Origin of the sequence: Citrobacter werkmanii (assembly GCF_008693645.1) — a bacterium.
Lineage (GTDB): Bacteria > Pseudomonadota > Gammaproteobacteria > Enterobacterales > Enterobacteriaceae > Citrobacter > Citrobacter werkmanii.
In genome coordinates, this window is record NZ_CP044101.1 from 4,714,181 (window position 1) to 4,771,851 (window position 57,671).

Below are 57,671 nucleotides of genomic sequence, written 5' to 3' on the forward strand. Positions count from 1 at the left end.
CACTGCGTAACGCCGGGCGCATCAGCGTCATGCTGAGTATCGCCAGCCTGATGGGCAGCGCCTTACATCTGCCTAAACCTTACTGGATTTTGATGACGATCCTGTTCGTCACGCAAAATGGCTATGGGGCGACCCGGGTGCGTATTTTGCATCGTTCGGTGGGTACGCTCGTCGGACTGGTGATTGCGGGCGTCACATTGCACTTTCATATTCAGGAAGGCTTCACGCTGGCAGGCATGTTGCTGATCACGTTAGGCAGCTATCTGATCATTCGCAAAAACTACGGCTGGGCCACCGTCGGCTTTACGGTTACGGCGGTGTACACCCTGCAACTGCTGACGCTGAACGGGGAACAATTTATCGTGCCGCGGTTTGTCGACACGGTGATTGGCTGCTTAATCGCCTTTGGCGGCACGCTCTGGCTGTGGCCACAGTGGCAGAGTGGTCTGTTGCGTAAGAACGCCCACGATGCGTTAGAAGCCGACCAGGAGGCTATTCGCCTGATCCTCAGCAACGATCCGCAGGCCACGCCGCTGGCGTATCAACGCATGCGGGTCAACCAGGCGCATAACACGCTGTTTAACTCACTGAATCAGGCAATGCAGGAGCCGGGATTCAACTCGCACTATCTGGCGGATATGAAACTGTGGGTCACGCACAGCCAGTTTATTGTCGAACACATCAACGCGATGACCACACTGGCAAGGGAACATACGATGCTGACGCCGGATTTGGCGCAGCGGTATCTGGAGTCCTGCGAGATTGCGCTCCAGCGCTGTCAGCAGCGGCTGGAGTATGACGGACCGGGAAGCTCGGGCGATGTGAATATTCTCGAAGCGCCTGAAATGCTGTCCCACGGTCCATTAAGCACCCTGGAGCAGCATCTGCAGCGAATATTGGGGCATCTGAACACCATGCACACCATTTCGTCGGTAGCATGGCGTCAACGACCCCACCACGGGATCTGGCTTAGCCGTCGGTTGCGGGACATGAAAGGCTAAGATCGGCTGCCGGATGCGCTACGCTTATCCGGCCTACGAATCACACCTTACCCTGTAGGCCGGATAAGGCGCTCGCGCCGCCATCCGGCAATCAGGCAATCAACCAATCAGCCCACCACCTTCGCTACCGCCTGCGCGAAACGCAGCATCCCTTCCTCGATATCCGCGTCTTCCACCACCAGCGACGGCGCGAAACGCATCACGTCCGGCCCGGCATTCAGCACCATCACCCCTTCGTGCGCGGCGGCGTAGAGCAAATCGCGCGCCCGGCCTTTAAACTGCGGCTTCAGCTCGGCGCCAATCAGCAGCCCCATTCCGCGAATATCGCTGAAAATATCGAACTGCTGATTAATTTTCTGCAAATGATGCACAAACGTCTGACGTTTGCCCTGAATACCTTCCAGCACTTCCGGGGTGTTGATGATATCAAACGCGGCATCTGCAACCGCACAGGCCAGCGGATTACCGCCGTAAGTGGAACCGTGCGAACCCACGTGGAACGCGGAGGCAATTTCCTGAGTGGTCAGCATGGCGCTCACCGGGAAACCGCCGCCGAGCGCCTTGGCGCTGGTGAGGATATCCGGCGTCACGCCGTAGTGCATATAGGCAAATAAATCGCCGGTACGCCCCATCCCACACTGCACCTCATCAAAGACCAGCAGCGCCTGGTGCTGGTCGCAAAGTTCACGCAGACCTTGCAGGAATTCCGGGGTTGCCGCAGTGACGCCGCCTTCTCCCTGAATGGGCTCCACCACCACCGCGCAGGTGTGATCGTCCATCACCGCTTTTACCGCATGCAGATCGTTAAACGGCACATGGATGATATCCGCCGGTTTTGGTCCAAAGCCGTCGGAATATTTCGGTTGCCCACCAACAGATACGGTAAACAGCGAACGACCGTGAAACGCATTATGAAAGGCGATGATTTTGGTTTTGAACGGGCTGTGGCGTACGCAGGCATAATGACGCGCCAGCTTAAAGGCGGTTTCATTGGCTTCGGTACCGGAGTTCATGAACAGCACGCGTTCAGCAAAGGTCGCATCAATGATTTTACGACCTAAGCGCAACGCTGGTTCGTTGGTGAAAACGTTACTGGTGTGCCACAGGGTTTCACCCTGGGTTTTTAACGCCTCAACCAGCGACGGATGGCAATGCCCTAACGCGGTAACTGCAATGCCGCCCGCAAAATCAACATACTCTTTGCCCTGTTGATCCCAGACTCGACTCCCTTTTCCTTTTACCGGGATAAACTCAGCCGGTGCATAAATCGGCAGAATTACTTCATCGAATGTCGCGCGCGTAATCGCAGTTTGTTCAGTTGCCATGTCATTACCACCCTGTTAAGCAGAAATGCTAGTGAAATTATAATCACAAAATATGAATAAAAAATCACTGAATAGCAACCACAAATCACCGTTGGAGGAAATTATCCAGCAGCTGATGCCCCTGTTCGCTGAGAATACTCTCCGGGTGAAACTGCACACCTTCCAGATCCCACTCGCGGTGGCGAATGCCCATTATCTCTTGTGTTTCACTCCAAGCCGTCACTTCAAAGCAGTCAGGAAGCGTTTCGGGGGCAACCACCAGAGAATGGTAGCGTGTCACGGTTAATGGGTTGGCGAGTCCCTGAAAAACCCCCTGCCCGTTATGCGTAATCGGCGAGGTTTTACCATGCATCACTTTTGCTGCCCGAACCACGGTCGCGCCAAACGCCTGCGCCATCGCCTGGTGACCAAGACATACACCCAGCAGGGGAATTTTGCCCGCAAAATGGCGAATAACATCCAGCGAGATACCGGCATCATCCGGCGTGCATGGGCCGGGGGAAATCACGATTTTTTGCGGATTCAGCGCGTCGATTTGCGACAGCGTCAGCTCGTCGTTACGCCTGACGAGGACATCAGCACCCAGTTCGCAGAAGTATTGGTACAGGTTCCAGGTAAAAGAATCATAGTTATCGATAAGCAGGATCATGGCGGCTCCGGTACATAAGAACCGCGCTATTCTACTCAGTTTCCGGGGCTTCGCTTACCACTTTACGAAATATCGCCCGCAGAGCGGTCAGGTCGCCCATCGCCCCGCTCTGGTTCGCCTGGTTCCACTCCTCAACCTGAATGTCATCCCAGCTCAGCATATACCCGGCATGGATCGCTAGCTGTTCGAAGAAAATACGCTGCGCGAGACCGCTACCAATACGAAACGGATGCAGCACATTGATTTCGCAATAATAGTGTGCAAGGCGGTCGACGAATTTTTCTTCCGGCAATCCCACCAGCCAGGACTCCTCTTCCAGGTCCTGCATCAACGCATTACCCTCTTTCTCGATATAGGCGAAATGGCAAAAGCGAGTATCACCTTGGTAGATATCAACTTCCCGCAGTTGTCCCGCCCAGTCGAAAATATCCTGGTATAACTGGCGATGAATGGCGCACAGATGTGGCAGGCCACGCTTTAAAGGCCCCAACTCAACCGTCGCGGCGCGCAGTGCTGTTAATTCGTATGCCGCTTGTGCCAGACGCTGGGCCTGATGAATCCCCAGGCGGTTACGCATCACATTCAGACCGGGGTACAGATAAGGGTCGCGTCCATCACCGAATTTATCGCTCATAGTGCCTCCTCAACTCATCCAGACGCGCCAGGGCGTCTTCCGCACTCAGAGTAACCCGTGGAATATCCACGCCTTCCAGTCGTCGACTTCCCTGGAAATTGACATTACGCCGTTGCTCCCAGAGCCTGGACTTTTGTTTATCGGTGAGTTTTTTCACGTGACCTCCCTGAATGTAAGCGGCACTTGCCACAAGTATAAGCAGCAATTTCGGGTTACGCAGAGAAGGGAGAGAACGCGGGCAGGAACTGCCCGCGCAAAATACGATTACGGCAGGACTTTAGCAGAAAGGATAACAATCGGTTTTGACGGGACATTCTGGTAAGGACCAACATCATGGGTCTGTACCTGAGAGATCTTATCTGCAACATCCATACCTTTCACAACTTTACCGAACACAGCATAGCCAAAGTCGCGTTGGCCATGATCGAGAAAAGCGTTGTCTGCAATGTTGATAAAGAACTGGCTGGTCGCGCTGTCTTTATCCGCTGTACGCGCCATCGCAATCGTACCGCGGGTGTTACGCAGACCGTTATCGGCTTCATTCTTGATTGGCGGGTTAGGTTTCTTCTGCTGCATCTGCTCGGTGAAGCCGCCGCCCTGTACCATAAAGCCTGGGATCACACGGTGGAACGTGGTGTTGTTATAAAAACCACTGTTCACATAATCGACAAAGTTTTGCACTGAAACCGGGGCTTTCTGGCTGTTCAGCTCCAGCTCGATGTTACCAGCAGAGGTGGTCAGCAGGACATGTGGGTCACCTTTTGCTGCCAGTGCTGCAGGAGAGAGCGCGGAAAGAGCGAGAACAGCTGCAACAGCCGCCAGAGTCGATTTGAGCATGAGAAGTCCTTAACAAGAGCAGAAATGAAGCAAGTGAAGTGATTCTAAAGAGCCTTCAAGGACAAGGCCATCCCTTTACTTAATTTTACGTATCTGAAACAAATGTAACTGCATAACCGGAATACTCATTGTGATCTAGCTCACATACAAAAATGTAACGGAGCAAGTTATTGCCATTAAATATTTAAATACGTCACTAAAACGCCTAAAATCTGCCCGCTCACGGCGCAATCAATGCGTCTTACACTTCTATACAGGCCAGTCATGACTAACAGCAATCGCATTAAGCTCACATGGATTAGCTTTCTCTCCTACGCCCTGACAGGCGCGTTGGTAATTGTCACCGGGATGGTGATGGGAAATATCGCAGATTACTTCCATTTGCCCGTTTCCAGTATGAGTAACACCTTCACCTTCCTGAATGCCGGCATCCTGATTTCTATCTTTTTGAATGCCTGGCTGATGGAAATTGTGCCCCTGAAAACCCAGTTGCGCTTTGGCTTTATCCTGATGGTTCTGGCGGTCGCCGGACTGATGCTCAGCCATAGCCTGGCCTTGTTCTCAGCAGCAATGTTTGTACTGGGGCTGGTGAGCGGTATCACCATGTCGATTGGTACGTTCCTGGTCACGCAGATGTATGAAGGTCGCCAGCGCGGTTCCCGCCTGCTGTTTACGGACTCCTTCTTCAGCATGGCTGGCATGATCTTCCCGATGGTGGCGGCATTTCTGCTAGCGCGCAGCATCGAATGGTACTGGGTTTATGCCTGCATCGGCCTGGTATATGTTGCCATTTTCCTGCTGACCTTCGGTTGCGAATTCCCGGCGCTGGGCAAACACGCGCAGCAGTCAGACGCACCGGTAGTAAAAGAAAAATGGGGCATTGGCGTACTGTTCCTGTCCATTGCGGCTCTGTGCTACATCCTCGGCCAGCTTGGTTTTATCTCGTGGGTGCCGGAATATGCCAAAAGCCTGGGCATGAGCCTGGGTGATGCGGGTAAACTGGTCAGCGACTTCTGGATGTCTTACATGGTTGGTATGTGGGCGTTTAGCTTTATTCTGCGTTTCTTCGATTTGCAGCGCATCCTGACGGTACTGGCGGGTTTGGCCACCGTCCTGATGTATCTGTTTATCACCGGTACGCCGGAGCATATGCCGTGGTTCATTCTGACGCTGGGCTTCTTCTCCAGCGCGATTTATACCACCATTATTACCCTCGGTTCCCAGCAGACGAAGGTCGCCTCACCTAAACTGGTTAACTTCATTCTGACCTGCGGCACCATCGGTACCATGCTTACTTTCGTCGTCACTGGCCCGATAGTCGCTCATAGCGGTCCAATGGCGGCACTGCAAACGGCTAACGGCTTGTATGCCGTTGTGTTCGTAATGTGCTTTATTCTTGGGTTTGTTACGCGCCATCGCCAGCATAACGCGCCGGCCACGCATTAATCACTCTGCCGGATGGTGTCCTCGCCATCCGGCATATCCCTGGCATCCCTTCCTCCATTGGTGATGTAGGCCAATTCATACAAAAACCCCTTAATTTGTGCGCTTTTTATACAAACACGAAAAGCCAGTCAATTCCGTAACTTATAAAAATGTAGGTAAATCAGTTATATACCTCTTAAGGAGTATATGAGGGCGAATTTGATTTGTATCAATAAGCGGGGTAGCTGAATCGTTAAGGTAGGCGGTAATAGAAAAGAAATCGAGGCAAAAATGAGCAAAGTCAGACTCGCTATTATCGGTAATGGTATGGTCGGCCATCGCTTTATTGAGGATCTTCTTGATAAATCCGACGCTGCCAATTTTGATATTACCGTCTTCTGTGAAGAACCCCGCAAAGCGTACGACCGCGTACACCTGTCTTCCTACTTCTCCCACCACACCGCCGAAGAGCTTTCTCTGGTGCGCGAAGGATTCTACGAGAAGCACGGCGTTAAGGTATTAGTCGGCGAGCGCGCAATTACCATCAACCGCCAGGAGAAGGTGATCCACTCCAGCGCGGGTCGTACGGTTTATTACGATAAGCTGATCATGGCGACTGGCTCTTATCCGTGGATCCCGCCGATTAAAGGTTCGGAAACTCAGGACTGCTTCGTTTACCGTACCATTGAAGACCTCAACGCCATTGAGTCTTGCGCGCGCCGTAGCAAACGCGGTGCTGTCGTCGGCGGTGGCCTGCTGGGCCTGGAAGCCGCCGGTGCGCTGAAAAACCTCGGCGTTGAAACCCACGTGATTGAATTCGCTCCGATGCTGATGGCTGAACAGCTGGATCATATGGGTGGCGAGCAGTTACGTCGCAAAATTGAAAGCATGGGCGTGCGTGTGCACACCAGCAAAAACACGAAAGAGATTGTCCAGGAAGGCGTCGAAGCGCGCAAAACCATGCGTTTTGCCGATGGTAGCGAACTGGAAGTCGACTTTATCGTTTTCTCTACCGGTATTCGTCCACGCGACAAACTGGCTACCCAGTGCGGTCTGGACGTCGCTCCGCGCGGTGGGATCGTGATTAACGACACCTGCCAGACTTCTGACCCGGACATCTATGCCATCGGCGAATGCGCCAGCTGGAACAACCGTGTATATGGTCTGGTGGCACCCGGCTACAAAATGGCGCAGGTTGCCGTTGACCATATCCTCGAAACCGAAAACGCCTTCGAAGGCGCAGATTTAAGCGCCAAGCTGAAGCTGCTTGGCGTTGACGTTGGCGGGATTGGCGACGCACATGGCCGCACACCGGGTGCGCGCAGCTACGTTTACCTCGACGAGAGCAAAGAAGTCTACAAACGCCTCATTGTCAGCAAAGATAACAAAACGCTGCTCGGCGCGGTTCTGGTGGGCGACACCAGCGATTACGGCAATCTGCTGCAACTGGTGCTGAACGCTATCGAACTGCCGGAAAACCCGGACTCATTGATCCTGCCTGCGCACGCGGGCAGCGGCAAACCGTCTATCGGCGTCGATAAACTGCCGGACAGCGCGCAGATTTGTTCCTGCTTCGACGTCACCAAAGGCATGCTGGTTGCTGCTATCAATAAAGGTTGCCACACCGTTGCAGCGCTGAAAGCTGAAACCAAAGCCGGTACCGGCTGCGGCGGATGTATCCCGCTGGTAACGCAGGTCCTGAACGCTGAACTGGCGAAACAGGGTATTGAAGTTAACAACAACCTGTGTGAACACTTCCCGTACTCGCGTCAGGAACTGTTCCATCTCATTCGCGTAGAAGGCATTAAAACCTTCGAAGAGTTGCTGGCAAAACACGGGAAAGGCTACGGCTGTGAAGTGTGTAAACCTACCGTCGGTTCCCTGCTGGCCTCGTGCTGGAATGAGTACATTCTCAAACCTCAGCACACGCCGCTGCAAGACACCAACGACAACTTCCTGGCGAATATCCAGAAAGACGGCACCTACTCCGTGATCCCGCGCTCCGCTGGCGGTGAAATCACACCGGAAGGTCTGGTGGCCGTGGGACGTATCGCACGTGAATTTAACCTGTATACCAAAATCACCGGTTCTCAGCGTATTGGCCTGTTCGGCGCGCAGAAAGATGACCTGCCGGAAATCTGGCGTCAGTTGATTGAAGCTGGTTTCGAAACCGGTCATGCCTATGCTAAAGCGTTGCGTATGGCGAAAACCTGCGTGGGCAGCACCTGGTGCCGTTACGGCGTGGGCGACAGCGTCGGTTTCGGCGTCGAGCTGGAAAACCGCTACAAAGGCATTCGTACGCCGCATAAGATGAAGTTCGGTGTCTCTGGCTGTACCCGTGAATGCGCGGAAGCCCAGGGCAAAGACGTGGGTATCATCGCCACTGAAAAAGGCTGGAACCTGTACGTTTGCGGTAACGGCGGGATGAAACCTCGTCACGCCGATCTGCTGGCGGCAGATATCGATCGTGAAACGCTGCTAAAGTATCTCGATCGCTTCATGATGTTCTACATCCGCACTGCCGACAAACTGACCCGTACCGCACCGTGGTTAGACAACCTGGAAGGCGGCATTGAGTATCTGAAATCGGTCATCATCGACGACAAGCTGGGCCTGAACGAGCATCTGGAAGAAGAGATGGCCCGTCTGCGTGAAGCGGTGGTATGCGAGTGGACAGAAACCGTTAACACCCCATCCGCGCAGGTTCGCTTCAAGCACTTCATCAACAGCGACAAACGCGACCCGAACGTCCAGGTTGTGCCTGAACGTGAACAACATCGTCCGGCAACGCCTTATGAGCGTATCCCGGTGACTCTGGTGGAGGAGAACGCATGAGCCAGTGGCAAAACATCTGCAAAATCGATGACATTCTGCCTGCAACAGGCGTCTGCGCCCTGTTAGGTACTGAACAGGTCGCAATTTTCCGCCCGTATCACAGTGACCAGGTGTTTGCGATCAGCAACATCGATCCGTTCTTTGAGTCCAGCGTGCTTTCTCGTGGCTTGATCGCTGAGCATCAGGGCGAACTGTGGGTCGCCAGCCCGCTGAAAAAACAGCGCTTTCGTTTAAGCGACGGACTGTGCATGGAAGACGAACAGTTCTCCGTGAAACATTACGAAGCGCGCGTGAAAGACGGCATGGTGCAGTTGCGCGGTTAATTAATTTTGGGAGGCGCAACGCCTCCCCTTTTTTGACGTATTTGTAGGTCTTTTATTGGTAGGCCTGATAAGCGTAGCGCCATCAGGCAATTGCAAAAGCACATTGCCGGATGGCGGCATAAATGCCTTATCCGGCCTACGGTTACGATTTTTTTTATTTTTTGTACTTCAAGGATAATCAAATGTTTACTGACACTATTAATAAGTGTGCGGCTAATGCTGCGCGCATCGCACGCCTGTCGGCTAATAATCCGTTCGGATTCTGGGTCAGTTCGGCAATGGCAGGGGCCTATGTCGGTCTCGGCATCATTCTTATTTTCACCCTCGGCAATCTGCTCGACCCGTCCGTACGTCCTCTGGTAATGGGTGCAACCTTTGGTATCGCCTTAACGCTGGTCATTATCGCGGGTTCTGAACTGTTTACCGGTCACACCATGTTCCTGACGCTCGGCGTCAAAGCGGGCACCATCAGTCACGGTCAAATGTGGGCAATTTTACCGCAAACCTGGCTGGGTAATCTGGTCGGTTCCGTGTTTGTCGCTCTGCTTTACAGTTGGGGTGGCGGCAGCTTGTTGCCGGTAGATACCAGCATCGTCCATTCGGTTGCACTGGCGAAAACCACCGCGCCTGCGACGGTACTGTTCTTCAAGGGCGCACTGTGTAACTGGTTGGTTTGTCTGGCAATCTGGATGGCAATCCGTACCGAAGGCGCAGCAAAATTCCTCGCTATCTGGTGGTGTCTGCTGGCGTTTATTGCTTCCGGCTACGAACACTCGGTTGCCAACATGACGCTGTTTGCCCTCTCCTGGTTCGGCCACCACAGCGAAGCTTATACCCTGGCCGGAATTGGTCATAACCTGCTGTGGGTGACACTCGGTAATACTTTGTCCGGTGTCGTATTCATGGGATTGGGTTATTGGTATGCTACGCCAAAATCGGAGCGTCCGGCTCCGGCAAAAATCAATCAGCCAGAGGCTGCTGCCAATAATTAAGGGGTAATGTCGTGGATCATTTGCCTATATTTTGTCAACTACGTGACCGTGACTGCTTGATCGTCGGCGGTGGTGATGTCGCAGAACGCAAAGCGCGGTTATTGCTGGAAGCGGGCGCCCGTTTAACGGTTAATGCGCTGGCGTTTATTCCGCAGTTCACCGTATGGGCAAATGAAGGCATGTTGACGCTTGTTGAGGGACCGTTCGATGAATCCCTGCTCGATCCTTGCTGGCTGGTTATCGCCGCCACCGATGACGATGCCGTCAACCAAAGCGTCAGCACCGCCGCAGAATCACGCCGTATTTTCTGCAACGTGGTCGATGCGCCAAAAGCAGCCAGTTTTATCATGCCCTCCATTATCGACCGCTCGCCGCTGATGGTGGCGGTCTCCTCTGGCGGCACTTCGCCGGTGCTGGCCCGTCTGCTACGTGAAAGACTCGAATCCATACTGCCTCAGCATCTTGGCCAGGTCGCACAGTATGCGGGCAAGCTGCGTTCCCGGGTTAAAAACCAGTTTGCCAGTATGGGTGAACGTCGCCGCTTCTGGGAAAAATTGTTCATTAATGACCGCCTGGCGCAGTCGCTGGCAAACAACGATCGGAAAGCTGTCGAGGAAACCACCGAGCAGTTGCTCAGCGAACCACTGGATCACCGTGGTGAAGTGGTGCTGGTTGGCGCCGGTCCTGGCGATGCCGGGCTACTAACGCTGAAAGGGCTGCAGCAGATCCAGCAAGCCGACGTAGTGGTTTATGACCGTCTGGTTTCCGACGATATTATGAACCTCGTGCGCCGCGATGCGGACCGGGTATTCGTCGGTAAACGCGCGGGTTACCACTGCGTACCGCAGGAAGAAATCAACCAGATCCTGCTGCGTGAAGCGCAACAAGGCAAGCGCGTGGTACGACTAAAAGGTGGCGACCCGTTCATCTTTGGCCGCGGTGGTGAAGAGCTGGAAACGCTTTGCCACGCTGGTATTCCATTCTCCGTTGTGCCGGGTATAACCGCGGCTTCCGGTTGCTCCGCTTATTCTGGTATTCCACTGACCCATCGCGATTACGCGCAAAGTGTTCGTCTGGTTACCGGACACCTGAAAACCGGCGGCGAGCTGGACTGGGAAAATCTGGCGGCAGAGAAACAGACGCTGGTGTTCTATATGGGACTGAATCAGGCGGCCACAATTCAGGAAAAACTGATCGAATTTGGCATGCAGGCCAATATGCCGGTTGCGCTGGTAGAAAACGGTACCTCCGTGAAGCAACGCGTCGTCAACGGTGTGCTGACGCAGCTCGGGGAATTAGCGCAACAGGTTGAAAGCCCAGCGCTGATTATCGTCGGTCGCGTGGTTGGACTACGCGATAAGCTGAACTGGTTCTCGAATCATTAATTGAATGTAAATACATGCCCTGATATTCAGGGCATGTATTTATCATCCTGCAGAAATAAATAATAAACGAAATACGCTACATGCTCACTTCAGCAAACCAATTATTAATTAAAATATAACCGCCTAGTAATCCAATTCATTAATTATATAATTTACATAAAGCTTGCTATGTCCTTATCCGGACTACTTAAATTTTATTTAAGTTGATATCTTAACCGTCGAGAAATGGATTTCATCCATTTTAAAAATAGATATCTTACAAGGATTTTAACATGCTGAAATTTGCAAAAATCACCATTGTCGCTGGGGTTCTGGCTACACTGACCGCATGTACGGGTCATATTGAAAACAAAAAAAATAACTGCAGCTACGATTATTTCCTGCATCCAGCAATTTCAATTTCTAAAATTATTGGTGGCTGTGGTCCGGCTGCAGACCAGTAATAGATGCTATTGCGCAGATACAAAAAAACCGGGGATTCCCCGGTTTTTTTGCAACGCAGAAAATATTACGGTCTGGCGACAAAACCAATCGCTTCGTAAACGGCTTTCAGCGTAACAGAAGCGCGTGCGCTGGCTTTTTCCGCACCGTCTTTCATTACTTTCTGCAGGAAAGCTTCATCGTTACGGAAACGGTGATAACGTTCCTGAAGCTCGGTCAGCATGCCGGAAACGGCCTCCGCGACTTCACCTTTCAGATGACCATACATTTTGCCTTCGAAGTGCTGTTCCAGCTCCGGAATACTCTGGCCGGTGACGGCAGAGAGGATATCCAGCAGGTTCGAAACACCCGCTTTTTCTTTCACGTCGTAACGAACAACAGGCGGCTCTTCCGAGTCAGTCATCGCTCGTTTGATTTTTTTGACCACAGATTTTGGATCTTCCAGCAGACCGATCACGTTGTTGCGGTTGTCATCCGACTTGGACATTTTTTTCGTCGGCTCCAGCAGCGACATCACGCGCGCGCCGGATTTAGGGATGAACGGTTCCGGTACTTTGAAGATGTCGCCATACAGCGCATTGAAGCGCTGAGCGATATCGCGGCTCAGTTCAAGATGCTGTTTCTGATCTTCGCCAACCGGTACCTGATTGGTCTGATACAGCAGAATGTCTGCCGCCATCAGTACCGGATAATCAAACAGACCGGCGTTGATGTTCTCTGCGTAACGTGCAGATTTATCTTTGAACTGGGTCATACGGCTCAGCTCGCCGAAATAGGTGTAGCAGTTCAGCGCCCAGCCTAACTGTGCGTGTTCCGGTACGTGCGACTGAACAAAAATGGTGCTTTTTTCAGGATCGATCCCGCATGCCAGATACAGCGCCAGCGTATCCAGCGTTGCTTTACGCAGTTGCTGAGCATCCTGACGAACGGTAATGGCATGTTGGTCAACGATGCAGTAGATGCAATGGTAGTCATCCTGCATGTTCACCCACTGACGCAGCGCACCCATATAGTTGCCAATGGTCAATTCACCTGAGGGCTGTGCGCCACTAAAAACGATGGGCTTAGTCATTTTTCGATTCCTGATTTTCGCTATGCGGAAGCCCGAGAGCGGGCAATAGTTCATTAATGCGGTTGTACATGACATCGGGCTCGCTCAATGCGATAGACTCACCGTAGTTGTAGCCATACGTCAGACCAACGGACGGACAACCAGCAGCCTTAGCCGCCTGAATATCATTACGAGAATCCCCTACGAAGAGCATTTGCTCAGGCTTGATGCCAAGCTTACTTGCCACCAGCAGCAGCGGATCCGGGTGTGGTTTTTTATTCTGCACGTCGTCACCACCGATGACCACGCTGAAGTATTTGGCGATATCTAACGCCTCGAGCAATGGCGCGACAAACGGGGTTGGTTTGTTGGTCACCAGACCCAGCGGCAAACCTTTAGCATGCAACGCGCCCAGCGTGTCGGCAACATCAGGGAACAGGAATGTCCCCTCTTCTGCGACATCGCCGTAGTACCTGTCGAACAGCTTACGCAAAATACGTACCTGTTCCTCAGCAGGAATATCATCATCAATGGGGGGTTTACCCATCGTTTTACGTAATGTCGCGCGCTCCTGACGAGACCACGCCAGCGCGCGCTCCATCAGTACATCTGCACCATTACCAATCCAGGTGATTACACGTTCTTCACCAGCAACCGGCAGTTCCAGCGCATACAGCGCCATATCCACCGCTGCGGCTAATCCCGGCGCGCTGTCGACCAGCGTGCCGTCGAGGTCAAAAGCGGCGCCCCGAATATCCTGAAACTTATCCATGACTTACCTTCGCCAGTTCATTGCGCATTTCATCAATGACTTTTTTGTAGTCTGGTTGGTCGAAAATAGCGGAGCCTGCAACAAACATATCTGCACCCGCCGCCGCGATTTCACCGATGTTGTTCACCTTGACGCCACCATCAACTTCCAGGCGGATGTCATAGCCAGATTCATCAATACGACGACGCACTTCACGCAGCTTATCCAGCGTTTGCGGGATGAAAGACTGTCCGCCAAAGCCTGGGTTAACGGACATCAGCAGGATCACATCCAGCTTATCCATGACGTAGTCCAGGTAGCTTAAAGGCGTTGCCGGGTTAAACACCAGGCCCGCTTTACAGCCATGCTCTTTGATCAGCTGCAAGGTACGATCAACGTGCTCGGAGGCTTCCGGATGGAAAGTAATGATGCTGGCGCCAGCGGCGGCGAAGTCAGGGACAATACGATCGACCGGTTTCACCATCAGGTGAACATCAATCGGGGCGGTGATGCCATATTTACGCAGCGATTTCAGAACCATCGGTCCGATGGTCAAGTTCGGTACGTAGTGATTGTCCATGACGTCGAAGTGTACTACATCGGCACCGGCAGTCAGCGCTCTCGCGGTGTCTTCGCCCAGGCGGGCAAAATCAGCCGACAGAATTGAGGGGGCGATCAAATACTGTTTCATCCGCTTCTCCTTGAGAATTATTTTTTCACAGGCGTTGCGACTCCTGGTTTATACAGCGCCAGCAGTTCGTTCACCTTTTTACGCGTGCCGCCATTGCTGCTGATGCTGCGCCGCACTTTGACCTGAAAATGTTTCGCTGCCCGGTACCACTCACGAGTATCGGGCGTGTCATGGTTCGAAATTAACACCGGAATCTGCTTACTGACCAGCTTTTCTGCCATCTCGGCCAAATGCGCCTGCTCTTTCGGGCTAAAGCTGTTGGTATGATACGCGGTGAAATTTGCCGTCGCCGAAAGCGGTGCATAAGGCGGGTCACAATAGACTACGGAGTTGATATCCGCACGGTCCATGCACTCTTCATAGGAAAGGCAATGGAACTCCGCATTCTGCGCTTTTTCAGCAAAATGGTATAACTCGGCTTCCGGGAAATAAGGTTTTTTATAACGACCAAACGGTACGTTAAACTCACCGCGCAGGTTATAACGGCACAACCCGTTGTAACCAAAGCGGTTCAGATACAGGAATAGCACTGCGCGGCGGAACGGGTCCTGGCAGGTATTAAATTCGTCCCGGAACTGGTAGTACACCTCAGCCTGATTAGTTTCAGGCATAAACAGCTCGCGCGAAGCCTGCACGTACTCATCGGTACGGGTCTTCACGATGTTATAGAGACTGATGAGGTCGCTGTTGATATCGGCAAGGATATAACGAGAAAAGTCGGTGTTGAGAAACACCGACCCGGCCCCTACGAAGGGTTCAATCAGACACTCACCCTGGGGTAAATGCCGTTTGATATCATCAAGCAGGGGGTATTTTCCCCCTGCCCATTTCAAAAAAGCGCGATTTTTTTTCATGCTGACTAACTAATTACACCTTCTCCGGCTGTGGAGAAAGCTCCGACAGCATCCTGCGCTTTAGTCTTTGTCCCGCAATTGGGCGAAACAGCAAACCATTGCAGAACATATCCTATCTTACTTCAAATCGGCCTGAACCTGGTGCAGCGGTTTTGCCCACGGATTTTTCGCCTGAATATCGGCGGGTAACGTAGACACTGCACGTTTCGCATCTTCTTTAGATGCATACACGCCCGTCACCAGAACATACCACGGTTGACCGTTACGCGTCGTCTGATACACCACGTAGTTCTTCAGGTTTTCTTTCTTCGCCCAACCGTTCAGGTTGTCGTAGTTAGAAGAACTGCTGAGCTGCAGCGTGTAATGGCCGGACGGCGCAGATTTTAACGCGCCAATATTTCCTGTACTTTTCGCTCCGCCAGCCACAGGCGTTGCCGTCGCGGTTGGCGCAGGTGTCGCAGTCTGTGCAGACGTCGTCGCCGCGGTTGCTTTCGGTTCTGCTGTCGCTTTTGGCGCAGCGGTTACCACAGGCGCTTTGGTTGTGGTCGTCGGCGCAGTCGCGGTTGGTTTTACCTGAGCAACAGGTTTCGGCTCTGTCGTCGTCGCTTTCACCGTGGTCTGCGGTTTGCTCTTCGGCTCAATGACGGCCTGTTTACGCTCCTGGTGCGTAGCAGCAGGACGTTCAACCGTTTCCGTTTTGGCAGTCTGGCGCGCAGCAGTACCATTACGAACTGGTGCGACGGTCGCAGGTTCGGTCGGCAGCGTAGAGTTCACCACGACGTTGTTAACCTGCTCCTGACCTTGCGGTTGCGTCAGCGCATTGTTCAGATCGCCCTGCACTTCAACACGCTGCTGACCTTCAGTTGCCGCAGGCGTCTGGCCTTGAGTTGGGGTAGAGGAAATCGGCGGCAGGGAAACATCCTGCTGGGTATTGCCCGCAGTCTGCTCAGCGCCCGTTGCAGGCGTATTCGTGTTCGCCTGATCCGTCGCATTGCTGCCAGAAAGATCGATGCTCTTCTCGCCGGACGCCGTCTGTTCACTGGAAGAAGATGAGGGGGCTTTCAGCGCAGAACCAATACCGATGATCAACAGCAGCAGCACCAGCACGCCCACACCCATCATCATATACTGACGAGAGGCAGGTTTACTGACCGCTTTCTTACGCTTGCGCGGACGACGTTCTACACGCTCTTCATCCACCGCATCGTCATCAGATTCATAGTCTTCTTCGATGTCCCGCTCTTCTTCACGCTCTTTACGTGCGCGCGCAGGACGGCGATCGTCAGCATCCAGATCAACATCATCAAAATTGATTTGCGGCTCATTATCGCGTTCAGACGATTGACGAGAACGACCAGTACGACGATCGCTGGGATCGGGTTTCAGCTCGTCTTCTGGTTTGAATTCATCCATTTAACACCCCACTCAAAGGTTAATGCTTACAACTTTGCACGTAACCTGAAGCTAAAAGACCTACGTTTCGCAACGTACGTCGGACCTTTCTTGTTGTTACGCCTGCTGGCAATCAGCAATAGCGTTAAGAACCACCTCGTGCGACACTCCGCCGCGCACTTCACTCTTCCCTATTGCCTGCGGAAGCACTAAACGAATCTCTCCCGCTAACACTTTTTTATCTCGCAGCATATGCGGCAAATAGGCCTCGGTGGACATTTCACGTGGCCCATTAACCGGTAAGCCTGCTCGCTGTAGCAGCGTAATGATGCGCTGCGTATCCGCAGAGCTAAACTGACCCAGACGTTCTGACGTACGAGCAGCCATTACCATACCTGCTGCGACGGCTTCACCATGTAACCAATTGCCATAACCCATTTCAGCTTCGATCGCATGGCCGAACGTGTGTCCCAGATTCAGTAAAGCACGTAAGCCCATTTCGCGCTCGTCTGCTGCGACAACTTCTGCTTTCAGCTCACAACAACGGCGAATACAGTACGCCATTGCCGGACCGTCCAGACGCAATAACGCGTCCAGATTGTCTTCCAGCCAGTTGAAAAACTCACCGTCAAGAATGATGCCGTATTTGATGACTTCCGCCAGCCCCGATGCCAGCTCACGCGCAGGAAGCGTTTTCAGACAATCGAGATCCACCACCACGGAGGCTGGTTGGTAAAACGCGCCAATCATGTTTTTACCGAGGGGATGGTTTACGGCGGTTTTGCCGCCGACGGAGGAGTCGACCTGCGACAACAGAGTTGTCGGAACTTGAATGAAACGAACACCGCGCTGGTAGCTGGCTGCCGCGAAACCGGTCAGGTCGCCAATCACGCCGCCGCCAAGTGCGACCAACGTGGTATCTCGACCGTGCGGTTTTTGCAGTAATGCGGTGAAAACCGTATCCAGAACCGTCAGGCTTTTATACTGTTCGCCATCGGGAAGGATAACGCTATCAACGTTAACACCCGCCTGTTCAAGTACGCCGCGAACCTTATCGAGATACAGGGGAGCCAGGGTTTCGTTGGTCACCAACATAACCTGATCGCCCGATTTCAGCGGTAAGAATGAAGCTGGCTCATTGAACAAACCAGCCGCGATAGTGATAGGGTAACTACGTTCCCCGAGAGTGACTGTGATCCTCTCCATTACGCGACATCCACCTTAGTTACTTGTACCCGCAGACGAGTGTGTATTCGGCCAGAATTAGTTGCTTTCCAACATATGAATAATCTGGTTTGCTACGACTTTTGCGCTCTGATCGTCGGTGCGAATGGTCACGTCGGCAATCTCTTCGTACAGAGGATTGCGTTCGTCAGCCAACGCTTCCAGAACTTCACGAGGCGGTGATTCTACCTGCAGCAGCGGGCGTTTCTTGTCACGTTGAGTACGCGCAAGTTGTTTTTCAATTGTCGTTTCAAGATAGACCACGACGCCACGCGCGGAGAGACGGTTACGTGTTTCACGTGATTTTACAGAGCCACCGCCAGTTGCCAGCACAATACCCTGTTTTTCCGTCAACTCGTTGATGACTTTTTCTTCGCGATCACGGAAGCCGTCTTCACCTTCTACATCGAAGACCCAGCCCACATCAGCTCCGGTTCGTTTCTCAATCTCTTGATCAGAATCGTAAAATTCCATATTGAGTTGTTGAGCTAACTGCCGCCCAATAGTGCTTTTTCCGGCACCCATAGGCCCAACCAGAAAGATATTGCGTTTCTCTGCCATTTTTTCGGTACTACTAAGACTATTCGTTAATGGTAAACCCGCTTCGCAGACACCCAGCGCAGCAGGACATGAACTGAAACCTCATAAGATATTGCGAGAGTCAGACTGAAAATTATCTCAATACTCAAGCGGGTTTGGCAACTGAATAAATCACCAAACCCTACGCATTTCTGGTCGTGGCAGGCATGCAGCCCTGCAAACATCAGACATGGCGACGTATCGCGTAGTCCAATGACGGCAAAATAAGCCTATGACACACCACCAGAAAGGCAAAGCGTATTCATTGCCGCATAAGTAAAGAAAAGTACCGACGCTCAAATCGGTACTCCTTGTATGCTAAATACACCCCCACGTCAAATCCCTGAAACGTGTTCAGTGCAAAAACAACGGTTTTTCATGCATAAGTTATTCCGTTGACACTAGTCTGGGCGTAATAAAGACCACTAACTCACGACGCTCATCTTCTTTTCCATCGTGACGAAAAAGAGAGCCAAGCCAGGGGATGTCGCCTAACAACGGCACGCTGTCAGCCGCAGATTTATTTTTATGTGAAAAAATGCCGCCCAACGCAATCGTCTCTCCGCTTTTTACCTCAACCTGCGTTTCAATTTCCTGCTTATCGATAGCCAGAACTTCACCATCAGCTTGTTGTAGCACCTGCCCGGGGACATTCTGGCTGATATGCAGTTTCAGCCTGATTCGCCCTTTCTGCAAAACAGTGGGCGTAACCTCCATCCCCAGTACCGCTTCTTTAAACTCGACGGATGTCGCCCCGCTTTCTCCGCTGGAGACCTGATACGGGATCTCGCTGCCCTGCTTAATACTGGCAGGTTGCAGGTGAGAAGCCAGTAATCGCGGACTGGCGATGATATCAAGCTGCTGTTTTTGCTCCAGTGCCGACAGCTCCAGTTCCAGTAACCGACCGTTAATACGACCAATATTAAATCCCACACGGGATGTTGCTGCGGGCACCGAAAGATCGCTGGCAAGCGTAGTGACATTCCCCACTGCCCCCGGTTGTTGCGCGTCGGCCAGCGACCATTTAACCCCCAGCTCGCGCAAACTTTTTTCATTAATCGTGACGATATGCGCCGCCAGTTCCACCTGTTCAACGGGTAAATCCATTTGCGCCACCCACTTTTCCAGCGCGTTAAGCACAACGCTATTATCACGCAGCAGTAAGCGGTTGGTTCGTTTATCAACCGTCATGCTGCCTTTAGCGCTCAGCAACTTCTCTCCGGCTTTTGCCAATTCGGCGGCGTCAGCGTATTGCAAAATGATGCTGCGATGTTCCAGAGGCAGGCTGGCCTGCATTCGTGCCTGCTCATTTTCCTGGCGGGCCGCATTTTCACTCTGCCATTGCATGGAATGCACATGCAGAATGTTGCCCTCCTGGCGTAGCACTAATCCGGCGCTTTTCACGACCGTTTGCAACGCCTGCTTCCAGGGCACATCTGTCAGATGCAGTGACAGCACCCCGCCGACATCCGGTGAAACCACCAGGTTTTTCTTTTCTTGTTCCGCCAGGGCCTGCAAAACCTGCACAACAGGCACATCATCCACCACCAGCGTTACGTTTTGCGGTTTTCCCGCCTGCCCGCTGGACGCCGCGACCAGCAGCATCATGGCTATCCATCTCATCCATCGCTTCATTTACCGCTCCCTGTCGTTGCCACTGCCATTGAGCAGGCTCGCAGCTTTTCTCTGTGTTGAGAGTTAAGCTTTCAGCCGTTATCTGCGAAATCGTCCAGCCGTTTTTCAGGACGTCATTTCGCTCAACTCGCCGCCATTTGTGCTGCCCATCCTGCACGATGCCGATCGGTCGCTCACCCACGCTCACCATCCCCTGATAACGCCACGTCGACCACTCAGCTGTCTGGCAAGGGTCTTCCGGCGGTAAGAAGGGATTACGCATACCGGTCAGGATCAGCACACTGATGCATGCCAACAGCCAGCGTTCAACCGTCATTCAGATGTTCCAGTTGTAGCGTTAACAGCAGTTCAGCGCCTTCTACACTGAGAGAAAACCGGCTGACGCTCATCCCTTGTTCCGCCAGTTGGACAAACACCGGCGGGATAGCCTCCCACGCAGGCCTCAGCGTCATCTCCCCGCCCTTAATGGTGGGTTGCCAGTGGACAAGACGTATAAGGGGCGTCTGAAACAGCAACGGAGAGAATGGAATAAACGTCTCTTCAGCCTCTCCTGACGATGACGCCAGCAGATACAGGTTTCGCCATTGCGTCTGAATGGCAGCACGTTGCTGGTTTAGCGCCTCTTGTTGCATACCCCGCAGCCTGGCGGCGGGGTAAAGACATAGCGCTACCATCATAAGCAACCCTAAAATCCAGCCGCATGCGCACATAACACGAAAGCGCAGCGACTGCGCGAGCCAGGCATCACAGAGCGTTATCATGCGTGTCACTCCGCGTCAGACGATAGTAGAATTGCCAACGCCCTTGGGCATCCTGCTGCGTTTCGCCAGAACGATTTAGCGTAAACAACGGCTGCTGGCGTAATTGCGTTTCCAGCGCCTTAAGGGCGGCAAAGTTCAGCGCATTTCCCGTCAGTTCCAGCGTCCCTTGCTGCCAGGTCATTTTGGTTAACCACGCCTGTTCCGGGAGTAATTCCGCCAGTTGTTGCAGAATCTGTTGCCAGCTTTGGGTCTGGTCACGCTGTTTGTTTCGCGCTTGTACCTGTTGCCATTGTTGCAGGCGCTGCTGCAAGCGAGGCTTTAGCGCCATCAGCGCCGCTATGCGCTTATTTTCAGCCTCTACCAGCAGGAGTGCGACCCGGTTTTCCACGCTAAAAACGCTGTTATAGACTAACGTCACGCCAATGCTCAGCAGTAGAGCAGCGCTAAAGAAGACGGCCCAGAAACGCAAACAGGTATACCGCCGAGTCTGACGCCAGGGCAGAAGATTGATGGTCGATATCATCAATACGTTCCTCCCATGGCCAGTCCTAATGCAATGGTAAAGCGGTGGCTGTGTGGTGGAATTGGCGGCTGGCGAACGGACACGACGTTTAAAGGATCGAATCCGCTGGGGTCGCATAGCGCAATAGCTGTCGGGGAAAGAGATAACGTTGCGGCAAGTTCGTCGAGACGGCCAATATCGCCCGTCAATTTTCGCCCCCATGACGAGCGGGTCGCCCATAGCCACTGGGTCTCATCACGCCATACCAGACACTGTTGATGTTCGGGTAAATAAGGAATAAATCGTTGCAAGGCGCTAGCGTCCGGCGTAATCGCTTTAACCTGTACTTTCAGCGCTTGTATTAACGTCAGCAGCGTTGAAATCTCTTTGCTTTGCGCGGCAGTGACGTTAAACGCCGGGCTCAACGTGTCTTCGCTATAATCAAAATGCAGCGCATCCTGCGACATATCCAGTTCACGAGCCATCAAACCGGACAACCATGCAGTTTGCTCTGGCTCTCGCAAGGTCATTGCCGGACGAGGAAACTTTTTTTGTAACGTCCTGTTGGCGGGAAAGGAGAGATAAATATGATGTCGGCGAGGAAGCTCACGGCTCCACGGCAGTAGCGTTGCGACAAGCTGTTCTGGCTCGCGAATGTGACCATCAACGATAACCTGAGGTGCCAACGGCATACGCCACCAGCGCTGTAGAAACCAACCGGACGCGTCGTGAACGACAGCGACAGCCAGCGCTTCATGTTGCTGAATATGCAGACCAATTTTCCAGATATTAAAAGCCATTGCTGATGATCTCCGTATCACCCGTTGCTTTAACGGGTATATCAATGCGTCTGGCTTGCCTTTATACTACCGCGCGTTTGTTTATAAACTGCCCAAATGCCACTAAATGGGAAATCTCCAGTGAAGTTCGTAAAGTATTTATTAATCCTTGCAGTATGTTGCATCCTGCTGGGAGCAGGCTCGATTTATGGCCTCTATCGCTATATTGAGCCGCAATTACCTGACGTCGCGACGCTCAAAGATGTGCGTTTACAGATCCCGATGCAGGTTTACAGCGCTGACGGCGAGCTGATCGCGCAATATGGCGAGAAACGTCGAATCCCGGTCACGCTGGATCAGATGCCGCCAGTGATGGTCAAAGCTTTTATCGCCACAGAAGACAGCCGCTTTTATGAGCACCACGGGGTCGACCCGGTGGGGATCTTCCGTGCAGCCAGCGTCGCATTGTTCTCCGGTCACGCCTCACAAGGGGCGAGTACCATTACCCAACAGTTGGCGAGAAACTTCTTCCTGAGCCCGGAACGTACGCTGATGCGTAAGATCAAAGAAGTTTTCCTGGCGATCCGCATTGAACAACTGCTGAGTAAAGATGAAATCCTTGAGCTGTATCTGAACAAGATCTACTTGGGATATCGCGCCTATGGCGTGGGGGCGGCCGCGCAGGTCTATTTCGGCAAGACGGTCGATCAGCTCAGCTTAAGTGAGATTGCGGTGATTGCCGGTCTGCCAAAAGCGCCGTCAACCTTCAACCCCCTCTATTCGATGGACCGGGCCACCGCGCGACGTAACGTCGTGCTGTCGCGTATGCTGAGTGAAAATTACATTACGCAGGCCCAGTACGATCAGGCGCGCGGCGAGGCCATTGACGCCAACTATCACGCGCCGGAAATCGCCTTCTCTGCGCCGTATCTGTCTGAGATGGTGCGCCAGGAGATGTATAACCGCTATGGCGAGAAAGCCTATGAAGACGGGTATCGCATCACCACCACCATTACGCGCAAAGTGCAGCAGGCGGCCCAGCAGGCAGTACGTAACAACGTGATGGATTACGACATGCGCCACGGCTACCGCGGCCCGTCAAACGTGCTGTGGAAAGTGGGCGAAAGCAGTTGGGACAGCAAGAAAATCACCGATACGCTGAAAGCGCTGCCAACATATGGACCACTGCTGCCGGCGGTTGTCACCAGCGCCAATCCGCAGGAAGCCATTGCCGCGCTGGCGGATGGCACATCAGTTTCATTACGGATGGATGGCATGCGCTGGGCGCGTCCTTACCGCTCGGATACTCAGCAAGGTCCGACGCCGCGTAAAGTGACAGATGTGGTACAGACCGGGCAGCAAATCTGGGTACGCCAGGTTGGCGATGCCTGGTGGCTGGCGCAAGTGCCGGATGTTAACTCCGCATTGGTTTCTATTAATCCGCAAAACGGCGCGGTGTTGGCGCTGGTAGGGGGTTTTGACTTCAACCAGAGCAAGTTTAACCGTGCGACCCAGGCGCTACGCCAGGTAGGTTCCAACATCAAACCATTCCTCTATACCGCCGCAATGGATAAAGGTCTGACGCTGGCGAGCATGCTCAACGATGTGCCGATCTCCCGCTGGGATGCCGGTGCCGGTTCCGACTGGCAGCCGAAGAACTCACCGCCGCAGTATGCTGGTCCTATCCGTTTACGTCAGGGGCTGGGCCAGTCGAAAAACGTAGTGATGGTACGCGCCATGCGTGCTATGGGCGTGGATTACGCAGCAGAGTATCTGCAACGTTTCGGCTTCCCGGCACAGAACATTGTGCACACCGAATCGCTGGCGCTGGGTTCCGCCTCGTTCACACCATTGCAGGTGGCGCGCGGCTACGCAGTGATGGCGAACGGCGGCTTCCTGGTCGATCCGTATTTCATCAGTAAGATCGAAAGCGATATGGGCGGCGTTATCTTCGAAGCGAAGCCAAAAATTGCCTGCCCGGATTGTGATATTCCGGTGATTTATGGCGATACTCAGAAATCTAACGTGCTGGAAAACAGTAATGTAGAAGATGTCGCCGTCTCGCAGGAGCAGCAGAATGCCGCCGTGCCTATGCCACAGCTTGAGCAGGCCAACCAGGCGTTGGTCGCGCAGAGTGGAACGCAGGAGTACGCTCCGCACGTAATCAACACGCCGCTGGCGTTCCTGATTAAAAGCGCGCTGAACACCAATATCTTTGGGGAACCAGGCTGGATGGGGACCGGCTGGCGTGCGGGCCGCGACCTGAAACGTCACGATATCGGCGGAAAAACCGGGACTACCAACAGTTCTAAAGATGCGTGGTTCTCCGGTTACGGACCAGGCGTAGTGACATCAGTATGGATCGGCTTTGACGATCATCGCCGCAATCTGGGTCACACGACTGCTTCCGGGGCGATCAAAGATCAAATCTCCGGCTATGAAGGCGGCGCGAAGAGCGCGCAGCCTGCGTGGGATGCTTACATGAAATCCGTGCTGGAAGGTGTGCCCGAGCAGCCGCTGACGCCGCCGCCGGGTATCGTGACGGTCAATATCGATCGCAGTACCGGTCAACTGGCGAGCGGCGGTAACAGCCGCGAAGAGTATTTCATTGAAGGTACTCAGCCAACGCAACAGGCGGTACACGAGGTGGGGACAACCATTATCGATAATGGTGAGACACACGAACTGTTCTGATCAAAAAAGGCGCTTCGGCGCCTTTTTTATTGTTTGCGTATTAGTGGGATAGATATTAAAGCCGTCCCTGCCCTTTCAGCCATTCACGTACGAGGAACAATGCACTCACATTACGCGCTTCGTGGAAATCAGGGTCTTCCAGCAAATCCATTATATGCGCGAGCGGCCAGCGTACCTGCGGTAATGGCTCAGGTTCATCCCCTTCCAGCGATTCAGGATAAAGATCCTCTGCCACCACAATGTTCATTTTGCTGGAGAAATAAGACGGCGCCATGCTGAGTTTCTTCAAAAACGTCAGATCTTTCGCGCCAAATCCCACCTCTTCTTTCAGTTCCCGATTCGCCGCCTCAAATACGCTTTCACCGGGATCGATTAATCCTTTGGAAAAACCCAGTTCGTAGGACTCGGTCCCGACCGCGTATTCGCGGATAAGGATCAGGTGGTCATCCACAATCGGCACAATCATTACCGCTTCACGCGTGGAGGGCCGCATACGTTCATAAACGCGGCGTACGCCGTTGCTGAACTCAAGGTCCACGCTTTCGACCTTAAACAGCCGGGATTGGGCGACGGTTTCCACTTTCAAAATCGTGGGTTTTTGTAATGATTTGCTCATTGTGAGGGTCTTTGCTGTGAAATCTGGGGTCATTGTGCGATATACCGCACGGTTTCGGCAACGTGAATTGCCGTTTATTTACATTTATGTAACGTACTAAAAGTTAATCCCTATTTCAAATTAAAAGTCAATAGGTTGAAATAACTCCAGGAATTTGCTGATATTCCATTTTTAGTGATTTTGCTATGATTCGCATTTACTGGGCTGCGCTTTAAGATGCTCAAGTTCAACTCCACACTTGCCGATAGCCAACTAAAGAATCACGAATATTGAACAGGGTGCGACTGACCACGCCTGACAGACTAAGTAAGATGGGGAAAGCATGAGCACCATTCTGATTTTTTTAGCTGCTTTGCTGGCCTGCTCATTGCTTGCAGGGTGGCGACTCAGAACGAAATCCAGACGGAAAAATTTACCTTTGAGCAACGTCTTTTCAGACGCCTCTAAGCGTAAGCTTACGCCTGAAGAACGCAGCGCTGTCGAAAACTATCTCGAAAACCTGAGTCAAATTCAGCAAGTACCTGGTCCAACTGGCGCCAGTTCTGCGCCAGTATCGTTAACACTGAATGCCCAAAGTAACAGCGTTATTGTACTTACGCACGCGATTACACGTTACGGTATTACCACCGACGATCCTAACAAATGGCGCTATTATCTTGATTCCGTTGAGGTGCATTTGCCGCCTTTTTGGGAACAATACATCAATGACGAAAACAGCGTTGAGTTGATTCACACCAATACGTTACCGCTGGTTATTTCGCTAAACGGCCACACCCTGCAGGAATATATGCAGGAAGCGCGTGGCTATGCGTTACAGCATACCGCCTCTACCCAGGCGTCCATTCGCGGTGAAGAAAGCGAACAAATCGAACTGCTGAATATTCGTCAGGAAACCCATGAAGAGTATGCGCTCAGCCGCCCTTCTGGATTACGCGAAGCGTTACTGATCGCCGCATCATTCCTGCTGTTCTTTTTATGTTTAATCATCCCGGATACGTTTGTTCCGTGGGCAGTCGGTGGCGCGGTGCTGTTGCTCGGTGCAGGTCTGTGGGGGCTGTTCGCTCCGCCATCTAAAACCGCCCTGCGAGAAATTCATTGTCTGCGCGGGACGCCGCGTCGCTGGGGTTTGTTTGGCGAGAACGACCAGGAGCAAATTAACAATATTTCTCTGGGTATTATTGATCTGATCTATCCCCCTCACTGGCAGCCTTACATTGCGCAGGATCTTGGTCAGCAAACGGATATCGATATTTATCTCGATCGCCACGTTGTACGCCAGGGGCGTTTTTTATCCCTGCACGACGAGGTTAAAAATTTCCCGTTGCAACACTGGCTACGCAATGCCGTTATCGCTGGCGGTTCGCTGTTAGTGCTGCTGATGCTGCTGTTCTGGATCCCGTTGGATATGCCGATAAAATTCACCCTTTCCTGGATGAAAGGCGCACAGACTATCGAAGCCACCAGCGTGAAACAGCTTGAGAACGCGGGCGTCCGCGTGGGGGACACACTACACCTGAGCGGCACAGGTATGTGTAACATTCATACCCAGGGGAGCTGGAATACACAGCCCGCCACGCCGTTCATGCCTTTTGATTGCACGCAAATTATCTGGAATGACGCGCGCGCGCTACCGCTTCCTGAATCCGATCTGGTGAACAAAGCCACCGCGCTCACTCAGGCCGTAAGCCGCCAGTTGCACCCCAAACCAGATGATGATTCCCGCGTCAGCGCGTCATTACGTTCGGCAATCCAAAAGTCCGGCATGGTGTTACTGGATGATTTTGGTGAAATTGTCCTGAAAACAGCCGATCTGTGCGCAGCCAAAGATGAATGCGTGCGCTTAAAAAATGCGCTGGTTAACCTCGGTAATAGTAAAGACTGGGCCGCCCTGGTGAAACGCGCTAACGCCGGAAAACTGGATGGCGTAAATGTGCTGCTGCGTCCGGTAAGCGCCGAGTCGCTGGATAATCTGGTCAATACCTCTACGGCGCCGTTTATTTCACGCGAGACGGCGCGAGCGGCCCAGGCGCTAAATAGCCCTGCCCCCGGCGGTTTTCTGATTATCAGTGACGAGGGCAGCGATCTGGTCGATCAGCCCTGGCCGTCAACCTCCCTGTATGATTACCCGCCGCAAGAACAGTGGAACGCCTTCCAGCGTCTGGCCCAGATGCTAATGCAAACACCATTTCGCGCGGAGGGGATCGTCACCAATATCTCTACCGACGCCAACGGTACCCAGCACATTGGCCTGCACCGAATCCCGGATCGTTCAGGATTATGGCGCTACCTTGGCACGACGCTGCTGATGCTCTCCATGCTCGGATGCGCTATCTATAACAGCGTTCAGGCATTCAGACGCTACCAGCGCCATCGCTCGCGCATCGCAGAAATTCAAAGCTATTACGAAAGTTGCCTCAACCCAACGCTGATTGACGACCCGGAAAGCCTGATTCGATAACACGCTCGCGCGCCAGGATATGCTACCCTGTCGCGCATCATGTTTTCTTCTGGGGGGGTTCCATGCATATCAATATTGCCTGGCAGGATGTCGACACCGTGTTGTTAGATATGGACGGCACGCTGCTCGATCTGGCATTCGATAACTATTTCTGGCAAAAACTGGTGCCGGAAACCTATGGCGCAAAGCAGGGTATCTCTCCCCAGGAAGCCCAGGACTATATTCGCCAGCAGTATCATGCCGTGCAGCATACGCTAAACTGGTACTGCCTGGATTACTGGAGTGAGCGCCTGGATCTGGATATTTGCGCTATGACAACGGCACAGGGACCACGCGCTGTTTTGCGTGAAGATACCGTACCGTTTCTTGATGCCTTAAAAGCCAGCGGCAAGCGCCGTATTTTGCTCACCAACGCGCATCCGCATAACCTCGCGGTGAAGCTGGAGCATACCGGTCTGGCCTCACACCTTGATTTATTACTTTCCACCCACACATTTGGTTATCCCAAAGAGGATCAGCGGTTATGGCACGCTGTGGCTGAAGAAACGGGAATGAGTGCAGAGAAGACGCTGTTTATTGACGATAGCGAACCCATTCTCGACGCCGCTGCTCTGTTCGGCATTCGTTACTGCCTCGGCGTAACCAATCCCGACTCAGGTATTGCGGAAAAACAGTACGCACGCCATCCGTCATTGAATGACTACCGCCGACTGATCCCCTCACTGATGTGAAGGAGACGCCATGAAAGAAAAGCCCTCTGCTGAAGTCAGGTTGGATAAATGGCTATGGGCTGCGCGCTTTTATAAAACGCGTGCGCTGGCCCGTGAAATGGTTGAAGGCGGTAAGGTGCATTACAACGGCCAGCGCAGTAAGCCGAGCAAAATTGTCGAGCTGAACGCCACCCTCACCCTGCGCCAGGGAAATGACGAGCGGACGGTCATTATCAAGGCCATTACCGAGCAGCGTCGCCCGGCCACGGAAGCCGTTACGCTGTATGAAGAAACCGCGGAAAGCGTAGAAAAACGCGAAAAAATGGCGCTGGCGCGTAAACTTAACGCGTTAACCATGCCGCACCCGGACAGACGACCGGACAAGAAAGAACGCCGCGACCTGTTACGATTTAAACACGGCGACAGCGAGTGACTGTCACCTGCAAGAGAGATGATTATGCCGCAACATGACCAATTACATCGTTATCTGTTTGAAAACTTTGCCGTGCGCGGCGAGCTGGTGACCGTTTCGGAAACCCTGCAACAGATCCTCGAAAACCATACCTACCCGCAGCCGGTTAAAAACGTGCTGGCTGAACTGCTGGTCGCCACCAGCCTGCTTACCGCTACGCTGAAGTTTGCTGGTGATATCACCGTACAGTTGCAGGGCGATGGTCCGCTGAGCCTGGCCGTCATCAACGGCAACAACAATCAGCAGATGCGCGGCGTGGCCCGCATGCAGGGTGATATTCCTGAAGGCGCGGATCTGAAAACGCTGGTAGGCAACGGCTACCTGGTGATTACCATTACGCCGGAAGAAGGCGAGCGTTATCAGGGTGTGGTCGGTCTGGAAGGCGACACGCTGGCCGCCTGTCTGGAAGATTACTTCATGCGTTCTGAACAGCTGCCGACACGGCTGTTTATCCGTACTGGCGACGTCGATGGCAAACCCGCAGCTGGCGGAATGCTGCTGCAGGTGATGCCGGCGCAAAACGCGCAGGCAGATGATTTTGATCACCTGACCGCCCTGACCGAAACCATCAAAACTGAAGAGCTGTTGACGCTGCCAGCCAACGAAGTACTGTGGCGTTTGTACCACGAAGAAGAAGTTACCCTCTACGATCCGCAGGACGTTGAGTTCAAATGCACCTGTTCACGCGAACGCTGCGCAGGCGCACTAAAAACGCTGCCGGACGAAGAAGTGGACAGCATTCTGGCGGAAGAAGGCGAGATCGATATGCACTGCGATTACTGCGGTAGCCACTATCTGTTTAACGCAATGGATATTGCCGAGATCCGCAGCAACGCTTCCCCGGCAGACCCACAGGTCCATTAAGTTTATCAGCCCGGTAGTGTCTTCTGCCGGGCTAACTCCCGCTTACTCAGCGTAATAATGCCTCTTTAGCCGTTCGCCAAGAATCACGATAACACGCCACATTCTGGGCGCTGAATCCAGTGACTGATTCGCTACCGCCTGCCGCAGGCCAATAGATTCCATGCCCCAGCGAGTAGTTTGTGAACGTTCAACACTAACCATGTCGTCATTCAGCATCAACAGAAAGCCTCATATCGCATCAACTTCACAATTTTGAATATTGACTGACCTTTTTCGGGCCATGACGACGGGAAGTGAATCGATATTGTTTATGTATGAGTTACGTATTTTTCTTACGTGAATGCGATTACACTCACAAGATTCCCGCCAAAAACACTCTCTATTAACGTTTTAAGAACATTTTCCACAACAAAAAAGGGTTTCCTGCCATAATATCTGCCTCTTTGTGACAGGAGTCGCAGCGCATTCGGTCGCCCGTGGTTTTTCCGGATGCGTAAATCTATGAGCCTTGTCGCGGTTAGCAATCCCAAAAAAACCTTACTATTCCAGGTAATACATATTGGCTAAGGAGCAGTGAAATGCGTGTGAACAACAGTTTAACCCCGCAAGATCTCAAGGCTTATGGTATCAATGACGTTCAGGATATCGTTTACAATCCCAGCTACGACCTGTTGTATCAGGAAGAACTTGATCCAAATCTGGAAGGTTATGAGCGTGGCGTGTTAACGGATCTGGGCGCCGTTGCTGTTGATACCGGTATCTTTACCGGACGTTCGCCAAAGGATAAGTACATTGTCCGTGACGACACGACGCGTGATACGCTGTGGTGGTCCGACAAAGGTAAGGGTAAGAACGACAACAAACCGCTTTCCCCGGAAACCTGGCAACATCTGAAAGGGTTAGTCACCCAGCAACTTTCCGGCAAGCGCCTGTTTATTATTGATGCTTTCTGTGGCGCAAACGCCGATACCCGTCTTTCCGTGCGCTTCATTACCGAAGTTGCCTGGCAGGCGCATTTTGTCAAAAACATGTTCATCCGCCCAAGCGACGAAGAACTGGTTGATTTTAAACCTGATTTTATCGTGATGAACGGCGCTAAATGCACCAACCCGCAATGGAAAGAGCAGGGTCTGAACTCAGAAAACTTCGTGGCATTCAACCTGACTGAACGTATTCAGTTGATTGGTGGTACCTGGTACGGCGGCGAGATGAAAAAAGGTATGTTCTCCGTCATGAACTACCTGCTGCCGCTGAAGGGCATCGCCTCCATGCACTGCTCGGCAAACGTCGGGGAAAAAGGTGATGTGGCGGTCTTCTTTGGCTTGTCCGGCACCGGTAAAACCACGCTGTCCACCGACCCTAAACGCCGCCTGATCGGCGATGATGAACACGGTTGGGATGATGATGGCGTGTTTAACTTCGAAGGCGGTTGCTACGCTAAGACCATCAAACTGTCTAAAGATGCCGAGCCGGAGATCTACAACGCGATCCGTCGTGACGCGCTGCTGGAAAACGTCACCGTGCGCGAAGATGGTTCTATCGACTTCGACGACGGTTCCAAAACCGAAAACACCCGAGTTTCCTACCCGATTTATCACATCGAGAATATCGTTAAGCCGGTGTCAAAAGCGGGTCATGCCACCAAAGTGATCTTCCTGACCGCTGACGCGTTTGGCGTGCTGCCACCGGTGTCTCGCCTGACGGCAGATCAAACGCAGTACCACTTCCTGTCTGGCTTCACTGCCAAACTGGCCGGTACCGAACGTGGCGTCACTGAACCTACCCCAACCTTCTCTGCCTGCTTTGGCGCAGCATTCCTGACGCTGCACCCAACGCAGTACGCTGAGGTGCTGGTGAAACGTATGCAGGCGGCAGGTGCGCAGGCGTATCTGGTTAACACCGGCTGGAACGGTACTGGTAAGCGTATCTCCATCAAAGATACCCGCGCGATTATCGACGCCATTCTGAACGGTTCACTGGACGACGCAGAAACATTCCGTCTGCCGATGTTCGACCTGGCTATTCCAACCGAACTGCCGGGCGTGGATACTCGCATTCTCGATCCGCGTAATACCTACGCGTCACCGGAGCAGTGGCAGGAAAAAGCCAACGCACTGGCGAAACTGTTTATCGAGAATTTCGAGAAGTACACCGACACCCCAGCAGGTGAAGCGCTGGTTAGCGCCGGGCCGAAGCTGTAATTGACGTTGCCGGAGGGCGGTTTCGCCTTATCCGGCCTACAACAACAAAAAGGGAGGCATTTCGCCTCCCTTTCTTATGCGTCTTTCGTGGTGCCCTGCGCACGAGTGAAGGGAACCGGGAGCCAGGCGCGAATCGACAACCCACCCCGCTCGCTGGTGCCAATTTCCAGCATACCGTTATGGTTATCGATAATACGCTGCACAATCGCCAGCCCCAGGCCCGTACCGCTGGTACTACGCGCGCTGTCGCCGCGGACAAACGGCTGGAACAGATGTTTACGCTGTTCCGGCTTGATGCCCGGACCATCATCTTCCACCTGGAACCAGGCGCGATGCGGCTCCATACCGCTACTGACCTTAATCCAACCGTTACCATAGCGGGCGGCATTCACCACCATATTGGCAACCGCACGCTTGATCGACAGCGGATGCATCTTCACCTGAATGTTGCCCGGCAGCAGCGCAGTCTCAATTTCCCGCTCATAGCCGCTTTCCGCCGCGACCACTTCGCCTAACACCGAGTTCAGATCCGCCATCTCCATCGGCATCTCCTGACCGGTACGCAGGTAATCGATAAACTGCTCGATAATAGCATTACACTCTTCGATGTCCTTATTGATGGACTCTGCGAGATAACCGTCTTCCTCGCCCATCATTTCCGTCGCCAGACGGATACGCGTCAGTGGAGTACGTAGATCGTGACTCACCCCCGCCATCAGCAGCGTACGGTCATCGGCCAGTTGCTTCACGCCTGCCGCCATATGGTTAAAGGCACGGGTAACGGAACGCACCTCAGAAGCGCCATACTCACGCAACGGCGGCGGAATAATACCCTTCCCCACCTGCAACGCCGCATGTTCAAGATCCACCAGCGGTCGGTTCTGAATACGAATAAACAGCCATGCGCCGCCGATGGCCAGCAGCATGATCGCCAACGTATAGCGGAACAGCGGCGAAAAATCACCCTGATGGATCTCAGTCAGCGGCACACGTACCCAGATATTGGGCGACAGCCAGGTTTTCAACCACACGACCGGCGAGCTTTTGTTGACCTCAACGCGGACTTCGGTCGGACCACCCAACTGCTGCGCCATCTGGTGGCTTAAGAATTCATAGTGTTGCGCCCAACGCAGTCCGGCCTCTTCAGCGGCCTCGTTGGAATAGAGGGAAATACCCAACTCACGATAAATTTCCCGGCGGAACGCGGGCGGCACCACCAGTTGGGTGCCGTCCTCCAGTTGCAGTTTATCGGTCATCAGCATACGAACTTCGTAAGCCAGGACCTTATTAAACTGCTGGAGGCTCGGCAAAATCGCGAAGTTCAGCACGACCAGGTAAGTCGTCACCAGGCTGGCAAACAGCAAGGTGACGATGAGCAATAATGTGCGGGCAAACGAACTTCGTGGTGAGAAGCGCATTCGCCTCATGCTTTAGAACCGTCCGGAACAAAAACGTAGCCCAGGCCCCATACGGTCTGGATATAACGCGGATGCGCCGGATCTTCTTCCACCATACGGCGCAGACGAGAAATCTGTACGTCGATGGAACGTTCCATCGCCGAGTATTCACGACCACGAGCCAGGTTCATCAGCTTGTCGCGAGACAGCGGCTCACGCGGGTGGCTTACCAGCGCTTTCAGTACCGCAAATTCCCCGCTGGTGAGCGGCATCGGTTCATCTTCGCGGAACATTTCACGCGTACCGAGGTTCAGTTTGAACTTACCAAAGGCAATAACCGCTTCTTCCTGAGAAGGTGCGCCCGGCAGTTCGTTCGCCTGACGACGCAGTACGGCACGAATACGCGCCAGCAGTTCACGCGGGTTAAACGGTTTCGGAATGTAATCGTCAGCGCCGATTTCCAGCCCTACGATACGATCAACTTCTTCACCCTTCGCGGTCACCATAATGATCGGCATCGGGTTGCTTTGGCTGCGCAGGCGACGGCAAATAGACAGGCCGTCTTCACCCGGCAGCATTAAATCCAGCACCATCAGGTGAAAGGACTCACGGGTCAGCAGACGATCCATCTGCTCAGCGTTTGCGACGCTTCGAACCTGGAAGCCCTGCTCGGTCAGATAACGTTCCAGAAGCGCACGTAAGCGCATGTCGTCATCGACCACCAGAATCTTATAGTTCTCTTGCATTGTTATTACTCCCAAAGGTTCGCAACAATTAAGTGTATATTCTTAAGAAAGCTCACGTGAGTCACCAGCGAATTCTGGTATGAATTCCAGGCTAAATTGTTACAAAGCATATTAAACAGCAGCTTAAGTATACAATGTTTCTCGCAATACATTATTTATTCTGTTGATATGCTCACGTAATACTAATTGTGCGCATCATCACAGAGTTGAAGGTAAAACAATAAGATGAAAACGCCCCTGATAACCCGTGAAGGGTATGAAAAACTCAAACAAGAACTGAATTATCTCTGGCGTGAAGAGCGCCCGGAAGTCACCAAAAAGGTCACCTGGGCCGCAAGTCTGGGCGACCGCAGCGAAAATGCCGACTACCAGTATAATAAAAAGCGCCTGCGCGAAATCGACCGCCGCGTTCGTTATTTGACCAAGTGCATGGAAAATCTGAAAATCGTCGATTACTCCCCGCAACAGGAAGGGAAAGTCTTCTTTGGCGCATGGGTCGAGATTGAAAATGACGATGGCGACATCCGCAAATTCCGCATTGTCGGCTACGATGAGATCTTCGGCCGTAAAGATTACATCTCTATCGATTCGCCAATGGCGCGGGCGCTGCTGAAAAAAGAGGTCGGCGATCTCGCGGTAGTAAACACCCCAGGCGGCGAAGCCAGTTGGTACGTAAACGAGATCGAATACGTGAAGTGAGACCGGAACAATCCGAAGCCCCCGTAGATGACTGGCATTTTTGCCAGTCAATCCGTATAACTATCCCCTGATTTTTTATCCTATAGACGAAGCTATCCATGATGAATGATTCTTTCTGCCGCATTATCGCAGGTGAAATTCAGGCTCGTGCTGAACAGGTAGAAGCTGCCGTTCGCCTGCTTGATGAAGGGAACACCGTGCCGTTTATCGCACGTTATCGTAAGGAAATCACCGGCGGTCTGGACGATACGCAATTGCGTAATCTGGAGACCCGTCTGGGATATCTGCGTGAACTGGAAGACCGCCGTCAGGCGATCCTGAAATCTATCGGCGAGCAAGGCAAACTGACCGACGATCTGGCGAATGCGATCAACGGTACGTTAAGTAAGACCGAACTCGAAGATCTCTATCTGCCGTACAAACCCAAGCGCCGCACCCGTGGGCAAATCGCCATTGAAGCCGGGCTGGAGCCGCTGGCTGACCTGCTGTGGAACGAACCCTCCCACGACCCGGAAACGGAAGCCGCCAAATACCTCAACGCCGAAAACGGCGTGGCGGACACCAAAGCCGCTCTCGACGGCGCGCGCTACATTCTGATGGAGCGTTTCGCAGAAGACGCCGCGCTGCTGGCAAAAGTTCGTGATTACCTGTGGAAAAACGCGCATTTGGTTTCTACCGTGGTCAGCGGTAAAGAAGAGGAAGGGGCGAAGTTCCGTGACTACTTCGACCACCACGAACCGATTTCTACCGTGCCATCCCACCGCGCGCTGGCCATGTTCCGTGGGCGTAACGAAGGCATGTTACAGCTTTCATTGAATGCCGATCCGCAATTCGATGAGCCGCCAAAAGAGAGCCACGGCGAGCAGATTATCCAGGAACATCTGGGACTGCGCCTGAATAACGCACCTGCCGACAGCTGGCGTAAAGGCGTGGTGAGCTGGACGTGGCGCATCAAAGTGCTGATGCACCTTGAAACCGAGCTGATGGGTACCGTGCGCGAACGTGCGGAAGATGAAGCGATTAACGTCTTTGCCCGCAACCTGCATGACCTGCTGATGGCCGCCCCAGCCGGACTGCGCGCCACAATGGGCCTCGATCCGGGTCTGCGTACCGGGGTAAAAGTGGCTGTGGTTGACGGTACCGGCAAACTGGTCGCTACCGATACCATTTACCCGCATACCGGTCAGGCCGCCAAAGCCGCCGTCGCCGTTGCAGCGTTGTGTGAAAAATACAACGTTGAGCTGGTGGCGATTGGTAATGGTACGGCGTCGCGCGAAACCGAGCGTTTCTTCCTCGACGTACAGAAACAGTTCCCGCAAGTCACCGCGCAGAAAGTAATCGTCAGCGAAGCCGGCGCGTCAGTGTACTCCGCTTCTGAGCTGGCGGCGCTGGAGTTCCCGGACCTTGATGTTTCGCTGCGTGGGGCGGTGTCGATCGCCCGTCGTCTGCAGGATCCGCTGGCTGAGCTGGTGAAAATCGATCCGAAATCTATCGGCGTGGGCCAGTATCAGCACGACGTAAGCCAGACGCAGCTGGCGCGTAAGCTGGATGCGGTAGTGGAAGACTGCGTAAACGCCGTCGGCGTGGATCTGAACACCGCCTCCGTACCGCTGCTGACCCGCGTGGCGGGCCTGACGCGCATGATGGCGCAGAACATCGTGGCCTGGCGTGACGAGAACGGCCAGTTCCAGAACCGTCAGCAACTGCTCAAAGTCAGCCGTCTGGGCCCTAAAGCCTTTGAACAGTGCGCGGGCTTCTTGCGTATCAATCACGGCGATAATCCACTGGATGCCTCCACCGTTCACCCGGAAGCCTATCCGATTGTGGAACGCATTCTGGCCGCCACCGAGCAATCGCTGCGCGATCTGATGGGCAACAGCAGCGAACTGCGCAATCTGAAAGCCGCCGATTTTACCGACGAGCGCTTCGGGGTACCAACCGTCACCGACATCATCAAAGAGCTGGAAAAACCGGGTCGCGACCCGCGTCCTGAATTCAAAACCGCACAGTTTGCTGATGGCGTAGAAACCATGAACGATCTGCAACCGGGGATGATTCTGGAAGGAGCCGTCACCAACGTCACCAACTTCGGCGCGTTTGTCGATATCGGCGTACACCAGGACGGTCTGGTGCATATCTCTTCACTGTCGAATAAGTTCGTCGAAGATCCCCACACCGTGGTGAAAGCGGGCGACATTGTGAAGGTGAAAGTGCTGGAAGTGGACCTGCAGCGTAAGCGTATCGCGCTGACTATGCGTCTGGATGAGCAGCCAGGTGAAACCAACGCGCGTCGCAGTGGTGGAAATAACGATCGTACTCAGGGCAATCGCCCGGCTCCAAAAGCCGCGAAACCTCGTGGCCGTGACGCTCAGCCTGCGGGCAACAGCGCCATGATGGATGCGCTGGCAGCGGCAATGGGTAAAAAGCGCTAAGTTTAAACCATGTGCCGGATAGCGGTGTAAATACCGTATCCGGCATATTTACTATATTATCTTCTCTCTTCCTCATTATATTTATCACTTCATTAACAGATGAAACCTTAATTAAACATTAAGGATTTCAATAATTGCTAGCGCGAATCATTCGTCCCCAACCAGAATAAATATTGAGGAATATCAAAATTGGCTCAAATTATTATCTAATTGTACATTCCGTCACACTTATTCTATTGATGATAGAAACCATTCTCATTATCATTGGTTTGTTGATTATTTACTCTTTCCTTACGTTGGCTAATCATCTGGTCTCATGCCGCCCTGTCGCCCCATGAGGTAATCACCCAGTTAGCGAGATATAAGTAGGTCCCTATGCAATTCACTCCTGACAGTGCGTGGAAAATTACCGGTTTTGCCCGTGAAATCAGCCCGGCTTATCGTCAGAAACTGTTGTCACTTGGCATGCTACCCGGCTCATCCTTCAACGTGGTTCGCGTCGCCCCGCTCGGCGATCCTATCCATATTGAAACGCGTCGCGTAAGTCTGGTATTGCGTAAAAAGGATTTGGCGTTATTAGAAGTGGAAGCGGTGTCCTGTTAATACAGTGAGTCTATAAAAATGAAAAAACTAACCATTGGTTTAATTGGTAATCCTAATTCCGGCAAGACAACCTTATTCAACCAGCTCACCGGCGCGCGTCAGCGTGTAGGCAACTGGGCTGGCGTTACCGTTGAGCGTAAAGAAGGTCATTTCGCCACGACGGACCATCAGGTCACGCTGGTCGACTTACCCGGCACCTATTCACTGACGACAATCTCGTCGCAGACCTCTCTTGATGAGCAAATCGCCTGCCACTACATTTTAAGCGGCGACGCGGATCTGTTGATCAACGTGGTCGATGCCTCAAACCTTGAGCGCAACCTCTACCTGACGTTGCAACTGCTTGAGCTGGGCATTCCCTGTATCGTCGCTCTGAACATGCTGGATATTGCTGAGAAACAGCAAATCCGTATCGATATCGACGCCCTCTCCGCCCGTCTTGGCTGCCCGGTGGTTCCGCTGGTCTCCACCCGCGCCCGCGGCATTGAAGCGTTGAAGCTGGCGATCGATCGCTACAAGGAAAACGACACCGTCGAACTGGTGCATTATGCCCAGCCGTTGTTGCAGGAAGCCGATTCCCTCGCCGATGCGATGGCCAAAGATATGCCGCTAAAACAACGCCGCTGGCTGGGCCTGCAAATGCTGGAAGGCGATATCTACAGCCGTGCCTACGCCGGTGAGGCCGCGCAAAACCTCGATGCCGCCATTGCGCGTCTGAGTGAAACAATGGACGATCCCGCGCTGCATATCGCCGATGCGCGTTACCAATGCATCGCCGCAATCTGCGATACCGTCAGTAATACCCTGACGGCAGAGCCGAGCCATTTCACCACCGCGGTGGATAAAATTGTCCTCAACCGCTTCCTCGGGTTGCCGATTTTCCTGTTCGTGATGTACCTGATGTTCCTGCTCGCCATTAACATTGGCGGCGCACTGCAGCCGTTATTCGATGTGGGTTCCGTGGCGCTGTTTATTCATGGTATTCAATGGATTGGCTATACGCTGCACTTCCCGGACTGGCTCACTATCTTCCTGGCGCAAGGTCTTGGCGGCGGGATTAACACCGTGCTGCCGTTGGTGCCGCAAATCGGCATGATGTACCTGTTCCTCTCTTTCCTTGAAGACTCCGGTTACATGGCGCGCGCTGCGTTTGTGATGGACCGTCTGATGCAGGCACTGGGACTGCCGGGCAAATCGTTTGTCCCGCTGATAGTCGGCTTTGGCTGCAACGTACCGTCGGTGATGGGCGCCCGTACGCTGGATGCGCCACGTGAACGTCTGATGACCATCATGATGGCGCCGTTTATGTCCTGCGGCGCACGTCTGGCGATTTTCGCCGTCTTTGCCGCGGCTTTCTTTGGTCAGAACGGCGCGCTGGCGGTCTTCTCGTTGTACGTACTGGGTATCATCATGGCGGTGCTGACCGGCCTGATGCTCAAACACACCATCATGCGTGGCGAAGCAACACCATTCGTCATGGAGCTGCCGGTATACCATGTGCCGCACATCAAGAGCCTGATTATTCAGACCTGGCAACGTCTGAAAGGCTTCGTGCTGCGTGCCGGTAAAGTGATTATCATCGTCAGTATTTTCCTCAGCGCCTTTAACAGCTTCTCGCTAAGCGGGAAAATCGTCGATAACATCAACGACTCTGCTCTGGCTTCCGTCAGCCGCGTCATCACCCCAGTCTTCAAGCCGATTGGCGTCCACGAAGATAACTGGCAGGCAACCGTCGGTCTGTTCACCGGTGCGATGGCAAAAGAGGTGGTTGTCGGTACGCTGAACACGCTTTACACCGCAGAAAACATTCAGGAAGAAGAATTCAATCCGGCAGATTTCCACCTCGGTGACGAGCTGTTCAGTGCGGTGGATGAAACCTGGCAAAGCCTGAAAGACACCTTCAGCCTGAGCGTGCTGGCCAACCCTATTGAAGCCAGCAAAGGCGACGGCGAGATGGCTACAGGCGCAATGGGCGTGATGGGCGAGAAATTTGGCAGCGCCGCCGCCGCGTACAGCTACCTGATTTTCGTGCTGCTGTATGTCCCGTGCATTTCAGTGATGGGGGCTATCGCACGTGAATCCAGCCGTGGTTGGATGGGCTTCTCGATCCTGTGGGGCCTGAACATCGCCTATTCACTGTCAACGCTGTTTTATCAGACCGTCAGCTACAAAGCGCATCCGACTTACAGTCTGGTGTGCATCTTAGCCGTCATTCTGTTTAACATCGTGTTGCTGGGTCTGCTGCGCCGTGCCCGCAGCCGGGTGGATCTCTCACTGCTGTCAACCAACAGAACAGCTAGCTCCTGCTGTTCCAGTACCACTGGCGATTGCCATTAAGGCTGAAAACGATGGCATCGCTTATTCAGGTTCGTGATTTACTGGCGCTGCGGGGGCGCATGGAGGCAAAGCAAATTAGCCACACGCTGCATACCCCGCAGCCAATGATTGACGCCATGCTGAATCAGTTAGAAAAGATGGGCAAAGCGGTGCGGATTCAGGAAGATGCCGATGGGTGTCTGTCCGGAAGCTGCAAGAGTTGCCCGGAAGGTAAAGCCTGCCTGCGCGAGTGGTGGGCTTTGCGCTAGTTTGCCGCTCCTGCCGGACTCAGCGTTTATGCTGATATCCGGCTTTTTGCGTAACGGCTCCCACAACGATTTTACTGTTTCAGCAAAACAGATCTATCCCTCAGCCTTCCGCGCAGAACTATCAACTCGCGGATGATTACTGTCGTTCGGGCAAGTAGAGTCTCGTCATCTTATTTCCCAGGTGACGGATCGCCATGAATACTGACACGACGGCTACGCCGCATGACGCGATTTTCAAAACGTTTTTGAACCACCCTGCAACCGCCCGCGATTTTCTGCAACTTCATCTACCCGACGCTTTGCGTGTACTTTGCGATCTGAACACACTACAACTGGAATCAGGCAGCTTTATTGAAGACGATTTACGCGCGTACTATTCAGACGTGTTGTGGTCGCTGAAAACTCGTGAAGGCGATGGCTACATTTACACCATCATTGAACATCAGAGTACCGCGGATGCTCATATGGCATTTCGCCTCATGCGCTATGCCATTGCCGTAATGCAGCGACATCTGGACGCGGGCCATAAGAAACTACCGTTGGTGATCCCCATACTTTTTTATCATGGCACCGTCAGCCCATATCCATATTCACTCTGCTGGCTGGACGAATTTGACGACCCGGAGGCAGCCAGACCACTTTATGCCACAGCATTTCCATTGGTCGATATCACCGTTGTGCCCGATGACGAGATCATGCAGCACCGCCGGATGGCGCTGTTGGAGCTCATCCAAAAGCATATTCGTAAACGCGATTTGATGGGGTTAGTTGAAAAACTCGCCATCCTGCTTGTTAAAGGACATGCTAATGACAACCAGTTGAAAGCCCTGTTTAATTACCTGATGCAGGCCGGTGACACCGCGCGTTTTAGCGAATTTATTCACCAGGTCGCCGAACGTTTACCTCAACATAAGGAAAAGTTGATGACTATTGCCGAAAGATTACGTCAGGAAGGGCACCTTAATGGTCTTCAGGAAGGTCACAGGAAAGGGTTACTACAGGGGTTACGAGAGGGTTTGCAACAAGGCAAACGAGAGGAAGCTCTACGCATTGCAACAACCATGTTGGCAGATGGTATAGACCCGCTGACCATCTGCAGAATCACCGGCCTGACCGCTGAGGATCTGGCTACGTGCAGCCATTAATCACCAGCCCGGCAGTATGATTCCACCGGGCAAAACAGCGGATTTATAGCCGCTGTTTTAACGCCACCAGCACTGAGCAGAACTCCGTCGGATGTGAGATAAACGGCGCATGCGCCGCTTTGGCAAACACCAACGACTCGCTTTGCGGCCACAAGGTATCCAGCATCGGGACGACTTTGCGCGGAACCAAACCATCAAGATAACCGTACATCCGCAGGAAAGGTATATCCACAGAACATAACGGCTCACGCAGATCGACCGTTTTCAGGATCTCCAGCCCGCCATTAAGCACCTCGACGTCCGGCATGGGTAATGCCAGCACCGTTTTCTTCAGCGCTCGCGCATCCTGACGCGCGGTTTCAGTACCCATCGTTTGCAAGGCCAGAAAACGCTCAACCGTACGCTGGAAATCTTCGCTCAACTGTTGCTGGAAACCGGCCAGTACTTCCGGCTTAATGCCCGGCCATTCGTCGCGCGCGCTAAAACAAGGTGAAGATGCCACGGTAACCAGCGCCTGAACACGCTCAGGATGCGTTAACGCCACCTGACTGGCGACCAGCCCCCCGAGACTCCAGCCGAGCCAGATGGCTTTCTCCGGCGCCTGTTTTAATACCCGCCCGGCCATCTCTTCCAACGACATTGCGCCGAACCCCTGGCTACGACCAAATCCCGGCAAGTCGACAAGATGCAGCGTGAAATGCGAGCTCAGTTCCTCACTTATGCAATGCCATACTTCCGCGTTCAGTCCCCATCCGTGCAGCAGCACAAGATGGCAATTTCCCGAACCCTGGGTCTGCCACCAGATGTCATTCATCAGTTATTGTTCTCTTTTAGCCTGAAAGGATGCATCTATGCTAACAGTACCAGGATTGTGCTGGCTATGCCGAATGCCGTTGACGTTGGGGCACTGGGGGATCTGTTCGGTTTGCACGCGGGCAACGCGTCAGCCTCTCTGCCGATGTCCTCAATGCGGACTACCTGCCGCACATCCTTCGCTTCCCTGCGGTCGTTGCCTGCAAAAACCCCCGCCATGGCAGCGTCTGATCGCCGTCAGCGACTATATTCCTCCGCTGAGCGGACTTATCCACCAGTTTAAGTTTTCACGCCGCAGCGAAATGGCCAGTGCTCTTTCACGTTTACTGTTGCTGGAGGTATTACAGGCCCGGCGCGTCAGCGCTCTTCCTCTGCCGGACAGAATAGTTAGCGTCCCGCTCTGGCAACGCCGACACTGGCGCAGAGGATTTAATCAGAGTGATTTACTGTGTCGCCCTTTGGCGCGCTGGCTTGGATGCGACTGGGACAGGCAGGCCATCACACGGGTTCGGGCCACCGCCACACAACACTATCTCAGCGCCAGATTACGCAAACGTAACCTGAAAAATGCCTTTCGCCTTGAATTGCCGGTGCAGGGACTCCATATGGTTATTGTGGATGATGTCGTCACTACCGGAAGTACCGTCGCGGAAATCGCGCAGCTGCTTTTACGCAACGGCGCGGCGACTGTCCAGGTATGGTGCCTGTGTCGAACCTTGTAGAGCCTCGATGATGGGCGTATTATAACCAAGTAAAATAGTCAACTATTAGGCCATTACTATGATCCATATTTCCGATGCTGCACAAGCGCACTTTGCCAAACTGCTGGCAAATCAGGAAGAAGGGACACAAATTCGCGTATTTGTGATTAATCCCGGCACGCCTAACGCTGAATGCGGCGTTTCTTATTGCCCGCCCGACGCCGTGGAAGCAACCGACACCGCCATTAAATTTGACCTGCTGACCGCATATGTTGATGAACTGAGCGCACCGTATCTGGAAGATGCAGAAATCGATTTCGTTACCGACCAGTTAGGCTCCCAGCTGACGCTGAAAGCGCCAAACGCCAAAATGCGTAAAGTTGCCGATGATGCGCCGCTGATGGAACGCGTAGAGTACATGCTGCAATCGCAGATCAACCCACAGTTGGCAGGCCATGGTGGCCGCGTCTCTCTGATGGAGATCACCGATGAAGGCTACGCCATTCTGCAATTTGGCGGCGGCTGTAACGGCTGTTCAATGGTAGATGTAACGCTGAAAGAAGGTATCGAGAAACAGCTGCTGGCTGAATTCCCTGAACTGAAAGGCGTTCGCGATTTAACCGAACACCAGCGTGGTGAGCACTCTTACTACTAACGACCAGACCTGCAAGGCCCGATCAGGCGCATCCGCGTCGCCATCGGGCATTGATGCCGGATGGCAGCGTAAACGCTTTATCCGGCCTGCACCCTTACATTTCTCTGCATGTCCCCTGCAACAACTCCGCTATAATTTGACCCGCCTCTCATAATTTAAATTTTGCCTGCTCAGGTGATTTTCAAGCGCTGCATGTTACCCGTATCATTCATATCAGCACCTAACACACCCATAACAGCCAGCTAAACTAATTAGTTTTGACGGTAATCAGCATTGGTGCTGTGAATACTCGGTTCCCGGTCGGGACAATCGGAATTTGTCATCTAAACACTGACGTTACCCATAACAAAGTAAAGGCCAGGTAAATCATGCCATTAGTCATCGTTGCTATCGGTGTAATCTTGTTACTTCTCCTGATGATCCGTTTCAAAATGAACGGCTTCATCGCTCTCGTCCTGGTGGCGCTTGCTGTCGGATTGATGCAAGGGATGCCGCTGGATAAAGTCATCGGTTCTATTAAAGCCGGCGTCGGCGGAACCCTTGGCAGCCTCGCCCTGATTATGGGTTTTGGCGCCATGTTGGGCAAAATGCTGGCAGACTGCGGCGGCGCACAGCGCATCGCCACCACGCTGATTGCTAAATTCGGCAAAAAACACATTCAGTGGGCGGTAGTATTAACCGGTTTCACCGTCGGTTTTGCCCTGTTCTACGAAGTCGGCTTCGTACTGATGCTGCCGCTGGTGTTCACGATTGCCGCGGCGGCAAACATCCCGCTGCTGTACGTTGGTGTCCCGATGGCTGCTGCGCTGTCCGTCACGCACGGTTTCCTGCCGCCTCACCCGGGTCCGACTGCTATCGCCACCATTTTCCACGCAGATATGGGTAAAACCCTGCTGTTTGGTACGATTCTGGCCATCCCGACCGTTATTCTCGCCGGTCCGGTGTACGCGCGCTTCCTGAAAGGCATCGATAAACCAATCCCGGAAGGTTTGTACAGCGCAAAAACCTTCACCGAAGAAGAGATGCCAGGCTTTGGCGTCAGCGTCTGGACCTCTTTGGTTCCGGTTATCCTGATGGCGATGCGCGCCGTCGCGGAGATGATTCTGCCTAAAGGTCATGCTTTCCTGACGGTTGCAGAATTCCTTGGCGACCCGGTCATGGCTACGCTTATCGCGGTGCTGATTGCGATGTTCACGTTTGGTCTGAACCGTGGACGTTCGATGGATCAGATTAACGACACGCTGGTGTCCTCAATCAAAATCATCGCGATGATGCTGTTGATCATCGGTGGTGGCGGTGCCTTCAAACAGGTTCTGGTTGATAGCGGCGTGGACAAATACATCGCTTCAATGATGCACGGCTCGAACGTTTCTCCGCTGCTGATGGCATGGTCTATCGCTGCGGTACTGCGTATCGCGCTGGGTTCCGCAACCGTTGCAGCTATCACCGCAGGTGGGATAGTGGCGCCGCTGATTGCGACGACCGGCGTAAGCCCTGAGCTGATGGTTATTGCAGTCGGTTCCGGCTCCGTCATTTTCTCCCACGTGAACGATCCTGGCTTCTGGCTGTTCAAGGAGTACTTCAACCTGACTATCGGTGAGACCATCAAGTCATGGTCAATGCTGGAGACCATTATCTCCATCTGCGGTCTGGTAGGTTGTCTGCTGCTGGGCATGGTGGTCTGATAAAACGGTGCCGGGTGGCGCTTCGCTTACCCGGCCTACCGCAGTCATTGTAGGCCGGATAAGACGCATTCTGCGCCGCCATCCGGCCAACTAACACTATTTCTTCTTCGCAGCGGCTTTTCGGCGTTTATCCAAATCCTTAATCAGCTTGTTCACCCCGTCATCGGCGAACATCTGCTCCAACGTAGCGGTGAGCTTACGCCGCCAGTTTTTGTACTGGTCGCTGGTCCCCGGGATGTTGACCGGATCCGCCATTCCTAACCAGTCCTCCGGTTGCAGGCCCAGCAGCGCACTGTTGCTGTCAGCGATGTAGCGTTGCATGCCACGATTAAGCATCGGCGTCATCGACATCAGCGAGGCCTTGTGACCCGCGCGTTTTGGCAGACAGCCATATTTGTGCAGCGCGTCCAGCAGCCCTTGTTTCGCCAACTCCCGGTCCTGATATAACCCTCGTAGCACAACCTCATCCGGGTACAGACCCAGCGCTCTACCCAGCGTCAGATCGCCGCTATCCCAATAACCTTTAAGCGTGGGAAGGTCATGCGTCGCCGCGACTGCCATTGATTGTTCCGGGTACGCTTTCGGCGCACGGAAGTTTTTCTCATGGTCATTCTCAAAGTAAAGCACTTTGTAGGAGTACACGCCGCTATCGCGCAGCTTGCTGACGATCTCCACCGGCACAGTACCCAGATCTTCACCAATCACCATGCAGTGATGACGTTTACTTTCCAGCGCCAGAATTGAAAGAAGATCGTCGACCGGATAATGCACGTAGGCGCCGTGATCGGCCGTTTCACCGTAGGGGATCCACCACAGACGCAGCATCGACATAACATGATCGATACGCAATGCGCCGCAGTTCTGCATATTGGCGCGCAGCAGCTCGATAAAAGGTTCGTAAGCGCGGGCTGTGATGATGTGCGGATCCATCGGCGGCAGCCCCCAGTTCTGACCCAGCGGACCGAGAATATCCGGCGGCGCGCCAACCGAGGCTTTCAGGCAGTACAGCTCACGGTCGCACCAGGTTTCCGCCCCCCCTTCTGCCACGCCGACCGCCAGATCGCGATACAGCCCGACAGGCATCGCAAAACCCTGACTCGTTTCCCAGCAGTCAGCGAACTGGGTATACGCCAGCCACTGAAGCCACAGGTAGAAGTCCACGTCATCACGATGCGCTTCGCAGAACTGTTTGACCTCTGGCGAGTCCACCGACTGGAAAGCCTCTGGCCACACCGGCCAGCCCCAGCGCAATGCGTCTTCTTTCACCTGATGCGCATGCAGGGCGTCAAAGGCCGCCTGCCAGTACAGGCTATCCCCTTCCTGAGCCACAAACTGGCGAAATGCCGCCATCTGCTCATCATCACGCGCAGAGAAGCTTTTCCACGCCATACGTAGAGCCGTCATCTTCAGTGCGGTAACGGTAGAGTAATCCACCCATACGGCATCTCGCGCCTTTTGCAGGGCTTGCTGAGTCGTGGGTTTCTGCCACCAGGCCTGTGCCTCTTTACTGTGGTGGAAATCGTCTACTGCGTTGACATCAATATAAATAATATTCAGCCAGCGACGTGACGATGGGCTGTATGGACTTGCACTTTCCGGGTTCGCCGGATACAGCGCATGAATAGGATTCAGGCCGATAAACGCGCCGCCGCGTTGTGCCACATCCACCAACATGGCGCGGAGATCGCCAAAGTCGCCAATCCCCCAGTTTTTTTCTGAACGTAGGGTGTAAAGCTGAACGCATGCCCCCCACAGCTTCTGCCCGGCCAACAACGCCTGCGGTTCGTAACAGCGCTTCGGCGCCACGATGATACGGCAATGTGTACGCAACTCCCCCTGAGTCAGGGTAAGCGTGTGATACCCCTCCGGCAGCTTCGCCGGAAGGTTGAAAGATTTACCGCCGACGGCATGCCCTTTGTGCTGCACACCCTCTTCGGTGGTTAGCAGCCAGGTAAACTCTCCACTTCCCTCAACCGCCAACGGCATTTTTTTGCCCGCGGTATAAACCATGACGTTCGGCACCGGGGTCACCGCCACCTTCGTGGCGGCGGTGGTGCGATGCATGGCGTCAAGCAAACGCCGCTTGGTTTCGGCGCCAATAGACTGCGGTTTACCGTGGGCATTAATGTAATGTGGGCTGATCCCCGCCGCCAGCGCGGCATTATCCAGACGTTTGCTTTCCATCGCGCTTCCTTAACGTTTCGCCTGCCAGATACGAGCCTGATAATCGCGAATAGAGCGATCTGAACTGAACATGCCGCAACGTGCGGTATTCAGAATTGCCGCCCGGGTCCAGGCGTCCTGGTCACGGTACAACACGTCAACCTGCTTCTGGGCTGCAACGTAGGCCGCGAAGTCCGCCATGACCAGATACGGATCACCGCCCTGCTTACCAATACTGTGCAGCATCTGGTCAAAGGCATGTTTATCGCCGTCGCTGAATTTTCCGCTTTCCAACTCCTTCAGAACAGCATCCAGCACCTTATCTTTCTTACGCCATTTCACCGGGTCATAGCCTTTCGCTTTCAGGGCTTTCACCTCTTCCACGGTATGACCAAAGATAAAGATATTTTCGTCGCCCACCTTCTCGGCGATTTCGACGTTGGCGCCATCCAGCGTACCGACGGTTAACGCGCCGTTCAGCGCCAGTTTCATGTTACCTGTGCCGGAAGCCTCTTTGCCCGCGGTTGAGATCTGCTCAGAGATATCCGCCGCCGGAATCAGCATTTCCGCTGCCGAGACACAATAATCCGGCAGGAAGACGACTTTCAGCTTGTCGCCGATTTTCGGGTCGTTATTGATGGTTTCCGCCACCTTGTTGATAGCGAAGATAATATTTTTCGCCAGGTAGTAACCCGGAGCGGCTTTCGCGCCAAACAGGAAGACGCGCGGCACGCGATCCGCCTGCGGGTTTTCACGAATTTCTTTGTACAGCGCCAGAATATGCAGCAAGTTCAGATGCTGACGCTTGTACTCATGCAGACGTTTGATCTGAATATCAAAGATTGCCTGCGGATTGATTTCAATACCTGTCCGTACTTTCACAAACTCTGCCAGGCGCTTTTTATTCGCCAGCTTAATGTCACGATAAGTCTGACGGAACTTCGCGTCGTCGGCGTATTTTTCTAGGTTAATCAACTGGTCGAGGTCGTTGGCCCACTCTTTTTTCAGCGATTTATCCAGCAGCGCGGCAAGCGCCGGGTTGCACTGTTTGATCCAGCGACGCGGGGTAATCCCGTTGGTGACGTTATGGAATTTGTTAGGCCAGAGCTGGTGATATTCCGGGAACAGATCTTTCACCACCAGATCGGAGTGCAGCGCCGCCACGCCGTTAACTGCAAAACCGCTGACCACGCACATATTGGCCATACGTACCTGTTTATTATGCACCACCGCCAGTTTCGCCCACACTTCAGCATTACCCGGCCAGGTTTTATCGACCAGTTTCTTAAAGCGGTCGTTAATCTCTTTGATGATTTGCATATGGCGCGGCAGTAGCGCTTTCACCAACTTCTCATCCCAACACTCCAACGCCTCCGGCATCAGGGTATGGTTGGTGTACGCAAAGGTTTTGCTGGTAATGGCCCACGCATCGTCCCAGCTCATCTGATGCTCATCAATCAGCACACGCAGCAGCTCAGGGATCGCGATGGTCGGGTGAGTATCGTTCAACTGAATCACTTCGAAATCGGCCAGCTCATGCAGTTTACGCCCTGCCAGATGATGGCGGCGCAGAATGTCGGCTACGGAGCAGGCGCACTGGAAGTACTGCTGCATCAGGCGCAGCTTTTTACCCGCGGTGTGGTTGTCGTTCGGGTACAGCACCTTGGTTAGTTTCTCAGCGTCGATACCCTGCTGCTCAGCGCGCAGGAAATCACCGTCATTAAATTTAGTCAGGTTAAACGGATGCGCGTGGCTGGCCTGCCACAGACGCAGCGGTTGCGCCACGCCGTTACGGTAGCCGAGAACCGGCAGATCCCAAGCCTGACCGGTGATGATAAATCCCGGCTCCCAGTGTCCCTCTTTGGTGACTTTACCGCCAATGCCTACCTGCACATCTAACGCCTCGTTGTGACGGAACCACGGATAGCTACCGCGATGCCAGTCATCCGGGGCTTCCATCTGCTGACCGTCGGCAAAAGACTGGCGGAACAGGCCGTACTGGTAGTTGAGACCATAGCCCGTCGCCGACTGGCCGACCGTCGCCATCGAATCCAGGAAGCAGGCCGCCAGACGCCCCAATCCACCGTTACCTAACGCCGGATCGATCTCTTCTTCCAGCAGATCGGTCAGATTGACGTCGTGCGCTTTCAGTTCATCGCTCACCGCCTGATACCAGCCCAGATTGAGTAAGTTGTTGCCGGTCAGACGACCAATCAAAAATTCCATCGAGATGTAGTTAACATGGCGCTGATTTTTTGCCGGTTTCACCGCTGGCTGGGCGCTGAGTAACTCAGCCAACGCCCCACTCACTGCCTGCCACCACTGGCGCGACGTCATTTCGTGAGCCGACAGTAAACCGAAACGCTGCCACTGACGCGTCAGGGCTGCCTGAAATTGATCTTTGTTGAAGGTTGGCTGTGACATAGGGATTCCAGGTCCTTAGGTAATAAAACAACGTTATCGCTAGTTTGCCAGGCTCGTTGTTGACCTTCCTCATCCTGGCACGGATTAGGGAGGGAGGAGGAGCGGGGATGAGCATAAAAGTGTGATCGCCGCCACTTAAAGCAGAGAGGCATTGCCGGTCAATACGTAGGTTTCCCCCGCATCCCCCTGAAATGCATCACGGTTTTCGCATTAACCTAAAGAGATTAGCCAGACAATATCAAACAGTAAGATCGTATTTAGAAAAAATATGTAAACAGAGAAATAGTTTCTCACCTGAAATACGCATTCTGCTTGAGTTATTTCACATGAAAGTTTTAAGTCGAGCACAAAACTCATCGTCTTTTTATTAAACGTTACAGTAACAACATAAAAAAGTGGAATCTTTCCGCTGGGTGAAAGTCACGCTGGATCCAGTCGCCACGCCTGTTGCGACTCTTTAAAGAAATTATTGCAATAGATGTATAGATTTGTGACATAGTGCAAAATCAGACACACAAAAAGCCCGCTTAGCTTGCATAAAATACCAATCTGGCCGACCTTATATCTATTAATTACGAAGCGCAAAAAAAATCATTCTTCCCCATTTTCACACAGTGAAGTGACTAACTTATGTTGATTCCGTCTAAATTAAGTCGTCCGGTTCGTCTCGACCATACGGTGGTTCGTGAGCGCCTGTTGGCTAAACTTTCCGGCGCGAACAATTTCAGGCTCGCCCTGATCACAAGTCCTGCTGGTTATGGAAAAACAACGCTTGTTTCACAATGGGCGGCGGGGAAGACCGAGTTAGGTTGGTACTCTCTGGATGAAGGCGATAACCAGCAGGAGCGTTTTGCCAGCTATCTGATTGCCGCGATCCAGCAGGCGACCGGTGGTCATTGCACCACCAGCGAAGCGATGGTGCAAAAACGCCAGTATGCCAGCCTGACGTCACTGTTTGCGCAGCTATTTATTGAACTAGCCGAGTGGCATCGTCCACTCTACCTGGTGGTGGATGATTATCACCTGATCTCTAATCCAGCCATTCACGAAGCAATGCGCTTTTTCCTGCGCCACCAGCCTGAAAATCTCACACTGGTCGTGCTGTCGCGTAATCTGCCGCAGTTGGGCATTGCCAACCTGCGGGTGCGCGATCAGTTGCTGGAAATCGGCAGCCAACAACTGGCCTTTAACCATCAGGAAGCGAAACAATTTTTCGATCGGCGTTTATCCTCCCCGATTGAAGCGGCTGAAAGCAGCCGGATGTGCGATGACGTTGCGGGCTGGGCCACAGCGTTACAACTGATTGCCCTTTCCGCCCGCCAGAACAATAACTCTGCGCACCAGTCGGCACGACGCCTCGCGGGGATCAACGCCAGCCATTTATCCGACTACCTGGTAGATGAAGTGCTGGATAGCGTTGACCTCGACACCCGTCACTTTCTGCTCAAAAGCGCCATCCTGCGTTCGATGAACGATGCGCTGATCGTTCGGGTCACCGGCGAAGAAAACGGGCAAATGCGACTTGAGGAAATTGAGCGTCAGGGGTTATTTCTGCAGCGGATGGATGACGTCGGCGAGTGGTTCAGCTATCACCCGCTGTTTGGCAGCTTTTTACGCCAGCGTTGTCAGTGGGAACTGGCGAGCGAGCTGCCTGAAATACACCGCGCGGCCGCAGAAAGCTGGATGGCGCAGGGTTTCCCTAGCGAAGCTATCCACCACGCTCTGGCGGCAGGCGACGCCCATATGCTGCGCGATATCCTACTTAATCATGCGTGGGGCCTGTTTAACCACAGCGAACTGGCGCTATTGGAAGAGTCGCTGAAAGCCCTGCCGTGGGAAAGCCTACTGGAAAATCCGCGTCTGGTTCTGCTGCAAGCCTGGCTGATGCAAAGCCAGCACCGCTACAGCGAGGTTAATACCCTGCTGGCCCGTGCGGAACAAGAGATGAAAGGCGACATGGAGCCGACGCTGCACGCTGAATTTAACGCGCTGCGTGCGCAGGTAGCGATTAACGACGGTAACCCTGACGAAGCAGAACGTCTGGCAAAACTGGCGCTGGATGAATTACCCATCGCCTGGTTCTATAGCCGTATCGTTGCCACCTCGGTGCATGGTGAAGTCCTGCATTGTAAGGGTGATCTCACGCGTTCACTGGCGTTGATGCAGCAAACCGAGCAAATGGCGCGCCATCATGATGTCTGGCATTACGCGCTGTGGAGTCTGATCCAGCAAAGCGAAATTTTATTTGCCCAGGGCTTTTTGCAGGCCGCCTGGGAGACGCAGGAAAAAGCGTTCCAGCTGATCAAAGAGCAGCACCTGGAACAGCTGCCGATGCATGAGTTCCTGGTACGTATCCGCGCGCAGTTACTGTGGGCATGGGCACGTCTGGACGAAGCTGAAGCGTCTGCCCGCATGGGCATTGAGTTGCTTTCCACATTCCAGCCGCAGCAACAGCTACAGTGCCTGGCGCTGCTGATTCAGTGTTCGCTGGCCCGGGGCGATTTAGACAATGCGCGTAGCCTGCTCAACCGTCTGGAAAACTTATTGGGCAACGGTCGCTATCACAGCGACTGGATCTCAAATGCCGATAAAGTCCGGGTGATTTACTGGCAAATGGTGGGTGACAAAAACTCGGCCGCCAACTGGCTACGCCACACGCCGAAGCCGGAGTTCGCTAATAACCACTTCCTGCAAAGTCAGTGGCGCAACATCGCCCGCGCGCAGATCCTGCTGGGTGAGTTTGAACCGGCGGAAATCGTACTGGAAGAGTTAAATGAAAATGCGCGTAACCTGCGCCTGATGAGCGATCTGAACCGTAACCTGTTGCTACTTAATCAGTTGTACTGGCAGGCAGGACGCAAAAATGACGCGCAGCGCGTCTTACTCGAAGCGCTGCAACTGGCGAACCGTACCGGATTTATCAGCCACTTTGTTATCGAAGGTGAGGCGATGGCGCAGCAGTTGCGCCAACTGATTCAGCTCAATACGCTGCCAGAACTCGACCAGCACCGCGCCCAGCGCGTTTTGCGGGAGATTAACCAGCACCACCGCCACAAATTCGCCCACTTTGATGAAGGATTCGTTGAGCGACTGCTTACCCATCCGGAAGTGCCGGAGCTTATCCGCACCAGCCCGCTGACCCAGCGCGAATGGCAGGTTCTGGGACTGATTTATTCAGGTTACAGCAACGAGCAGATCGCCGGTGAGCTGGCCGTTGCAGCCACGACCATTAAGACGCACATCCGCAATTTGTACCAAAAGCTCGGCGTCGCCCACCGCCAGGATGCGGTGCAGCATGCGCAGAAACTGCTGAAGATGATGGGCTATGGGGTATAGTTAATGCCTGATGCGCTACGCTTATCAGGCCTGGAGTTAACTTAACACAGCTCTAACTGAATATGGTGGTCGGCAATAACCTGCATCACGCCAGCTGGCGGCAGCGTGTCGGTATAAACCGCATCCACCATGCTAATGCTGCCCATATTCACCATCGCGTTACGTCCGAACTTCGAGTGATCCACTACCAGCATGACGTGACGTGAATTCTCAATGATCGCGCGTTTGGTGCGCACTTCGTGATAATCAAACTCCAGCAGGGAGCCATCGCTGTCGATACCGCTGATCCCCAGGATGCCGAAGTCCAGACGGAACTGGGAAATAAAGTCGAGGGTCGCTTCGCCCATAATGCCGCCGTCACGGCTACGCAGTTCGCCCCCGGCCAGAATAATGCGGAAATCCTCTTTCGCCATCAGCGTGTTTGCCACATTGAGATTATTGGTCACAATGCGTAAGTTGCTGTGATTAAGCAGCGCATGCGCCACCGCTTCCGGTGTGGTGCCGATATCAATAAACAGCGTTGAACCGTTAGGGATCTGCGTGGCAACTTTGCGCGCAATGCGCTCTTTTTCCGCCGTCTGCGTCGCTTTACGGTCATGCCATGGGGTATTGACCGAGCTGGATGGCAACGCCGCGCCGCCGTGGTGACGCAAAATCATATTTTGATCGGCCAGGTCATTCAGATCCCGGCGAATCGTCTGCGGGCTGACGGAGAAATGCTCCACCAGCTCCTCGGTACTGACGTATCCCTGTTTTTTTACCAGCTCAATGATCGCGTCATGTCGTTGTGTTTGCTTCATTATTGTTCCCTGGAATTTTGCCGGATGCGCTGACGCTTATCCGGCCTACAAATTGGTCCAAACGCACACCGCCTTCCGGCACCACAAAACTTGAGTCAAGTTCGTTTTCGCACATGAATAGTATCGGCAAACGCCATTGCCAGACCCACGGCCAGCCCGGCGATATGTGCGCCGTTCGCCATCGACATGCCGAACAGATCAAACCAGCCGGCAACAATCCAGATCAAGGCAAAGATAATCAAACCACGCTGCAGGAAAATACCGCTTTGCGGATCGCGCTCGCCGCGCAACCACACGTAGCCCATCAGCGCATATACCACGCCAGACAGCCCGCCAAACCACGGGCCGCTAAATTTCTGCTGAACATAACCGCTCAGCAAGGCGCTGATCACAGTAATGACGATCAGCTTTCCGCTGCCCAGGCGCTTTTCAACCGCGCCGCCGAGATACCACCACCACAGCAGGTTGAACAAAATGTGCATGAGCGAGAAATGCATAAACGCGTGGGTGAAATAACGCCAAAACTCAAATTTCAGCGAAGGATCGAACGGCCAGGCCAGCCAGAGCATTACCGCCTGGTCGCCCAGCACATTCATCGCGATAAACACCAACACACACGCCGCCATTACCGCCCAGGTCACCGGGCCGGCACGTTCGCGCAATGTGGCCAGAAACGGATAACGTTGATAGCGCAGACCGCTGTCGGTATGACCTGACTGCCAACTGGCCGCGAGGTAACGCGGATCGCCCGGGTTATCGAGAAATCGCGCCAGTTCAGCACGCACGCGTTCAGCCTGGGACTCATCCGCCAGCCAGACATCCGTTTGCTGATGTTGTTGAATCGTCAGGATAACGCCCTGCGTCGCCATATAATCAACAAATGCCTGCGCCACGCGGGGGTTAGCAAAAGAGGTAATCATCAACATTATTGCTGTCGCTTATTCCACACAAAAGAGGACAGTATATATATCCTGTCCGTTTCAGGCTGCATCTTTGTTAGCTTACAAACCGTATGTCACTTCTGCAGGAAAATGTCGATGCCAGGCATCGAAGCCGCCATCAACGCTGTAAACCGCATCATAGCCCTGCTGAAGAAGATACTGCGCCGCGCCTTTACTGCTGTTGCCGTGGTAACACATCACCATCACGGCAGTATCAAAATCATGGTCACGCATAAACGTCCCCAACGTGTCGTTCGTCAGATGAAAGGCCTGCGGCGCGTGGCCCATCGCATAGCTTTGCGGATCGCGGATGTCCACCAGCACCGCCATTCCGTGCAGGAGTTTCTGATGGGCTTCTTCGACATTAATACACTCAAACTGATCCATGGCGTTCTCTTGTTAAGTTCTACTTATATTCTGGCAGGTAACCAATATTACCCTCCAGTGTACGTTGCCTGAGCAGGTAAACGCCATAATGTTATATGTATCACTGTAAATTGTTTATCCAATGTTACCAATGGCGCAATTCTTTGCTATTATGCTCGATAACGAACATTAATGAGCTATAACGAAAGTGCGAGAGGCCAGCATGGAAACCAAAGATCTGATTGTGATAGGTGGAGGCATCAACGGTGCCGGTATCGCGGCAGATGCCGCTGGACGCGGTTTATCCGTGCTGATGCTGGAGGCACAGGATTTAGCCTGCGCCACCTCCTCCGCCAGCTCCAAACTCATCCACGGTGGCCTGCGCTACCTGGAACACTACGAATTCCGCCTGGTGAGCGAGGCGCTGGCAGAACGTGAAGTGCTGTTGAAAATGGCGCCGCATATCGCCTTCCCGATGCGCTTTCGTCTGCCCCATCGCCCGCACCTGCGTCCGGCATGGATGATCCGTATTGGTTTGTTTATGTACGATCATCTGGGCAAACGCACCAGTTTGCCGGGTTCTACTGGTTTGCGTTTTGGCGCGGATTCCGTAATGAAACCTGAGATTGTGCGCGGTTTCGAATATTCTGACTGCTGGGTAGACGATGCGCGTCTGGTTTTGGCAAACGCCCAAATGGTCGTGCGCAAAGGCGGTGAAGTATTAACCCGCACCCGCGCCACCTCCGCTCGCCGTAAAAACGGCCTGTGGATCGTTGAAGCCGAAGATATCGATACCGGCAAAAAACACACCTGGCAGGCGCGCGGTCTGGTCAATGCCACCGGTCCGTGGGTGAAAGAGTTCTTCGACGACGGCATGCATCTGCCTTCGCCGTACGGTATTCGTCTGATTAAAGGTAGCCACATTGTGGTGCCGCGCGTACATACCCAGAAGCAAGCGTATATCCTGCAAAACGAAGATAAACGTATTGTGTTTGTTATCCCATGGATGGACGAATTCTCGATCATCGGGACGACTGACGTCGAATACAAAGGCGACCCGAAAGCAGTGAAAATTGATGAAAGCGAAATCAATTACCTGCTGAAGGTCTACAACGCGCACTTTAAGAAACAGCTTAGCCGTGACGATATCGTCTGGACTTACTCGGGCGTGCGTCCGCTATGCGATGACGAGTCCGACTCGCCGCAGGCTATTACCCGTGATTACACGCTGGATATCCACGACGAAAACGGCAAAGCGCCGCTGTTGTCGGTCTTTGGCGGTAAGCTGACAACCTACCGTAAGCTGGCCGAGCACGCGATGGAAAAACTGTCGTCGTACTATCAGGGCATTGGCCCGGCATGGACCAAAGAGTGCATCCTGCCTGGCGGTGATATTGGCGGCGATCGCGAAGATTACGCGGCAAAACTGCGCCGTCGCTATCCGTTCCTGACCGAATCGCTGGCGCGCCATTATTCGCGTACCTATGGCAGCAATACTGAATGGATTATCGGCGACGCCACGTCAATCGCCGAGTTAGGCGAAGACTTCGGCCATGAGTTCTATGAGGCCGAGCTGAAGTATCTGGTTGAGCATGAGTGGGTGCGTCGCGCAGAAGATGCGCTGTGGCGTCGTACGAAAGAAGGCATGTGGCTGAATGCCGAACAGCAGTCCCGCATGACCCAATGGCTGACGGAGTATGTCGAGAAGCACCAGCTGTCGCTGGCCTCCTGATAAAAATGCCGGATGGCGGCTAACGCCTTATCCGGCCTTCAAAAGTGTATAAACGTAGGCCGGGCAAGCGCAGCGCCCCCGGCCTCGGATGTTACAACCGCACCGAATCAATATGCCAGATGTTCTCGGCATACTCTTTGATCGTCCTGTCCGAAGAGAAGTACCCCATATTGGCGATGTTTATCATCGACTTCGTGGTCCACTCTTCCGGATGGCGATACAGCTCATCAACCTTATCCTGGCAATCGACATAGCTGCGATAATCCGCCAGCACCTGATAGTGATCGCCAAAGTTAATCAGCGAATCGACCAGATCACGATAACGTCCAGGCTCCTCAGGGCTGAACACGCCGCTGCCAATCTGCGT

General features: G+C 53.4%; 51 protein-coding genes (2 of these 51 running past the window's edge). 24 read left to right on the top strand and 27 right to left on the bottom strand.

Annotation, left to right across the window (positions count from 1 at the left end; translation table 11 throughout):
• On the top strand, positions 1 to 1,001 hold the 3' portion of the coding sequence (locus tag FOB24_RS23280) for a YccS/YhfK family putative transporter (RefSeq protein WP_087856299.1). 1,087 nt of this gene lie to the left of the window's left edge; 1,001 of the gene's 2,088 nt are visible here — the last part of the coding sequence; its start codon lies beyond the left edge, outside the window; it ends in the stop codon at positions 999 to 1,001.
• Positions 1,002 to 1,108: 107 nt separating this feature from the next.
• Here the strand turns inward: FOB24_RS23280 and argD are convergent, their stop codons facing one another.
• The 5 genes from argD to ppiA form a co-directional block, all read right to left on the bottom strand.
• Positions 1,109 to 2,326, bottom strand: coding sequence for a bifunctional acetylornithine/succinyldiaminopimelate transaminase (gene argD, locus FOB24_RS23285; RefSeq protein WP_150345502.1), 1,218 nt, complete (start codon positions 2,324 to 2,326; stop codon positions 1,109 to 1,111).
• Positions 2,327 to 2,411: 85 nt separating this feature from the next.
• Positions 2,412 to 2,975: an aminodeoxychorismate synthase component 2 gene (gene pabA / locus FOB24_RS23290; protein WP_038634811.1), complete on the bottom strand. Its 564-nt coding sequence runs from the start codon at positions 2,973 to 2,975 to the stop codon at positions 2,412 to 2,414.
• 31 nt (positions 2,976 to 3,006) lie between these two features.
• Positions 3,007 to 3,609 carry a putative adenosine monophosphate-protein transferase Fic gene (locus tag FOB24_RS23295; protein ID WP_069323811.1) on the bottom strand — a complete coding sequence of 201 codons (603 nt, stop codon included), beginning with the start codon at positions 3,607 to 3,609 and terminating at the stop codon, positions 3,007 to 3,009.
• Entirely contained in the window at positions 3,599 to 3,766 is a 168-nt protein-coding gene (locus FOB24_RS23300; protein WP_069323810.1) for a YhfG family protein, read from the bottom strand. The genes FOB24_RS23295 and FOB24_RS23300 overlap by 11 nt, the downstream gene beginning before the upstream one ends.
• 107 nt (positions 3,767 to 3,873) lie before the next feature.
• A complete protein-coding gene (gene ppiA / locus FOB24_RS23305) occupies positions 3,874 to 4,446 on the bottom strand; it encodes a peptidylprolyl isomerase A (RefSeq protein ID WP_003023595.1) in 573 nt (190 codons plus the stop codon).
• A gap of 264 nt (positions 4,447 to 4,710) precedes the next feature.
• On the opposite strand from ppiA, the gene tsgA reads away from it, so the two are divergent.
• From tsgA to FOB24_RS23335, 6 genes are all read left to right on the top strand, one after another.
• Complete coding sequence (gene tsgA, locus FOB24_RS23310; RefSeq protein ID WP_038634817.1) at positions 4,711 to 5,892, top strand: MFS transporter TsgA; 1,182 nt, start codon at positions 4,711 to 4,713, stop codon at positions 5,890 to 5,892.
• 270 nt (positions 5,893 to 6,162) lie between these two features.
• Positions 6,163 to 8,706 carry an NADPH-nitrite reductase large subunit gene (gene nirB, locus FOB24_RS23315; RefSeq protein WP_061381016.1) on the top strand — a complete coding sequence of 848 codons (2,544 nt, stop codon included), beginning with the start codon at positions 6,163 to 6,165 and terminating at the stop codon, positions 8,704 to 8,706.
• Positions 8,703 to 9,029, top strand: a complete 327-nt coding sequence (gene nirD / locus FOB24_RS23320) for a nitrite reductase small subunit NirD (protein ID WP_038634824.1) — start codon at positions 8,703 to 8,705, stop codon at positions 9,027 to 9,029. The genes nirB and nirD overlap by 4 nt, the downstream gene beginning before the upstream one ends.
• 182 nt (positions 9,030 to 9,211) lie before the next feature.
• A complete protein-coding gene (nirC, locus tag FOB24_RS23325) occupies positions 9,212 to 10,021 on the top strand; it encodes a nitrite transporter NirC (protein WP_150345503.1) in 810 nt (269 codons plus the stop codon).
• Positions 10,022 to 10,032: 11 nt separating this feature from the next.
• Positions 10,033 to 11,406, top strand: coding sequence for a siroheme synthase CysG (gene cysG / locus FOB24_RS23330; protein WP_038634829.1), 1,374 nt, complete (start codon positions 10,033 to 10,035; stop codon positions 11,404 to 11,406).
• A 272-nt stretch (positions 11,407 to 11,678) separates the two neighbouring features.
• Complete coding sequence (locus FOB24_RS23335) at positions 11,679 to 11,849, top strand: YhfL family protein (protein WP_006687392.1); 171 nt, start codon at positions 11,679 to 11,681, stop codon at positions 11,847 to 11,849.
• Between the two features lie 65 nt (positions 11,850 to 11,914).
• Here FOB24_RS23335 and trpS read toward each other — a convergent pair whose 3' ends face one another.
• From trpS to FOB24_RS23395, 12 genes are all read right to left on the bottom strand, one after another.
• A complete protein-coding gene (gene trpS, locus FOB24_RS23340) occupies positions 11,915 to 12,919 on the bottom strand; it encodes a tryptophan--tRNA ligase (protein ID WP_038634836.1) in 1,005 nt (334 codons plus the stop codon).
• Positions 12,912 to 13,670 carry a phosphoglycolate phosphatase gene (gene gph, locus FOB24_RS23345; protein WP_038634839.1) on the bottom strand — a complete coding sequence of 253 codons (759 nt, stop codon included), beginning with the start codon at positions 13,668 to 13,670 and terminating at the stop codon, positions 12,912 to 12,914. The genes trpS and gph overlap by 8 nt, the downstream gene beginning before the upstream one ends.
• Positions 13,663 to 14,340, bottom strand: coding sequence for a ribulose-phosphate 3-epimerase (gene rpe / locus FOB24_RS23350; protein ID WP_003023561.1), 678 nt, complete (start codon positions 14,338 to 14,340; stop codon positions 13,663 to 13,665). Before rpe ends, gph begins: the two co-directional genes overlap by 8 nt.
• 17 nt (positions 14,341 to 14,357) lie before the next feature.
• Complete coding sequence (gene dam / locus FOB24_RS23355; RefSeq protein WP_150345504.1) at positions 14,358 to 15,194, bottom strand: adenine-specific DNA-methyltransferase; 837 nt, start codon at positions 15,192 to 15,194, stop codon at positions 14,358 to 14,360.
• Between the two features lie 117 nt (positions 15,195 to 15,311).
• Positions 15,312 to 16,607 (bottom strand): cell division protein DamX, encoded by a 1,296-nt coding sequence (gene damX / locus FOB24_RS23360; RefSeq protein WP_150345505.1) that lies wholly within the window; start codon positions 16,605 to 16,607, stop codon positions 15,312 to 15,314.
• Between the two features lie 96 nt (positions 16,608 to 16,703).
• Positions 16,704 to 17,792, bottom strand: a complete 1,089-nt coding sequence (aroB, locus tag FOB24_RS23365) for a 3-dehydroquinate synthase (protein WP_110496649.1) — start codon at positions 17,790 to 17,792, stop codon at positions 16,704 to 16,706.
• A 57-nt stretch (positions 17,793 to 17,849) separates the two neighbouring features.
• Positions 17,850 to 18,371, bottom strand: coding sequence for a shikimate kinase AroK (aroK, locus tag FOB24_RS23370; protein ID WP_003023552.1), 522 nt, complete (start codon positions 18,369 to 18,371; stop codon positions 17,850 to 17,852).
• Positions 18,372 to 18,776: 405 nt separating this feature from the next.
• Entirely contained in the window at positions 18,777 to 20,012 is a 1,236-nt protein-coding gene (hofQ, locus tag FOB24_RS23375; protein ID WP_170973221.1) for a DNA uptake porin HofQ, read from the bottom strand.
• Positions 19,927 to 20,340: a HofP DNA utilization family protein gene (locus tag FOB24_RS23380; protein WP_121529641.1), complete on the bottom strand. Its 414-nt coding sequence runs from the start codon at positions 20,338 to 20,340 to the stop codon at positions 19,927 to 19,929. The genes hofQ and FOB24_RS23380 overlap by 86 nt, the downstream gene beginning before the upstream one ends.
• Positions 20,330 to 20,785, bottom strand: a complete 456-nt coding sequence (locus tag FOB24_RS23385) for a HofO family protein (RefSeq protein WP_087856292.1) — start codon at positions 20,783 to 20,785, stop codon at positions 20,330 to 20,332. The genes FOB24_RS23380 and FOB24_RS23385 overlap by 11 nt, the downstream gene beginning before the upstream one ends.
• Positions 20,769 to 21,308 carry a PilN domain-containing protein gene (locus FOB24_RS23390; protein ID WP_150345506.1) on the bottom strand — a complete coding sequence of 180 codons (540 nt, stop codon included), beginning with the start codon at positions 21,306 to 21,308 and terminating at the stop codon, positions 20,769 to 20,771. The genes FOB24_RS23385 and FOB24_RS23390 overlap by 17 nt, the downstream gene beginning before the upstream one ends.
• Entirely contained in the window at positions 21,308 to 22,087 is a 780-nt protein-coding gene (locus FOB24_RS23395) for a type IV pilus biogenesis protein PilM (protein WP_150345507.1), read from the bottom strand. Before FOB24_RS23395 ends, FOB24_RS23390 begins: the two co-directional genes overlap by 1 nt.
• A gap of 120 nt (positions 22,088 to 22,207) precedes the next feature.
• Here FOB24_RS23395 and mrcA point away from each other — a divergent pair, with 120 nt between their 5' ends.
• Positions 22,208 to 24,760: a peptidoglycan glycosyltransferase/peptidoglycan DD-transpeptidase MrcA gene (gene mrcA, locus FOB24_RS23400; RefSeq protein WP_085049006.1), complete on the top strand. Its 2,553-nt coding sequence runs from the start codon at positions 22,208 to 22,210 to the stop codon at positions 24,758 to 24,760.
• Positions 24,761 to 24,815: 55 nt separating this feature from the next.
• Here mrcA and nudE read toward each other — a convergent pair whose 3' ends face one another.
• On the bottom strand, positions 24,816 to 25,376 hold the full coding sequence (nudE, locus tag FOB24_RS23405; protein ID WP_085049007.1) for an ADP compounds hydrolase NudE: 561 nt from the start codon (positions 25,374 to 25,376) through the stop codon (positions 24,816 to 24,818).
• 322 nt (positions 25,377 to 25,698) lie between these two features.
• On the opposite strand from nudE, the gene igaA reads away from it, so the two are divergent.
• The 5 genes from igaA (at position 25,699) to pckA (ending at position 32,081) form a co-directional block, all read left to right on the top strand.
• Entirely contained in the window at positions 25,699 to 27,834 is a 2,136-nt protein-coding gene (gene igaA / locus FOB24_RS23410) for an intracellular growth attenuator protein IgaA (protein WP_087856288.1), read from the top strand.
• 62 nt (positions 27,835 to 27,896) lie between these two features.
• Positions 27,897 to 28,565 carry a GMP/IMP nucleotidase gene (yrfG, locus tag FOB24_RS23415; protein ID WP_038634874.1) on the top strand — a complete coding sequence of 223 codons (669 nt, stop codon included), beginning with the start codon at positions 27,897 to 27,899 and terminating at the stop codon, positions 28,563 to 28,565.
• Between the two features lie 10 nt (positions 28,566 to 28,575).
• Complete coding sequence (gene hslR, locus FOB24_RS23420) at positions 28,576 to 28,977, top strand: ribosome-associated heat shock protein Hsp15 (RefSeq protein ID WP_003837900.1); 402 nt, start codon at positions 28,576 to 28,578, stop codon at positions 28,975 to 28,977.
• Between the two features lie 24 nt (positions 28,978 to 29,001).
• Positions 29,002 to 29,880, top strand: coding sequence for an Hsp33 family molecular chaperone HslO (gene hslO, locus FOB24_RS23425; RefSeq protein WP_016157640.1), 879 nt, complete (start codon positions 29,002 to 29,004; stop codon positions 29,878 to 29,880).
• Positions 29,881 to 30,458: 578 nt separating this feature from the next.
• Complete coding sequence (gene pckA / locus FOB24_RS23430) at positions 30,459 to 32,081, top strand: phosphoenolpyruvate carboxykinase (ATP) (protein WP_150345508.1); 1,623 nt, start codon at positions 30,459 to 30,461, stop codon at positions 32,079 to 32,081.
• Positions 32,082 to 32,155: 74 nt separating this feature from the next.
• Here the strand turns inward: pckA and envZ are convergent, their stop codons facing one another.
• The gene (gene envZ / locus FOB24_RS23435) at positions 32,156 to 33,508 is read right to left on the bottom strand and encodes a two-component system sensor histidine kinase EnvZ (RefSeq protein ID WP_042311918.1); all 1,353 of its coding nucleotides are present in this window, start codon (positions 33,506 to 33,508) and stop codon (positions 32,156 to 32,158) included.
• Positions 33,505 to 34,224 (bottom strand): osmolarity response regulator transcription factor OmpR, encoded by a 720-nt coding sequence (gene ompR / locus FOB24_RS23440; protein ID WP_001157751.1) that lies wholly within the window; start codon positions 34,222 to 34,224, stop codon positions 33,505 to 33,507. The genes envZ and ompR overlap by 4 nt, the downstream gene beginning before the upstream one ends.
• 225 nt (positions 34,225 to 34,449) lie before the next feature.
• On the opposite strand from ompR, the gene greB reads away from it, so the two are divergent.
• The 6 genes from greB (at position 34,450) to FOB24_RS23470 (ending at position 41,688) form a co-directional block, all read left to right on the top strand.
• On the top strand, positions 34,450 to 34,923 hold the full coding sequence (gene greB, locus FOB24_RS23445; RefSeq protein ID WP_003023524.1) for a transcription elongation factor GreB: 474 nt from the start codon (positions 34,450 to 34,452) through the stop codon (positions 34,921 to 34,923).
• Positions 34,924 to 35,021: 98 nt separating this feature from the next.
• Positions 35,022 to 37,355 (top strand): Tex family protein, encoded by a 2,334-nt coding sequence (locus tag FOB24_RS23450; RefSeq protein WP_085049010.1) that lies wholly within the window; start codon positions 35,022 to 35,024, stop codon positions 37,353 to 37,355.
• Positions 37,356 to 37,730: 375 nt separating this feature from the next.
• Complete coding sequence (feoA, locus tag FOB24_RS23455; protein ID WP_003023519.1) at positions 37,731 to 37,958, top strand: ferrous iron transporter A; 228 nt, start codon at positions 37,731 to 37,733, stop codon at positions 37,956 to 37,958.
• 18 nt (positions 37,959 to 37,976) lie between these two features.
• Positions 37,977 to 40,295, top strand: coding sequence for a Fe(2+) transporter permease subunit FeoB (feoB, locus tag FOB24_RS23460; protein ID WP_150345509.1), 2,319 nt, complete (start codon positions 37,977 to 37,979; stop codon positions 40,293 to 40,295).
• A gap of 11 nt (positions 40,296 to 40,306) precedes the next feature.
• Complete coding sequence (gene feoC / locus FOB24_RS23465; RefSeq protein WP_038634895.1) at positions 40,307 to 40,543, top strand: [Fe-S]-dependent transcriptional repressor FeoC; 237 nt, start codon at positions 40,307 to 40,309, stop codon at positions 40,541 to 40,543.
• A 194-nt stretch (positions 40,544 to 40,737) separates the two neighbouring features.
• On the top strand, positions 40,738 to 41,688 hold the full coding sequence (locus FOB24_RS23470) for an Rpn family recombination-promoting nuclease/putative transposase (protein ID WP_150345510.1): 951 nt from the start codon (positions 40,738 to 40,740) through the stop codon (positions 41,686 to 41,688).
• Positions 41,689 to 41,731: 43 nt separating this feature from the next.
• Here FOB24_RS23470 and bioH read toward each other — a convergent pair whose 3' ends face one another.
• Positions 41,732 to 42,502, bottom strand: a complete 771-nt coding sequence (gene bioH, locus FOB24_RS23475) for a pimeloyl-ACP methyl ester esterase BioH (protein ID WP_150345511.1) — start codon at positions 42,500 to 42,502, stop codon at positions 41,732 to 41,734.
• Positions 42,503 to 42,539: 37 nt separating this feature from the next.
• On the opposite strand from bioH, the gene gntX reads away from it, so the two are divergent.
• The 3 genes from gntX to gntT all read left to right on the top strand — a co-directional run bounded on the left by gntX (position 42,540) and on the right by gntT (position 45,542).
• Positions 42,540 to 43,223, top strand: coding sequence for a DNA utilization protein GntX (gntX, locus tag FOB24_RS23480; protein WP_085049013.1), 684 nt, complete (start codon positions 42,540 to 42,542; stop codon positions 43,221 to 43,223).
• 58 nt (positions 43,224 to 43,281) lie between these two features.
• Entirely contained in the window at positions 43,282 to 43,857 is a 576-nt protein-coding gene (nfuA, locus tag FOB24_RS23485) for a Fe-S biogenesis protein NfuA (protein ID WP_003023509.1), read from the top strand.
• A 368-nt stretch (positions 43,858 to 44,225) separates the two neighbouring features.
• Entirely contained in the window at positions 44,226 to 45,542 is a 1,317-nt protein-coding gene (gntT, locus tag FOB24_RS23490; RefSeq protein WP_150345512.1) for a gluconate transporter, read from the top strand.
• Positions 45,543 to 45,638: 96 nt separating this feature from the next.
• On the opposite strand, the gene malQ is transcribed toward gntT, so the two are convergent.
• Positions 45,639 to 47,726, bottom strand: coding sequence for a 4-alpha-glucanotransferase (gene malQ / locus FOB24_RS23495; protein ID WP_150345513.1), 2,088 nt, complete (start codon positions 47,724 to 47,726; stop codon positions 45,639 to 45,641).
• 9 nt (positions 47,727 to 47,735) lie between these two features.
• On the bottom strand, positions 47,736 to 50,129 hold the full coding sequence (gene malP, locus FOB24_RS23500; protein WP_087856283.1) for a maltodextrin phosphorylase: 2,394 nt from the start codon (positions 50,127 to 50,129) through the stop codon (positions 47,736 to 47,738).
• Positions 50,130 to 50,759: 630 nt separating this feature from the next.
• Here malP and malT point away from each other — a divergent pair.
• Complete coding sequence (malT, locus tag FOB24_RS23505) at positions 50,760 to 53,465, top strand: HTH-type transcriptional regulator MalT (protein ID WP_150345514.1); 2,706 nt, start codon at positions 50,760 to 50,762, stop codon at positions 53,463 to 53,465.
• A 41-nt stretch (positions 53,466 to 53,506) separates the two neighbouring features.
• Here malT and FOB24_RS23510 read toward each other — a convergent pair whose 3' ends face one another.
• From FOB24_RS23510 to glpE, 3 genes are all read right to left on the bottom strand, one after another.
• Positions 53,507 to 54,265: a DeoR/GlpR family transcriptional regulator gene (locus tag FOB24_RS23510; protein ID WP_003023499.1), complete on the bottom strand. Its 759-nt coding sequence runs from the start codon at positions 54,263 to 54,265 to the stop codon at positions 53,507 to 53,509.
• A gap of 95 nt (positions 54,266 to 54,360) precedes the next feature.
• On the bottom strand, positions 54,361 to 55,191 hold the full coding sequence (gene glpG, locus FOB24_RS23515) for a rhomboid family intramembrane serine protease GlpG (protein WP_038634914.1): 831 nt from the start codon (positions 55,189 to 55,191) through the stop codon (positions 54,361 to 54,363).
• 75 nt (positions 55,192 to 55,266) lie between these two features.
• Positions 55,267 to 55,593: a thiosulfate sulfurtransferase GlpE gene (glpE, locus tag FOB24_RS23520; RefSeq protein WP_150345515.1), complete on the bottom strand. Its 327-nt coding sequence runs from the start codon at positions 55,591 to 55,593 to the stop codon at positions 55,267 to 55,269.
• Between the two features lie 202 nt (positions 55,594 to 55,795).
• On the opposite strand from glpE, the gene glpD reads away from it, so the two are divergent.
• Positions 55,796 to 57,304 (top strand): glycerol-3-phosphate dehydrogenase, encoded by a 1,509-nt coding sequence (gene glpD / locus FOB24_RS23525; protein WP_150345516.1) that lies wholly within the window; start codon positions 55,796 to 55,798, stop codon positions 57,302 to 57,304.
• A gap of 91 nt (positions 57,305 to 57,395) precedes the next feature.
• On the opposite strand, the gene glgP is transcribed toward glpD, so the two are convergent.
• Positions 57,396 to 57,671, bottom strand: the 3' end of a protein-coding gene (gene glgP / locus FOB24_RS23530; protein WP_087856281.1) for a glycogen phosphorylase. Its footprint extends 2,172 nt past the window's final position; the window shows 276 of its 2,448 coding nt (coding positions 2,173–2,448); the start codon falls outside the window, past its right edge — the gene reads right to left on this strand; the stop codon is at positions 57,396 to 57,398.

Bases quoted from the DNA above. Each gene is read 5' to 3' on its own strand.
- greB (WP_003023524.1), top strand. From the start codon at position 34,450: ATGAAAACGCCCCTGATAACCCGTGAAGGGTATGAAAAACTCAAACAA.
- gntT (WP_150345512.1), top strand. From the start codon at position 44,226: ATGCCATTAGTCATCGTTGCTATCGGTGTAATCTTGTTACTTCTCCTG.
- ompR (WP_001157751.1), bottom strand. From the start codon at position 34,224: ATGCAAGAGAACTATAAGATTCTGGTGGTCGATGACGACATGCGCTTA.
- bioH (WP_150345511.1), bottom strand. From the start codon at position 42,502: ATGAATGACATCTGGTGGCAGACCCAGGGTTCGGGAAATTGCCATCTT.
- aroB (WP_110496649.1), bottom strand. From the start codon at position 17,792: ATGGAGAGGATCACAGTCACTCTCGGGGAACGTAGTTACCCTATCACT.
- FOB24_RS23380 (WP_121529641.1), bottom strand. From the start codon at position 20,340: ATGACGGTTGAACGCTGGCTGTTGGCATGCATCAGTGTGCTGATCCTG.
- nudE (WP_085049007.1), bottom strand. From the start codon at position 25,376: ATGAGCAAATCATTACAAAAACCCACGATTTTGAAAGTGGAAACCGTC.
- hslR (WP_003837900.1), top strand. From the start codon at position 28,576: ATGAAAGAAAAGCCCTCTGCTGAAGTCAGGTTGGATAAATGGCTATGG.
- gntX (WP_085049013.1), top strand. From the start codon at position 42,540: ATGCTAACAGTACCAGGATTGTGCTGGCTATGCCGAATGCCGTTGACG.
- envZ (WP_042311918.1), bottom strand. From the start codon at position 33,508: ATGAGGCGAATGCGCTTCTCACCACGAAGTTCGTTTGCCCGCACATTA.
- FOB24_RS23385 (WP_087856292.1), bottom strand. From the start codon at position 20,785: ATGATAACGCTCTGTGATGCCTGGCTCGCGCAGTCGCTGCGCTTTCGT.
- malQ (WP_150345513.1), bottom strand. From the start codon at position 47,726: ATGGAAAGCAAACGTCTGGATAATGCCGCGCTGGCGGCGGGGATCAGC.
- nirC (WP_150345503.1), top strand. From the start codon at position 9,212: ATGTTTACTGACACTATTAATAAGTGTGCGGCTAATGCTGCGCGCATC.
- FOB24_RS23335 (WP_006687392.1), top strand. From the start codon at position 11,679: ATGCTGAAATTTGCAAAAATCACCATTGTCGCTGGGGTTCTGGCTACA.
- malT (WP_150345514.1), top strand. From the start codon at position 50,760: ATGTTGATTCCGTCTAAATTAAGTCGTCCGGTTCGTCTCGACCATACG.
- FOB24_RS23390 (WP_150345506.1), bottom strand. From the start codon at position 21,308: ATGATATCGACCATCAATCTTCTGCCCTGGCGTCAGACTCGGCGGTAT.
- glpG (WP_038634914.1), bottom strand. From the start codon at position 55,191: ATGTTGATGATTACCTCTTTTGCTAACCCCCGCGTGGCGCAGGCATTT.
- gph (WP_038634839.1), bottom strand. From the start codon at position 13,670: ATGGATAAGTTTCAGGATATTCGGGGCGCCGCTTTTGACCTCGACGGC.
- pabA (WP_038634811.1), bottom strand. From the start codon at position 2,975: ATGATCCTGCTTATCGATAACTATGATTCTTTTACCTGGAACCTGTAC.
- hslO (WP_016157640.1), top strand. From the start codon at position 29,002: ATGCCGCAACATGACCAATTACATCGTTATCTGTTTGAAAACTTTGCC.
- FOB24_RS23450 (WP_085049010.1), top strand. From the start codon at position 35,022: ATGATGAATGATTCTTTCTGCCGCATTATCGCAGGTGAAATTCAGGCT.
- malP (WP_087856283.1), bottom strand. From the start codon at position 50,129: ATGTCACAGCCAACCTTCAACAAAGATCAATTTCAGGCAGCCCTGACG.
- FOB24_RS23470 (WP_150345510.1), top strand. From the start codon at position 40,738: ATGAATACTGACACGACGGCTACGCCGCATGACGCGATTTTCAAAACG.
- FOB24_RS23395 (WP_150345507.1), bottom strand. From the start codon at position 22,087: ATGGCTTTTAATATCTGGAAAATTGGTCTGCATATTCAGCAACATGAA.
- nirD (WP_038634824.1), top strand. From the start codon at position 8,703: ATGAGCCAGTGGCAAAACATCTGCAAAATCGATGACATTCTGCCTGCA.
- pckA (WP_150345508.1), top strand. From the start codon at position 30,459: ATGCGTGTGAACAACAGTTTAACCCCGCAAGATCTCAAGGCTTATGGT.
- argD (WP_150345502.1), bottom strand. From the start codon at position 2,326: ATGGCAACTGAACAAACTGCGATTACGCGCGCGACATTCGATGAAGTA.
- nfuA (WP_003023509.1), top strand. From the start codon at position 43,282: ATGATCCATATTTCCGATGCTGCACAAGCGCACTTTGCCAAACTGCTG.
- damX (WP_150345505.1), bottom strand. From the start codon at position 16,607: ATGGATGAATTCAAACCAGAAGACGAGCTGAAACCCGATCCCAGCGAT.
- nirB (WP_061381016.1), top strand. From the start codon at position 6,163: ATGAGCAAAGTCAGACTCGCTATTATCGGTAATGGTATGGTCGGCCAT.
- glpD (WP_150345516.1), top strand. From the start codon at position 55,796: ATGGAAACCAAAGATCTGATTGTGATAGGTGGAGGCATCAACGGTGCC.
- hofQ (WP_170973221.1), bottom strand. From the start codon at position 20,012: ATGAGATGGATAGCCATGATGCTGCTGGTCGCGGCGTCCAGCGGGCAG.
- igaA (WP_087856288.1), top strand. From the start codon at position 25,699: ATGAGCACCATTCTGATTTTTTTAGCTGCTTTGCTGGCCTGCTCATTG.
- feoA (WP_003023519.1), top strand. From the start codon at position 37,731: ATGCAATTCACTCCTGACAGTGCGTGGAAAATTACCGGTTTTGCCCGT.
- aroK (WP_003023552.1), bottom strand. From the start codon at position 18,371: ATGGCAGAGAAACGCAATATCTTTCTGGTTGGGCCTATGGGTGCCGGA.
- FOB24_RS23510 (WP_003023499.1), bottom strand. From the start codon at position 54,265: ATGAAGCAAACACAACGACATGACGCGATCATTGAGCTGGTAAAAAAA.
- FOB24_RS23295 (WP_069323811.1), bottom strand. From the start codon at position 3,609: ATGAGCGATAAATTCGGTGATGGACGCGACCCTTATCTGTACCCCGGT.
- dam (WP_150345504.1), bottom strand. From the start codon at position 15,194: ATGAAAAAAAATCGCGCTTTTTTGAAATGGGCAGGGGGAAAATACCCC.
- feoC (WP_038634895.1), top strand. From the start codon at position 40,307: ATGGCATCGCTTATTCAGGTTCGTGATTTACTGGCGCTGCGGGGGCGC.
- feoB (WP_150345509.1), top strand. From the start codon at position 37,977: ATGAAAAAACTAACCATTGGTTTAATTGGTAATCCTAATTCCGGCAAG.
- glpE (WP_150345515.1), bottom strand. From the start codon at position 55,593: ATGGATCAGTTTGAGTGTATTAATGTCGAAGAAGCCCATCAGAAACTC.
- tsgA (WP_038634817.1), top strand. From the start codon at position 4,711: ATGACTAACAGCAATCGCATTAAGCTCACATGGATTAGCTTTCTCTCC.
- ppiA (WP_003023595.1), bottom strand. From the start codon at position 4,446: ATGCTCAAATCGACTCTGGCGGCTGTTGCAGCTGTTCTCGCTCTTTCC.
- yrfG (WP_038634874.1), top strand. From the start codon at position 27,897: ATGCATATCAATATTGCCTGGCAGGATGTCGACACCGTGTTGTTAGAT.
- trpS (WP_038634836.1), bottom strand. From the start codon at position 12,919: ATGACTAAGCCCATCGTTTTTAGTGGCGCACAGCCCTCAGGTGAATTG.
- rpe (WP_003023561.1), bottom strand. From the start codon at position 14,340: ATGAAACAGTATTTGATCGCCCCCTCAATTCTGTCGGCTGATTTTGCC.